The sequence below is a fragment of the Streptomyces sp. NPDC050619 genome (assembly GCF_040654815.1).
Taxonomy (GTDB): Bacteria; Actinomycetota; Actinomycetes; order Streptomycetales; family Streptomycetaceae; genus Streptomyces.
In genome coordinates this window covers 1-56,695 of sequence record NZ_JBFAIR010000040.1, presented here as the reverse complement: position 1 = coordinate 56,695, position 56,695 = coordinate 1, and the positions used below count along the sequence as shown (strand labels likewise).

The following is a 56,695-nucleotide window of genomic DNA, read 5'->3' as shown; positions in this document are numbered from 1 at the left end:
TAGGCGTGAGCACGGCGACCAGTACCCCGATCCGCGCGTTGACGAAGAGCACCCACCGCCGTCGAGCACTCCGTGAGCACGCCGCCGGCGGGCAGCCCACAACGCGGCCGTGAGCAACTGCCAGGGCTCCTGGGCGAATCCGCCGGGCAGCGAGGCGAAGGTGAGGTTGTAGGCGCTGATCGCCCAGGTGATGTCCACAATCGTCGAGTCGAGTACCACCATGAGTTGGCAGCCGCGATGCCGGAGATCGCGATGCGGGGATGCCCCTCTCGGCGCTGGACGGCCGCCCCTGCTCGGACGGCCACCCGATCTGCTCGAGTTGTGCCGACGAGCGCGGGACGCGATGTTCTCGCGCCCCGGATTCGCGCTTCGCGCGATGATTCACGAATGCGACCCCACGGAGGTGGAACGCTTTCATGGGGTGATCTTCGAGGGTGTCGTAGGGCCGACCATCCGGCTGCTCCGCGAGATCATCACCCGTGGCATAGAGCGATACGAGGTGCGGCTCGATGCGGCCAACGGCTATGTGTTCGACGCCATCCCGACCATGATGATGTACCGCTCCAAGGTGTGCGCGAGCGAATGGAGCGATGGGGATCTCGCAGAGATGATCGACCAGTTGACGCTTCCGTTGCTGCGGCCGACCAGTGGTTGAGTGAGCCCCGCGGCGCTGGTGACGCCGTTAGGGGAAACCGGGGTGTCGGAGGGTGATCCGGGCGGCGTACGCTAAGGGCGCCATGCCGTACGAACCGCCTACTCACACCGTCGAGCGCTCCCTCCGCGCCACGACCGGAGCGAAGGTCGTTGCCGGCGTCGACGAGGTGGGGCGCGGCGCGTGGGCCGGCCCCGTCACCGTCTGCGCGGCGATCACCGGATTGCGCCGGCCCCCCGAAGGTCTCACCGACTCCAAGCTGCTCACCGTCAAACGGCGCACGCAACTCGCCGAGGTACTGCTGACGTGGGTGACGTCGTACGCCCTGGGGCACGCCTCTCCGGAGGAGATCGACCAGATGGGGATGACGGCCGCGCTGCGCCTCGCGGCAGTGCGTGCCCTGGAGGCCCTGCCGGTCCGTCCCGACGCGGTGATCCTCGACGGGAAGCACGACTATCTCGGAATGCCCTGGAAGGTGCGCACGGTGATCAAGGGTGATCAGTCGTGCGTGGCCGTCGCGGCGGCTTCCGTGATCGCCAAGGTTCAGCGCGACAAAATGATGGCCGAACTGGGTATCGACCATGCAGACTTCGACTTTGCGGCCAACGCCGGGTATCCGTCGCCCGTGCACAAGGCCGCACTGGAGGAGCGAGGACCGACCCCGTACCACCGGTTGTCGTGGGCGTATCTTGATGCGTTGCCCCAGTGGCGGCACCTCAAGAAGGTCCGCACCTGGGCGGACGGAAGCGTTCCGGAGATCGAGGGGCAGCTCGGCTTCGATTTCTGACGATTCCGCTCGCACCCATGTGCCACCCGCCGACGCGAGCCGTACCAGCGTTTGATAAAAATCAGCTCATGCCTCTCATTCCCGAGGAGCCTCAGATTCACGAGAGTGCCCAGGGTCCCCGCGCCACTCCGGCCAACGGCCGTACCGCGCCGACCCCCCGCCCCGTACCCGGCCCCCGCCCTGCGGCTCCGCCGCGCCCCGGTCGTCCCGGCCCGCTGCGGCCCGCGCCGCCGGCGCAACGTTCGCCGCGAGACGTGGCCGTGGCCAAGCCCGAACCGTCGGGCCCGGCCGCCCCTGTCGCCTCCGCTCCGGCGGCGGCCCCGCAGATCCAGCTGATCCCGGCCTCCGCCGAGGGTGCGCTCGATGCTGCCGAAGAAGCTGTCGACCTGTTGCTGGAATCGGGTCGCGCCCCGGGTGACGTGCTGGTGATCACCACCGGCGAACAGCATCCGTGGGCCGCCCACGAACTGTCCTTCGGAGAAGCCTCCTACTGGGCGCAGCACGATGCCGGTGACGATGTCTTCTACGCGGGCGCCGCCGTGGCGTCCCGCGCAGCGTCTCGTCCCGTGGTCGTGGTCGCCGTCAACGGCGGTCCCGACGCGGCTGCCGCCGACGCCCTGCCGCTGGCCCACGCCCGGGCCGGCGCCCTGCTGATCGTCTGCGGCGACCCGCTACAGATCAACTCGGTGCTGGGCGCGGCTGTCTGAGCCGCGTCCGGTAAGTCCGGGGGCGCCGAGGGTGACAAAGGTGCCGTCGAGGCGGTACCTGCACGGCGGACGCTTCGGCCTGCGCACATCCGCATGGCCAGGCTGCGGCCTGCGCGGAGGACCGGCATGGTCTGCGTGCGCATGCCCGGGGCGGTTCGAGAGCGCGGTCGGCCGACGAGCGGGGAGGCACGCTGCGAAGCGCGGGGCCGATTGTACGTAGAGCCCGGCGCGCGTCGTGGTCGTGCCAGTCCTGCCTGTCGTGCGGGCGGGCCGGCCTGCGTATCGGTCGTATCGGTGGTCCGAGCCGTCGTAGGACGCCGATGTGGGCGGCCTGTAGCCCGGACGTCGTAGAGGGACGGCCAGGGGCCCGCGATCGCCTGCGACGGCCCGTCGTGTCAGCGGGCCGCAGCGCGGCTCAGAACCTCCGAGGCGGCGCCACCGGTGCGTGGCAACAGGGGCGGTGCCTCGGAGGTGCCGAACGGTTCCGGAGCGGAGTTCATGTTCGGACGGCGGCCGCCCCGTCCCTCGCCGAGGACCTGCCAGCCGTCGCGGGTCAAGGTGATGTATGCCCCGCAGCGCAGCCCATGCAGGGTGCAGGCGTCACGCAGGCCCCACATCCACGCGCCGTCCTCCTCCGTCCAACGCGCGTCCCCCTCACGGCAGTAGAGCAGCACGGCGGTACGCACCGGTGTGCGGCGCCGCAGGTCGTGCGGGATCACCCGGCGCAGCTGGGCGAGCAGCACGTTGCGGAACATCCAGCCGTCCGCAGGTCCGGCGTGGCGGGTGAACGAGGCGCTCGCCCGCAGCCGCTCGTCGGGGTCGAGGACCGCGATGATCGCGGTCGCCGGTTTGGGGCGATGCCGTGTGTGCAGCCCGCTGACGACCTCGCGGGGGTTGCGCAGCAGAGGGATTCCGGCGGCGGCCCACTCAGCGGGTTCGAGTATGCGGGCCAGGGGGTTGGTGGATGCGGTGGACAGATTGGCGGACGACGACGTCGACGCCGCGGCGGACGGAGCGAATCCGAAGGTCACGGTCCTCCCTTCGGCTACGCGCCCGCACTGCGGGCGGGGTCGGATTCGGGGGAGCGCGCGCCGCAGCAGATCCATACCGGATCACGGGCGCGCCGTGCGGGGAGCAGACCTCAATTCTTCCTGTCGAACTTGGTTGCGGCAACGAGCAATTGAGCCCGCCGAACCTTATTCAACAGTTTGCGTCTTATATCCCTACCCAGGGGGCTGAGGTGCGACGCACGGGACGTTCGGGCACGGCACATTCGTACGCCGCCGAGGGGCTGCCCCAAGGGCGCAGGTTCACCCGCGTACGGCCAGGACCAGCGGCAACACCCCCCGTGCGCCGGACCGTAGGAGCAGGCGGGCGGCGACGGCGATGGACCAGCCCGTCTCGGTCATGTCGTCGACGAGGAGCACCGGACCGTCCGCGGCATGGAGAGCCGCTTGCAGCGGTGGGGGGACGGTGAGCGCCCCGCTCAGGGCTCGGAGGCGTTGGGCGCTGTTGGAGCGGGGCAGGGAGAGATCCGCCGCGTCGTTCGAGTACGCCAGTGATCCCAGCATCGGAAGGCGGCCGATCGCGGAGATTCTGGTGCCGAGCGAGTGGATCAGCTGAGGTCGGGTGCGCGAGGGCATGGTCACCACCCCGGCGGGACGGGGCGGGGCGTCCGGCGCGCCCGACGCCCAGCCGTCCGGCGCCTTGGCCCAGTCGGCCAGTACGGTCACGACGGCGTTCACCACGTCGTCGGGGGCCGGGGCGTCCGGTGCGTGGGGTGCGAGCAGGGGGCGGAGACGATTGCCCCAGCCGATGTCGGAGAGTCTGCCGAGCGCCCGGCCCGGCGTGGCCTGTTCACCGGGCGGGATCCGGCCCTTGAGGTTGACGCCGATGGCCGGGAGCCCGGTCGGCCACATCTTGCGAGGATCCACCATGACACCGGCGCGGGCGAGCGAGCCGCCGGCGGTGTCCAGGGCAGCCGGGGAGACCTCGGCCGTGAAACGAGGGCCGGCGCAGTTGTCGCAGCGGCCGCAGGAAGCCGCTTCCTCGTCGTCGAGTTGCTGCCGCAGGAACTCCATACGGCAGCCGGTCGTGGTGGCGTAGTCGCGCATGGCCTGCTGCTCGGTGGCGCGCTGCTTGGCGACCCATGCGTAGCGCTCGGTGTCGTACGACCAAGGGGCACCGGTGGCGACCCAGCCGCCCTTGACGCGGTGGACGGCGCCGTCCACGTCGAGGACCTTGAGCATGGTCTCCAGACGTGTGCGGTTCAGCTCCACGAGCGGTTCGAGGGCGGGTAGCGACAGCGGCCGGTCCGCGCGCGCGAGGACGTCGATCGTGCGACGAACGGCCTCCTCGGGCGGAAACGCCACGGAGGCGAAGTAGGCCCAGATCGCTTCGTCCTCGCGCCCGGGCAGGAGCAGCACCTCGGCATGTTCGACGCCACGTCCGGCGCGGCCGACCTGCTGGTAGTAGGCGATGGGAGAGGAGGGCGAGCCGAGGTGGACGACGAAGCCCAGGTCGGGCTTGTCGAACCCCATGCCGAGCGCGGAGGTGGCCACCAAGGCCTTGACCTGGTTCGCGATCAGGGCTTCTTCGGCCAGCTGGCGCTCGGCGTTCTCCGTCTTCCCCGTGTACGAGGAGACGGTGTGCCCGCACTGTCGCAGGAAGGCGGTGACTTCCTCGGCGGCGGCCACGGTGAGGGTGTAGATGATCCCGGATCCCGGCAGGTCGGCCAGGTGATCGGCGAGCCACGCCAGCCGGTGGGCAGCGTCCGGCAGCTGGACCACGCCCAGGCTCAGGCTCTCTCGGTCCAACGGTCCGCGCAGGACCAACGCGTCGGAGCCGGACCCCGTGCCCAGTTGCTCGGCGACGTCCGCGGTGACCCGTGCGTTGGCGGTGGCCGTGGTGGCGAGTACCGGAACGCCCGGCGGGAGTTCGCCGAGCATGGTGCGCAGTCGCCGGTAGTCGGGCCGGAAGTCGTGGCCCCAGTCGGAGATGCAATGGGCCTCGTCGACGACGAGAAGTCCGGTGGCGGCGGACAGCTCGGGCAGCACGTTGTCGCGGAAGTCCGGGTTGTTGAGGCGCTCGGGGCTACAGAACTGGGAAGGCGTTCAAATTCCAGGTGGACTTGGAGCCCTGACCTGTGTAAACGCTCTGATTGGGAGTGGCGGTGGATGAGCGCTCGGGCCTGGTCGTCCTCGGTCCACGCATGGTGGTCTAACCTTTCGTGACTGCATGGTCACGCTGGATGGATTCGCCGATTGTCAGCGGCATCGGGTTGCATGGGCACATGGACAACCTGGAGCTCCGCACTGAAGCCGACACCATCCTCGCTGAGCTCGTCGGTGACCCCGGGGGTTCGGCCCGGCTACGGGAGGACCAGTGGCAGGCGGTGGCCGCCCTGGTGGAGGAGCGCCGGCGGGCGCTGGTGGTGCAGCGCACTGGCTGGGGTAAGTCGGCGGTGTACTTCGTCGCGACGGCCCTGCTGCGTCGGCGTGGCTCGGGCCCCACGGTGATCATTTCGCCGCTGCTGGCGCTGATGCGTAACCAGGTCGAGGCGGCGGCGCGGGCCGGCATCCAGGCGCGGACGATCAACTCGGCCAATCCGGAGGAGTGGGACACCATCTACGGGGAGGTCGAGCGCGGTGAGACCGACGTTCTCCTCGTCAGCCCTGAACGCCTCAACTCCGTGGATTTCCGCGATCAGGTGCTGCCCAAGCTCGCGGCCACGACCGGTCTGCTGGTGGTCGATGAGGCGCACTGTATTTCCGACTGGGGCCACGACTTCCGGCCCGATTACCGCCGGCTGCGCACGATGCTGGCGGAGCTGCCGGAGGGCGTGCCGGTGCTGGCTACGACGGCGACGGCGAACGCGCGGGTAACCGCGGATGTGGCCGAGCAGCTGGGCACGGGGGGCGGGGATGCTCTGGTGCTGCGGGGGCCGCTGGACCGGGAGAGTTTGCGGTTGGGCGTGCTGGAGTTGCCGGATGCGGCGCACCGGCTGGCGTGGCTGGGGGAGCGGCTGGGGGATCTACCGGGTTCGGGGATCATCTACACGCTGACGGTGGCGGCGGCGGAGGAGGTCGCGGCGTTCCTGCGGCAGCGCGGGTATCCGGTGGCTTCCTATACGGGGAAGACGGAGAACGCTGACCGGTTGCAGGCGGAGGAGGATCTGCTGGCGAACCGGGTGAAGGCGCTGGTGGCGACCTCGGCGCTGGGGATGGGTTTTGACAAGCCGGACCTGGGGTTTGTGGTGCATCTGGGGTCGCCCTCGTCGCCGATTGCGTACTACCAGCAGGTGGGGCGTGCGGGGCGTGGTGTGGACCATGCGGATGTGCTGCTGCTGCCGGGGCGCGAGGACGAGGCGATCTGGGCGTACTTCGCATCGGTGGGCTTCCCGCCCGAGGAGCAGGTCCGGCGCACCCTGGCGGTACTGGGGGAGGCGGGCAGGCCGTTGTCTCTGCCGGCGCTGGAGCCGTTGGTGGATCTTCGGCGCTCGCGCCTGGAGACGATGCTGAAGGTCCTGGACGTGGACGGTGCGGTCAAGCGTGTGAAGGGAGGCTGGACCGCGACAGGGCAGCCGTGGGCGTACGACGCGGAGCGGTACGCCTGGGTCGCGAAGCAGCGGGCCGCCGAGCAGCAGGCCATGCGGGACTATGTGGCGGCCACGGGGTGCCGGATGGAGTTCTTGCAGCGGCAGTTGGACGACGAGCAGGCGGTCCCGTGCGGTCGGTGCGACTCCTGCGCCGGGCCCTGGCTCGATCCGGCCGTCTCTTCCGGTGCTCTTGCGGCAGCGACGGGCGAGCTGGACCGTCCGGGGGTCGAGGTTGAGCCTCGCAAGATGTGGCCGACCGGGCTCGCCGCGGTCGGCATGGACCTCAAGGGCCGTATCCCGGTGGGCCAGCAGGCGGTCACCGGGCGCGCCCTGGGTAGACTGTCGGACATCGGCTGGGGCAACCGCCTGCGCCCCCTCCTAGCGGCGCAGGCGCCGGACGGAACGGTCCCGGAGGACGTGCTGGCCGCCGTCGTGACGGTGCTGGCCGACTGGGCCCGCTCGCCGGGAGGCTGGGCCAGCGGCGCCCCTGACGCGGTGGCGCGGCCGGTGGGGATCGTCGCCATGCCCTCCCGTACCCGCCCGCAGCTGGTCCGCTCACTGGCTGAGGGCGTGGCCAGGGTGGGCAGGATCCCGCTGCTGGGCAGCCTGGTCTACGCCCCGCAGGCGGATGAGTATGCGGCGCACCGCAGCAACTCCGCCCAGCGGCTGCGCGCCCTGGCCGCCTCGTTCACCGTGCCCGACGAACTCGCCGCCGCACTGGCCGGCATCCCCGGCCCGGTCCTGCTCGTTGACGACTACACCGACTCCGGCTGGACCCTCGCCGTAGGCGCACGCCTCCTGCGTCAGGCCGGTGCCGACCAGGTGCTCCCGCTGGTCCTTGCTCTGGCCGGGTAGAGAACCCCCGCTGACCCCAGCACAGACCAACGCTGGCTGCGTGGTGACGCCACCGTCGAGATCGAGGAGTGGCAGTTCTGGGCCGAAGAGGAATAGCAGACGGGCCGCTCCGGGATTTTCGACACTGGCCACTGCGCCGAGGAGGCTACAGGCGAAGATTAAGGGAGCGGGAATAGCGTTCGCGTGAGGTCCTCCCGTAGCCGCTCCTTCAGGGAAGCAGGATTGTTGGTGTGTTCATGGGCGATTCGGAGCGTCTGGATATCGCAGTGAACCCAGTGTCGGTCGCGATCCTCGTCGTCGGCTTTGCGGGTTCGACCGTAGCGCCCTGCGGCCAAGTGCTTAGAAGGCGCTTTGCCTATCCGCCTCGCAGGTGCCCTGACCTGCGTCTTCTTTCACTACTGACGCGCTGTCAGTGATTTTGTGGGACCTATGTGGGATGAGGTGGTGTCTGAGGTTTGTGGGACGCGGTGCGTTCGCATTGGCTCCGGGGCCTCTCACATCACCTTCCCACGCCCGCAGTCCCTCGCGGAAACAATCGTGCCCCTCCATGGCGTTCTCGATCTCTAGTAGCGGCGTGACCGAGGTCTCGCGTCTTGCTGATGTCGAGGCAGAGATGCAGAGCCTCGTCGAGGCGCACATGGAGACGATACTGGGAGTGCGGTTCCTTGCGAGCGAGTACGTCATCGCCTGCTTTGACGGCGGGGGATCGACTCGCTGGGACTGGACGAGACCCCGGCTTCCCCAGGGGCGTGACAGGGCTGGGCCACCACTGGACGGGCGATTTGGAGTTGCAGCTTCGCACCGAGCGTGACGTGGAGAGAGCCCTGGAGGTGTTCCGGGTTAGCTACGCGGTGGCCTGAAACGCAAGCGCACCTTGGCCATTGGCGTTTTTTTGGGGGAGCGACAGAGACGTCGTGACGGTGCCTTCCGACGGGCGGGGCAGGTAGTGGCGGTGGACTATCAATGATGCGCGGTCTTGCCGGTTTGGCTAACCGGCGATCCCGGGCTATGTTGCCCGCCATGTGGCGCCATCGTGGCGGCCCATTGCCCGCATCCCGGCTTGCTATCAGCGGACGTGGGAGGGCAGTCCCTCCCGGCGTCGGTGGGGACCTTCCCGATAACGACGCGCTTACAGTCATTGACTGGGAAACACCCCCGCGTCGGCGGGGGACCACGTACGGCGCGAGCGGTTCTTCGCGCGCTGCTTCGGAACACCCCCGCGTCGGCGGGGACCACGCGGCCACCACGGCGGACGAGGGTTCGCCCTTGGGAACACCCCCGCGTCGGCGGGGACCACAACATGGGTGACCAGCGCCAGAGCGCGGACATCGGAACACCCCCGCGTCGGCGGGGACCACGAGTGGGACCCTGATGACACGACGCCCCTCGCCGGAACACCCCCGCGTCGGCGGGACCACGGTGGGCTGGGAATCGGGCATGGGTGATCTCCCGGAACACCCCCGCGTCGGCGGGGACCACGACCGGATCTCGCGCGCTGGCCGGATCTACTTCGGAACACCCCCGCGTCGGCGGGGACCACGAGCAGTGCTGAACTCGCGGGCCCCGAGAGACCGGAACACCCCCGCGTCGGCGGGGACCACACGATGCCCGCCCTCGCGACCTGCTTCCTGATCGGAACACCCCCGCGTCGGCGGGGACCACGCCTACATGGCGCCTGAAGTGCTGTCCGGCTCCGGAACACCCCCGCGTCGGTGGGGACCACCAGCAGATCGACGGGCCCGTCGCACAGTTCAACGGAACACCCCCGCGTCGGCGGGGACCACAAGCGCGTCTTCGTCAACTCGATGAGCGACGCCGGAACACCCCCGCGTCGGCGGGGACCACGAAAGGGCCCCCATCGTGGAATTCGACTTCGGCGGAACACCCCCGCGTCGGCGGGGACCACCGGTCCAGGACCACGGCGCCGGACGCGTCCAGCGGAACACCCCCGCGTCGGCGGGGACCACCGGTCCAGGACCACGGCGCCGGACGCGTCCAGCGGAACACCCCCGCGTCGGCGGGGACCACCGGTCCAGGACCACGGCGCCGGACGCGTCCAGCGGAACACCCCCGCGTCGGCGGGGACCACCCCATCTTCGTGAACTGCGGGGTGGGCAGTGACGGAACACCCCCGCGTCGGCGGGGACCACCTCGAATCCCGACCGACGAAGAGCGCGCTCAACGGAACACCCCCGCGTCGGCGGGGACCACGCATGGAGAACACCGAGCGGTCACCAGCCGCGCGGAACACCCCCGCGTCGGCGGGGACCACTCGTACGGCACGGTGACGCGGTTCGCCTCGACCGGAACACCCCCGCGTCGGCGGGGACCACGAGCACCACGTCCGGGACGGGGACGTCGGTCACGGAACACCCCCGCGTCGGCGGGGACCACGCGTTCTCCGACGCCGCGCCGGGACGGTACGACGGAACACCCCCGCGTCGGCGGGGACCACCACCGCAGCCACGCGACGACGCCGGGCAACGGCGGAACACCCCCGCGTCGGCGGGGACCACACAGCCACGTCGGCCGCGAAGCTCGAAGGGGTCGGAACACCCCCGCGTCGGCGGGGACCACGCCGGGAGATAAACGCCCGCCTCACGGGAAATCGGAACACCCCCGCGTCGGCGGGGACCACCTCTGGCGACGGCGGACAACCAGGCGCTCCCTCGGAACACCCCCGCGTCGGCGGGGACCACCTGCAGCTGACCGGTCACGCCCGCGCGGTCGCCGGAACACCCCCGCGTCGGCGGGGACCACACTTCCTGACCTTGCAATCAGCGGCTGCTTTGCTGTCTCTTTACCAAGGTCGTCTGTGCCGGTGTGGTGCGTTGAGGTCTCACCGGAAGACTGTACCCAGTTGCGTCTCGGGGGTGTCAGTGGCGTGTGGTTGAGTCCTCAGGCATTCCGGGGGAGTTGATGGAGGGGGAGGCGGGCAATGCGGCGTGGACGGTTTGCGGCGGTGGATGAGTCGGCGTGGGGGAAGGCGCGGGGGCTGGATCCGGCGCTTCCGCCGTATCCGCTTGTGCGGCATCTGCTGGATGCTGCGGCCATGGCGCTGTTCTTGTGGGATCGGTACCTATCGGAGAGCCAGCGGCATTGCATCGCCGCGGGTTTGGGGGTGGAAGGCGATCCCGCCCGGGCGCGGGCGGTGACGGCCTTGTGTGCGGGGCTTCACGATGTGGGGAAGCTGTCGGGCTTTCAGCTGTGCGATGTCCGTGCCCGTGAGCGGTTGAGTGATGCGCTGCGCGGGGACCGTGGGCGCATCGGCGTGGAGTGGATGCCGCACGGGGTGGCGGGGATGCACGCCGCTCCCGTGGTTCTGGCCGCCTTGGGATTCCGGGAGGACGATGGCTCTGCCAAGGGGGTCGTGCGCAGGGTCGCGGAGATCATTGGTGGTCACCATGGTCGGTTCCATGAGTGCACGGGCCTTCACCCGGTGAACATGGATCTGCTGGGGGGTCCGGCCTGGGCCAGGCAGCGGGAGGCTCACGCCGGCGTTGTGTTCGAGGCGCTGGGCGCGCCGGTGCCGCCGGATCGGATGGAAGCGCCGGCGGCGGTGTTGGTGACCGGTGTGGTGATTCTGGCGGACTGGTTGGTCAGCCAGGAGGAGTATCTGCGCGGTCGGCAGCGGGAGTTGAGCACGAGCCTGACGGAGCACTTCGAGCGGTCGTGCGCGGATGCTGGGGGGCTGGTGCGCGAGGCTGGCCTGCTGCCGGTGGAACTGGAGCGGAAGGATTTCGCGGAGGCGTACGGCATCACGGGCGAGCCGAATCCGCTGCAGCAGTCGGTGGCGGAGGAACTCGCCGCTGCCGTCGGCTCGGGCAGTGGGGCGGCCGGTGACGGCCGGCGGGGCGGAATCCTTCTGGTGACCGCGGCTCCCGGGGACGGCAAGAGTGAGACCGCGTTGGAGGCGGAGCGGGTGCTGTCTCAGCGGTTCGGCACCCGCGGGTTTGCGTTCTTGCTGCCGACCATGGCGACCAGTGACCAGATGTATGGGCGAGTGGCCGGTGTGGTGGCCCGGCAGGCGGGGTCGCTGGCCGGGCTCACCTTGACGCACAGCATGGCCTGGCTCAACAGCGCCTACGCAGAGGACGAGCCGGGCGGTGGGCGGGTGCTGACGTGTGAGGGGGAGGAGGACGGCGCGGACGGGCCGGCGCGGCGTGAGCTGGACATGCGGCCGGTGCGCTGGCTGCGCGGTGCGAAACGGCCGTTGCTGGCCCAGTTCGCGGTCGGCACGGTGGACCAGGCGCTGATGGCGGTGCTGCCGGTGCGGCACAACGCGCTGCGGCTGCTGGCGTTGTCCGGCAAGACGTTCATCCTGGACGAGGCGCATGCCTACGACCCGTATATGCAGGTGCTGTTGGGCCGGTTGCTGAACTGGCTGGGCTGGTACGGGGTGCCGGTGGTGTTGCTGTCGGCCACGCTGCCCGCCTCGGTGAGCGACCGGTTGATCAAGGAATACCTCAGGGGCGCGAAGCGGTTGACGAAGGCGGAGCTGAGGGGCCGCACATTCAAGGCGCCGTATCCGGGCTGGCTGTATGTCGATGCGGCTGAGGGGACGTGTACGCAGATCTCCGAGGCGCGGCAGAAGGAGCAGGCGGTGGCGCGGCGGATGCGGCTGTCGGTGCAGATGGAGCCCGTGGTGCACGGTGAGGGCGGGGGCGGGTCGAATCGGCTGGCGGTGATCCAGCGGCTGCTGAAGCCGGTGATCGAGGGCGAGGGAGGCTGCGCGCTGGTGGTGTGCAACACCGTTGCCGAGGCCCAGCAGACCTACCTCAGCCTGCGCAAGGTCATGGCCGCGCGCTCGCAGGCCGGCGACGGTGGCGAGGTGCAGTTGCTGCACGCCCGGTTCCCGGGTGAGGAGCGTGAGCGGCGCACGCTGACCGTGACTGCCGGCCTGGGACGCTCCGGGCCCCGGCCCGCGCGGCGGATTGTGGTGGCGACCCAGGTGGTGGAGCAGTCGCTCGACCTGGATGCGGACGTGGTCATCAGCGATCTGGCCCCCCTCGCGCTGCTGTTGCAGCGGGCGGGCCGCTGCTGGCGGCACGAGACCTGGTGGGCCGAGCGCGGGCGCCCGCAGGGCCGTACACGGCCCACCTGGGCGAAGAGCCCGCGGCTGGTGGTGCTGGACCCGCTGGCCGGCGGCCGCGGTGTGCCGGGCCGGTGGGGCGAGGTGTATGCCGAATTCCTGTTGAAGGCCACCTCCGAGGTTCTCGCGCGGCGGGGGGCGGAGCCGATCGCGATTCCGGAGGACGTGCAGGAGCTGGTCGAGGAGGTGCATGGGGACCGCGTGGACCGGTTCGCCTGGGACGATCCGGCGAAGTCGGCGGCCTACACCGCCTACCGGGGCAAGGAACTGGCGGATCGCAGCGTCGGGGACGTGCTCGTCGTCCCCCGGGCGCGCAGCGTGTCGGGCCTGGACGCGCTGCATCATCTGCGGGGCGCGGAGGAGGAGTGGGAAGCGGCGACCCGGCTCGGCGCCGACACCGTCCGCCTGCTGTGCGTCTACGCCCACACCGACGGCACCACCACCCTGGACGCGGAGGGCACCCGCCCGCTGCCGGGGCTGGACGGCCCTGTCACCCCCTCGGACGTACGCGTCGTGATGGCGCGCACCATCCCGGTCAACGCCAGTTGGTTCAAAGGGGCGTTGGACCACTTCGGGGTCCCGGACGAGTGGGTGGAGCATCCGCTGCTCGGCGACCTGGTGATGCTGCGGCAGCCGTGTGCCGACGGGTTGGCGCGGCCGGTGCCGGTGGGTGGCAAGAGCCTGTACCTGGATCCGGAGCTGGGTCTGGTGCGGCAGTGATGCCCTGGCGCCGGATCGGCGACGTGCCCGCATAGCCACGAGGCGATGGGGGCGCGCCGACAGGTTCTCCAACTACCGCTGTTCGCAAGATAGTTCGACTTGATGGGTGGGGGCCGGGCGTTGTCAGTGCCGGCTGCTTCACTGTGCCCACGGCTTCGCTCGTCACCACGAGGGTGAGGCGCGGGGGCCTTTGCGTGCCCGCGTGCGGCGAGACGAACAGAAAAGGAAAAAGGGGGAGGGGAGCATGGCCGAGGGGTATGACCTGCGTGACGAGCCCTGGATTCCGGTCCGGTGGGCGAACGGCGCATCTAGCCGGTGCGGGGTGCGGGAGTTGTTCCACCGGGCCCACGAGATTGTGGACCTGGAATTACCTGTGCCGCCGGCCGCGTCCGGGCTGCTGCGCATCCTCGCGGCGATGACCGCGCGTATCGCCCGCGACGACGAGGGGGTGCTGCTGGACGATGAGGACGCGGCGGAGGAGATCACTGCCTGGCTGGAGATGCGCGACCAAGTACTTGCGGCCGGCCGGTTCGACCCCGAGGCGGTGGACGCGTACCTCGATGAGGAGGTGCCTGCGGGACGCTTCGACCTGTTCGACTCGGTGCGGCCCTTCCTGCAGGAGCCACGGCTGGAGGCGGAGTGCCTGGATGCGCAGGGCAGCCTGAACCCGTCGGGGGTGAACAAGCTGGTCTTCGGGCGGCCCACCGGGGTCAACGGGGCCGTTCTGTTCGGGCACTTCACGGATGGTGAGCCGGTGGCGGTGCCGGCGGCCGAGGCCGCCTGGCACCTGATCGCTCAGCTGTACTGCGGGCCCGCCGGACAGTGCACCCCCCGCCGCATCACCGAGGTGCGCTCCGGCAGCGGGGATGCGGGCCCGTTGCGCAAGGCGGTCTCGTACCACGCGTGGGCTCCGGATCTGTTCACCACGCTCGTGCTGGCCGTCCCGGTACCGGACGGTGGCGCGGACGGCGAGGTGCCGGATGAATGCCCTTGGGAGGCAGGGGAGTTGGCGGAACCACTCGCCCCGCTGGTGGAGCTGACGTGGCCGGGGCGCGTTTTGACCGGGCGGTTTCGGCACGCTGTGCTGCTAGTGCCGTCCGTGGACCGCACTGCGGCCGTCGACGCCTACATCACCTGGTCCACGCACGAGCCCAAGCCCACCGCGCGCGACCCGTACGTCATCCTCGACCGCGGCAAGGAGGGCCAGCTCAACGTCCGCGAGGCGGACGGAGCGCGCGCCCTGTGGCGGGACGTGGACGCGCTGCTGCTGATGGACAGCAGCCAGCCCGCGCTGCGCCCGCACAGCCTCAACAGCCTGCCGCCCCGGCTGCGGCGGCGCTTGTCGGTGCGGGCCTACGGCTTCCATCAGGACGGCAAGCAGACCGACACGACCTGGTTCGAGGCCACCACCCCGCCCATCCTGCACTGGCAAGAAGAGATCGATCCGCGCATGGCCCGCCATCTGGCCCGCTGCCACCAGGTGGCCGAAGAGGTGGGCGAGCGCCTTCAGTACGCTGCCCGCCTGGCCTGGAAACTCGCCACCGACGCGAGCGTCGCTGCGACGGACACGGTCAAACTCGACCGGCGCAAGCCCGGCCCGTGGGCTGCGGCCGCTGTGGGCCGCTACTGGCCGGTGGCCGAGCGGGAGTTCTGGCAGCTGGCCCACCCCGACCGGTGCGACACTCCGGCGCTGCCCACGCTGGTGACGGCCGCGCTGACAGCGCTCGATGAGGCCATCGGAGCGGCCAACCGGGCCGACATCCGGGTGGCCCGCGCCCGCACCCGCGCCCGCGCATACCTGCGCGTGCTCCTGCGCGCCGCCGCCTGACCCACCACCCAATCGTTCAAGGAATCCGCCGATGACTGCTACTGCCATGCCGCCGGCGTCCGCGCCGCCGCCCGCTGCCCGCCCGCGGGCGTCCGACGCGTTCGTCGGGTACGTCCTGTCGCTGTGCGAGAACAAGGGGGTCCAGTCCGACCTGCGCACGGGCCTTGGCCAACGCGTGGAACGCTGCAACTACCTGCACCGCTACCTCGTACGCTGGCTACCCGAGCGCCCGCACCGCGACGTGCGCCGTGCCCACTACGCGGTAGCCGCATTGATCGCCGCCCGCCCGCGCGCCGCCCGCACCGCCGACGCACAACGCGCCACCTCTGCCGAGGCGCCTGGGTGGTATGCGCGGCCGAACCTCGGCGCCAGCCTGGCCGCCGCGGTCAACGCCCAGGTCATCAAGGCCGGTTCGGCCGAAGGCGACCTGCACTTGTTCGCCCGGCAGAGCAGCGACGCCCTCCACCAGCGGCTGCCCGCGCTGACCCGGCACCTGTTGAGCGGCGGTATCGCCCTGGACTGGGCGGTGTTGCTGGAAGACCTCACCTGGTGGGACCGAGACCGCGATCGCGTCGCCACCCGCTGGCTGGAGAGCTACTTCCGCACCGCCGCCCCCGAGGGCGCCACCGCCCCCGACACGGACGCCACCATCCCGGCGGCCGACATTCCCGACCTGCACGAGGAGAACCACTCATGACCGCCCTGTATCTGGACCTGAGCGCCACCCAGTCGGTTCCGGCCGCCAACCTCAACCGGGACGACCTCGGCTCACCCAAGACCGTCCGCTACGGCAACACCCCCCGCATCCGCGTCTCCAGCCAGTCCTGGAAACGCGTGATCCGTCACGGCGTCGAGCAGGACCTGGGCGAGAAGGCCGCCCGTACCCGCCTGGTCCCCCTCAAGGTCCGCCAGGCACTGGAGCAGGCTGGCTGGCCCGCCGACCTGGCCGCCTTCGCCGGGCAACAGGTCGCCGTCAGCGCCGGGAAGAAGGGCATCGGCACGGAGAAGGAGGGGCACACCTCGGTGCTGCTGTTCCTGCCGGAAAGCGGCCTGGACGAACTTGTCGCCGTCTGCGCCGAGCACCGCGAGCCCCTGGAGCAGAACCTGGCCAAGAAGAAGCCCGGACAGATCCTGCCGGCCGACCGCATCGAGGAGATCCTCAAGCGGCGTACCGCCTCCATCAGCCTGCTCGGCCGGATGCTCGCCGAACTGCCCGGCGCCAATGTCGACGGTGCCGCCCAGGTCGCCCACGCCTTCACCACCCACGCCGCCGAGCCGCAGCGCGACTACTTCACCGCCGTCGACGACTGGCTCGGCGAAGCCGACACCGGCAGCGGCCACCTGGACACCAGCGAGTTCAGCGCCGGCGTCTTCTACCGCTACGCCACCGTCAACATCACCGACCTGCTCAAGAACCTCGACGGCGACGACAAGGCGGCCCGTACCGTGCTGGGCTCCTTCGCCGAGCACTTCCTGCTCTCGCTGCCGCAGGCGAAGAAGAACAGCACCGCCCCGCACACCGTCCCCGACCTCGCCTACCTCGCCGTGCGCGCCCAGCGTCCGCTCTCCCTGGCCGCCGCCTTCGAAACGCCGGTCAAGGACAGCGACGGCGGCTTCGCTCCCGCCTCCCGCTCGGCCCTGGCCGCCTACGCACACCATCTCAACCGGCTCACCGGCAACCGGCACCGGCCCTTCCACGGCCACGCCACCGTCGACGACGGCACCACGGACCTGACCGCGCTCGGTGCGGCGCACGACTCCTTCTACGACCTGATCGACACCGCCCTGGAGGCGGCCCTGCCCGTGGCCGGGACGCAGGGATGAGCGGGCTCGTGCTGCGGCTGGCCGGCCCCCTGCAGTCCTGGGGGGAACGCTCCGCCTTCACCCCGGACCGCGACACCGCCCCCTTCCCCACCCGCTCCGCCCTCATCGGCATGTTCGCCGCCGCCGAAGGCATCACCCGCCACGACACCAGCGGCCTGGACCGCTATAGGGCACTGGAGTTCACCGTCCGCGTCGACCGGCCCGGCACCCGGCTCGTCGACTACCACACAGTCGGCGGCGGCCAGCCCAAAGACAACACCGCCGCCACCAGCGGCGGCAGCAACAAGGGCGCCGCCGTCATCACCCGCCGCCACTATCTGGCCGACGCCGTCTTCGTCGTCGCCGTCACCGGCCCCGACGAGACCATCGAGGGCATCGCCGGTGCCCTCCACCAGCCGTACTGGTCCCCGTATCTGGGCCGGCGCTCCTGCGTCCCCGACGAGCCCCTCATGCTGCACACCCACGCGTCCGACCCGGCCGCCGAACTGCTGCACCACGTGCCGCTCAGCCCAGACCCCACCCGCCCGATGCCGACGAACGGCACCGTCCCGGTCACCTTCCTGTGGGAGCGCCCCCCCGCTGCGACGGACGGGACCGACTCCCTCACCGTCAACGACGTTCCCCGCAGCTTCGCCCCGCACGGCCGCAGCCACGACCGGCGCCGCCTGTTCCGCACGGTGCACCACCTTCCCGTCCAGCTGGCGGCCAGCCCGCAGAGCCTGCACCGGCAACTGATCGACTACGCCACGAAGGAGGTTGCCGCATGAGCCCCCGCACGGCGCTCGCCCGCATCCGCCTCAACCCCCACAGCCGCGCCGTCCAGCGCGACCTGCGGGACCCCACCGACATGCACCGCAGCCTCATGCGCCTGGTCCCCGACCACCTCGGCACCTCCCCCCGCCAAACAGCCGGACTGCTCTACCGCCTCGACGAGACGCACACCACCAGCACCCTCCTCGTCCAGGCCACCACCCTCGACCCCACCCGCCTGCCCGACGACTACGGCCACACCCACGTCAAGGACCTCACCCCAATGTTCAACGCCCTGAAAAAGGGCATCGCCGTCCGCTACCGCATCGTCGTCAACCCGGTCAAAACCGAACGCCTCCCCCTGGGACAGAAGGGCCAGCGCGGCAAACGCATCCCGCTCACCGGCCCGGACGCCGACCACTGGTGGACCAGCCGCGCAGCCGAAGCCGGACTGGACCTGCGCACCCTGCTGCCCACACCCGCCGCCGCGGTACGTTCCCCGGCCAAAGGCGCCCTGCAAATGCGCCACCACCTGGTGCGCTACGACGGCACCGCCACCGTCACCGACCCCGACGCCCTCACTCACGCCGTACTCACCGGGATCGGACGCGCCAAGTCCTACGGCGCCGGCCTCATCAGCCTCGCCCCGGCAGCCACCACGTGAGCACACCCCACGGGGACGGGCAGGCCCGCAAGCGCCTGGCCGCCCCCACCCTCGCCATGCTCCCGCGCGTCGCGGACTCCCTGTCCTTCCTCTACCTCGACATGGTCCGCATCGTCCAGGACGACACCGGCGTCTGCGCCCAGATCAACGTCGACAAACACCGCACCGACACCGTCTACATCCCCACCGCCGCACTCACCTGCCTCCTCCTGGGCCCCGGCGTGTCCATCACCACCCGCGCCCTCGCCACCCTCGCCCGCCACGGAACCAGCGTCATCTGCACGGGTGCAGGCGGCGTCCGTACCTACGCAGGCGTCCTGCCCGACTCCCTCACCACCCACTGGCTCGAACAGCAAGTGACCGCCTGGGCCAACCCAGAACAGCGCCTGAACGTCGCCACCCGCATGTACGAGATGCGCTTCGGCGACGACACCGTCCCCCACGAAACCACCCTCGCCCAACTGCGCGGCATGGAAGGCCAACGCATGAAGGCCCTCTACAAACTCCACGCCCAAAAGCACGGCATCGGCCGCTTCCGCCGCAACTACCACCCCGACCAGTGGCACCAACAAGACCCCGTCAACCTCGCCCTGTCCGCCGCGAATACCTGCCTGTACGGCATCATCCACGCTGCTCTCCTGGCCCTGGGCTGCTCACCGGCCCTCGGCTTCGTCCATACCGGCACACAGCATGCCTTCGTCTACGACATCGCCGACCTCTACAAGGCCGACACGACCCTCCCAGCCGCCTTCTGCCTCCACCAATCAGCCAACCCCGAACAAGAAGCCCGACGAAAACTCCGCGAGGAACTCCGCCTCATCCGCCTCCTGCCCCGCGTCATCCGCGACATCCAAGCCCTCCTCACCCCCGGCTCCGACACCGACGACGATCCCACCGAGCGCCAGGACGTCCGCATGGTCCACCTCTGGGACCCGAAGACGGGAGTCCTCCCCGCCGGGGTGAACTACGCCCCCGACGGAGGCTGACATGCCCTCCATGCTCGTCATCGCCACCACCGCCGTCCCCGACCACCTCCGCGGCGCCCTCAGCCGGTGGACCAGCGAAGTGGTCCCCGGCATCTTCGTCGGCACCGTCTCCGCCCGCGTACGCGACCAACTCTGGAACGCAGTCACGGAAGTCGTCGGCGATGGCGCAGCCGTCCTCGTGCACTCGGCGCCAACCGAGCAGGGCTATGCGATCCATACAGCTGGTACTCGCCGCCGTGTCCCCATGTATTTCGACGGACTCACGCTGATGCGGATGACTGCGCCTCCGCCCGGCCCAAGCTCGGCAAATGGACGGCAAAGCCTGGGATAACCTGCAGGTCGCGAAGTGTGCTCCCCGCCGACGCGGGGGTGATCCGCTGGCCTGCGAGATCGCGGGCGTGCCGCTGTTGTGCTCCCCGCCGACGCGGGGGTGATCCGTTGGTCATCCGGTCCACGGCGGTCTGGCTGCGGTGCTCCCCGCCGACGCGGGGGTGATCCGCCACCGCGTCGGCGGCGTCGAGGTCGACCACGGTGCTCCCCGCCGACGCGGGGGTGATCCGAGGTTCGAGCAGCGCCAGGACCTCTTCCCCCTGTGCTCCCCGCCGACGCGGGGGTGATCCGCTCCAACACCGCGACCTCGACCGGGAGCCGGTGTGCTCCCCGCCGACGCGGGGGTGATCCGTGAAGTCGATCCGGACTGGCTTGGGAAAGCTCGTGCTCCCCGCCGACGCGGGGGTGATCCGGGTGGGTGGTGGCTACCGCGTGGTGCGCAGCAGTGCTCCCCGCCGACGCAGGGGTGATCCGTCATCCTCATGCTCCGGGCCGCCGTCGCCGTCGTGCTCCCCGCCGACGCGGGGGTGATCCGCCGACGTCGTCCGACGCTGGGAAACCGGGCTGGTGCTCCCCGCCGACGCGGGGGTGATCCGTAAAGCAGCGAGCTGCCGTGGTAGAGGCGGTAGTGCTCCCCGCCGACGCGGGGGTGATCCGTCGTCCCTGGCGCGGGCGACGACGTCGCCGATGTGCTCCCCGCCGACGCGGGGGTGATCCGCCAGGGCGCCACCGGAAGCCACCGCCAGGAGCGTGCTCCCCGCCGACGCGGGGGTGATCCGTCCACGAGGTTCCTTTCGCGAGGTCGTGGATGGTGCTCCCCGCCGACGCGGGGGTGATCCGTCGAGGGTGCTGGTCGTGACCAACTCGGCTTCGTGCTCCCCGCCGACGCGGGGGTGATCCGGTTCCAAGGTTCCTGGGGGCGAGTGGCATAACGTGCTCCCCGCCGACGCGGGGGTGATCCGTAAAAAGAACTACCCGCACTACCCGCACTACCGTGCTCCCCGCCGACGCGGGGGTGATCCGCGACCGGCGCGCTCTCCCACGTCGCCCACCAAGTGCTCCCCGCCGACGCGGGGGTGATCCGGGGTCGGGACGCCCGATCGGACTCGACAAGGGGTGCTCCCCGCCGACGCGGGGGTGATCCGGCCGGCGGAACCTCGGGCCGGGCGCGGCCGTGGTGCTCCCCGCCGACGCGGGGGTGATCCGCCGCGGGGCGAGGGGGAGGCGGCACCGGCCGGGTGCTCCCCGCCGACGCGGGGGTGATCCGAGGGCATCGAGATCCGGGAGAACACCGCCCGGGTGCTCCCCGCCGACGCGGGGGTGATCCGCTCAAGCGAGCCAGCGACGGAGCCACGGCCGCGTGCTCCCCGCCGACGCGGGGGTGATCCGCTGTCCGAGGCGATCCGGCGGGGGTTGGTAGCGTGCTCCCCGCCGACGCGGGGGTGATCCGTCCACCATCGCCGTCAACACGGCTGCGTGCGCGTGCTCCCCGCCGACGCGGGGGTGATCCGCGTTCACATCCGTCGCTGAGCCGTGCGGTCCGGTGCTCCCCGCCGACGCGGGGGTGATCCGTACATGATCAAGCTCGGTGCGCGGCCCGGGACGTGCTCCCCGCCGACGCGGGGGTGATCCGCTGCGCACGGACTTGTAGGTGAGGCCGGTGAGGTGCTCCCCGCCGACGCGGGGGTGATCCGCCGGCGGCAACCCGTCCGACTCCGCAGCCCACGTGCTCCCCGCCGACGCGGGGGTGATCCGGCGAACATCAGCACTGCACCCAGCGCGAGACCGTGCTCCCCGCCGACGCGGGGGTGATCCGCACATCGCGGCGGGCAGGCTCGCGCGGGTGTCGTGCTCCCCGCCGACGCGGGGGTGATCCGGAAATCATCGAGGAGCTGAGCAAGGAGGCGGGGTGCTCCCCGCCGACGCGGGGGTGATCCAGTGGGCCTGAGCCTCACGCAGCAGGGCGTCGGCGTGCTCCCCGCCGACGCGGGGGTGATCCAGTGGGCCTGAGCCTCACGCAGCAGGGCGTCGGCGTGCTCCCCGCCGACGCGGGGGTGATCCGTCCTCCGCCTCGGCTGCGGCGTACTCGCGCAGGTGCTCCCCGCCGACGCGGGGGTGATCCGCTCGGCTTCGACATCGACGACGCAGGCGAGGCGTGCTCCCCGCCGACGCGGGGGTGATCCGGTTTGGCACCAGTTCTCAGATGACCCGACCCAGTGCTCCCCGCCGACGCGGGGGTGATCCGGTCACCAGGTACGCGCGCCCGCCCTGTCGCAGGTGCTCCCCGCCGACGCGGGGGTGATCCGGTCACCAGGTACGCGCGCCCGCCCTGTCGCAGGTGCTCCCCGCCGACGCGGGGGTGATCCGCCGAAGAGGCCCGGTTCGCCGCCGTCGAGCAGGTGCTCCCCGCCGACGCGGGGGTGATCCGGTTCAGAGGCGGAACGTGTGGCGGTACTTCGTGGTGCTCCCCGCCGACGCGGGGGTGATCCGATGACGTGTTTGGGGGTGCGCTGGTCCCTCGTGTGCTCCCCGCCGACGTGGGGGTGATCCGCAGTTGGTCCTCTTCACCAACGTCCCGGTTGGCGATGCTCGCTCGTTGAGCAATGGCATGCAGGTTCTCCAGAAGTGGTGCAGCAAAAGCAATCTGGCCCGCGTGTATTCGGCGATCAACTCGGGAGGCTGACGGTGGACGGAATGATCGAGGTGGAGCGGAAGCGGTAGCTTCCCGACGGCGGGTAGCGTCTGGCCGCCCTGCTCGTCGAACTGGGCTGGCAGGCCGCGGGGCCGGTGACCGAGGTCGACACGTACTACTCGCGACCGGATGTCGACTGCATGGAGACGGTGGAGTGTCTGCGGGTGCGGCGGCGCGGCGACTTCACCTAGGTCACGTACAAGCCGCTGTCCACCGGCGCGACCCACAGCTCCGGCGGCGTGATCTCTAAGCCGGAGACGAACGTGGTCCTTGCCGACGCCGAGCAGGCCGGACTCGCGGACCGACTGCTGGAGTGCCTCGGGATGCGGCTGCTGGTCCGCGTGGAGCAGCGCCGCACTGCCTATCGTCACCCGGCGCACCCGGACGTGACGGTCAGCGTCGACGCGGTGGCCGGAGTCGGGACGTTCATGGAGACGGAGGTCATGAGTGCGGACGCGATCGCGGCGGCCGACGTGGTGGAGCGGGTCGAGAAGGAACTCGACGTGCTCGACTGCCCGACCGTGGATCTTCCATATCGTGATCTCGCAATGACCCGGTAGTCGCAGACGGCGCGGCGCCCCCAGCCTCGATGGCTGGGGGGCGTCGTCGTTAGTGTGGCGGTTCGCTGCTGATTGGAGTCCGCATGCCCTCTCCCCACATCGCGGGCGCGGTGATCGCCGATGCTGGCCGCGTGCTCCTGATCCGCCGCGCCTCCCCGGCTGGCGCCCTGCTGTGGACGTTTCCGTCGGGCAAGGTCGAGCCGGGCGAGTCGGGCGCCGAGGCTGCGGCGCGGGAGGCCGGGGAGGAGGCGGGCGTCACCGTCGAGCCGCTGGTGGTTCTGGGCTCCCGGCTGCATCCGGTGACGGGCTGGCGGGTGGTGTACGTGGCGTGCCAGCTGTTGTCGGGTGAGGCGTATCCGGCGTCGCCGCAGGAGGTGGCGGAGGTTGCGTGGGTGCCGCTGGTGAGGCTACGGGAGTACGTGCCGGGCGGCGTTTATCCGCCGGTGCTGGCGTATCTCGACGGGGCGCTTGCCCTGTAGTCCGTCTGGCTGAGCGCCCCTCGCCTCGCTGGCGGGGGCGCTCTGTATGCGTCCGGTTCGGGTCGCGCCGTGCGCTGCGCACGGCTAGGTCGTTATTCGAATTTCGGGCGCTTCAGGTAGGCCACGATTCTGTCGCCGTCGGTGCCGGGATGGTTGGGAATGACTTGGACCAGTTCCCAGCCGTCTGCGCCCCAGGTGTCGAGGATTTGCTTAGTTGCGTGCGGCAGTAGCACTGCGGTTGAGTACTCCCACTTTGTGAGTTCCGCGGTTCCGCCTCCTGTGGGGGCGGATATCGCCTCGGTTTTGTTGGAGGCTGTGGTCGCCGTGGGGTTTTTCGCTTTTGCCTGCTCGCTGGCTGGCAGCAGCAGGAGAAGCGCCGCAGCGATGGAACATACGAGCGCGGAGCTGAGTGACCACCATCGGAGGCGCGGGCTGAGGCGGGTGGACGTTGAGGGAGTGCGTTGTGGCATGGATGTCCTCCTTGATCGACAGCTAGGAGCGCGGCGGGGGTCTGGGTCAGGGGGTGCGCCTCTCCGCCGGGCGAACACGTGGCGACGCTAAGTGGACGCGGGCGGCAGCGGCCAACCAGTGGAGCCGAACGAGTGAACGAAGCTCGGCGCCGTTCGCGGTGTCGCGCGGCTGACCGCAGGGAAAGCCCCCACCTGGTATGTCCGGGTGAGGGCATCGATTTGTCTACACCGCCTACCCGGCCGCCGCTGTTGGGCCATGTGTGCCAGCCACGGCCGCGTGTCGTCTCGTCTGCCGCGTTTTGCCTGTGTGGGCGCAGGTGTCCCGTCCGATTGGCGCGGTGTGCCGGACCTGGCCGGGCCTCACGCTCGCGGTATGGGGGTCATCGATGAGGGGCCGCGCCGTTTGGGCGCCGATCAGACGTTCACGTGCCCGTTCTGCGGGTTGCCGCAGGATCGGGTGCCGACGTTGGAGCACGACTGGGTGCTGTTGGAGCCTGGGGTTACGGTTCTCGCCCATCTGGTGCCGGCGGAGTACCGGTGGATCACCGTGTCGGATGGCCAGGTGACGGTGTACGCGGTGTGTCCGCCGGATCCGGCGCAGCGGTGCCGCATCGAGCATCGACTGGCGTGTGCCGGCCAGGCCCTGCCGGATCTTTGGCCGTGGCTGACGGTGCTGCGGGAGGAGAATGCGCGGGCGGCGCAGCGACAGGCGGGCGGGGAGCCGGAGCCGGTGCCAGCGGAGGTCGAGTTGCCGGACACCGGCTGAGCACTACAGCAGCCCCGCCCGGCGATCGGGTGAGGGCTCTGTTGCGGGGGCGCGGCGATAGCCCAATGAGGTGGCGCGGATTCTAGCACTGAGAGTGGCTGTGGCAAACATGAATGCCGCTCTGACCTGGACTTTCTCGACCCGAACGCCTTCTCCAGGGATGCTCCGACAGGGTTAGATGAGGGCTAAAGCTGGTATACTTCTTCCTGTCGGAACGTTGCAGGAGCCCCTTGGTGGGCTGCCGGGAGCAAGGCCGGAACCAGGGAACTGGATCCCTCCACCCGTTGAGGTGGTTGTGGCCCCCGGGAGTCCCCCAGGGGGCTTTGTGCTGTAGCGGCGCAGCTCAGCGCTTGTGGACGAGGTCGCTCCACCAGACTCTGCTGGTGACGAAGCGAGGGTCCCCGATGACCTTCATGCCGTAGCCGAGGAGGCTTCCGCTGCGGGAGCGGTAGAGCTGCCTGCCCACGCGGAGCAAGTGCTCTGCGCACTGTGGGTCGGTCGGCTGACCGGTGAGGGCGCAGTTCAAGAATCCGGCATGGATGTCGGCGAGTTGGATGCCGTCACGACCGCTGTTTTCCCAGAGGGGCGGCCATTTGATGTGCCGCCAGGGCACGCCGTAGCGGTCGCCGGACTTGGCGTAGGCCAGGTAGTCGCGCGTGTCGGAGTGGTCCATGTGCTTGACGCTGTCCAGCCGAACGATGGCTTCTCGCGGGCCTCCGGGCCACTGCTGAGCGGCGTAAGCGACGCGTTCCAGGAGGAGTCGGCAGGTGTAGTTGTAGAAGACACCCTTGTCGGCGCGCATGCCAGCGTCAGCGTTGAGGCTGTTTTTGTGCGCCACGACGTGGACGAGGCGCGCCGAGGGCATGTTGGCCAGCACTTGAGCTGCCTGTTCACGACGGTCGGCACGCTTGGCCTTGAAGTGCTCCACCCAGTGGAGTGGCTTGAGGTGCTGCTGGGGCTGTGCGCCGTGGATAACGGCGCGCAGTCCGCCTGTGGCGACCTTGACGGTCCACTCGTCTTCGCGCGGGACGATGAGTGCGGTCATCGCGAAGAACGGTGACTTGGCCCGGCTGGCCTCGCTGAAGCCGCGGTCTCCGGTCTCGTCGACGTAGACGTGCAGCTTGGGCAGTTGACCGAAGTATGCGGGGGTGAGGATCCCGCTCATCCGGCCGCCTGGTTCAGCGCTGCCGGGAAGCGCGTCGTCGCGCTACGGTGGGAATGCACCACTGGAGGCCGAACTCCTCTGGTTCGCGCCCCCGGTGGTATCGGCCTCCGGGGGCTCGCTTCTGTCGATCGTCACCGTCCGGTCAACTCCCGTCACACGGCCGGTCAGATGACGTTACACCGGTTGGGCCGTTCGCCAGGATTCGATAACTGTCGAGCCAGACGAGCAGCGTCACGAGCGCGTCGGCGTCGGGCCGCTTGTCGTCGGCGAGGCGGGAGAACGTCGACGGGGAGACGTCGAGTGATCGGCGATCTGCCGCCAGGTCAAGCCCTGCTCCCGCCGCCGGATGGAGAGCCGGCGGCGGAGCTCGAGGGCGTCGGGCTGGTAGGCGCTCATAGCGTCTCTCCGCCCCACTGGCGGCTCGTCCAGTGGGCGCGGTCGTCGGCCCCGCATTCCTGCACGCTGGGCCCGGCGTCGTGCGCCCCGATCATCCGGTCGAGTCCGTGCAGGGCGCCGGCGAGTCCGGCAGCAATCCCGTTGTGGGGTGAGATCCGTAGTTCGTCGGGGAGGCTGGTGGCCTGGTCGCGGGCGACGGCCTGCGCGTGCTCGTTGGCGAGCCAGGGGCGGTAGCCGGTGCTCCCCGCCGACGCGGGGGTGATCCGGTTCGAGTCTGGTCGGTCATGTCGGGTCCTGTGTGCTCCCCGCCGACGCGGGGGTGATCCGCCGTGGCCGCCGAGGATCCTCTGGACCAGCCTGCGGAGTGCTCGGAAATAAATTCGACAGCCCCTGCTGTTGAGTGTCGGCCACACTGGCTGCACGGGAGGGGCGGTGCCGGACCTGAAGCTCTACAACACTCAAGGCGGCGTGACGGAGGTCATGCCGCGTCTTGCCGATGCCGAGGCCGATGTGCAGAGCCTCGTCGAGGCCAACATGGAGGCACTGCTCGGAGTCCGCTTCCTGGCGACCGAGTACAGCACTGGCCGGGTCCACGGCGGCCGGATCGACTCGCTGGGCCTCGACGAGAACGGGGCACCGGTGATCGTGGAGTTCAAGCGCGGCACCGACGCCGGGGTGATCCATCAGGGTCTCTTCTATCTGAGCTGGCTGATGGACCACCGGAGCGAGTACCAGCATCTGGTCCGTGACCGGCTCGGGGTCACGGCCGCGGCCCAGGTGCTCTGGAGCGAGCCCAGGCTGATCTGCGTGGCTGGCGACTTCACCCGCTACGACGTGCATGCCGTACGCGAGCACCGGCGCAGCATCGACTTGGTCCGCTACCGCTTCTTCGGCACTGAGCACTTTGGCCTTGAGACTGTAGCCTCCGTCACCGGACATGTAGCTGCCCCAAGGGCGGCCCGTCGACGGGGGACCATGGGGCCGAGTGCCCGCGGACGAGACGGGGCGATGGCGGAGCTGGCCGCTGCGGCCGACGAGGTCCTGCTCGGCCTCGGGGAGGGCATCACCCGGGTTCAGCGCAAGACCTACTGGGCCTACCAGCGGCTGCGGAACTTCGCCTGCGTCTGTCCGCCGCAGAAGACGAAGCTGCTCGTCTATCTCAAGGCGGATCCGAAGGGGGTCGACCTTGTTCCCGGGTTTACCCGGGACGTGACGGGGCTCGGCCACCACGGCACGGGCGGTCTTGAGGTGCAGCTTCGTACAGAGCGGGATCTGGAGCGCGCCCAGGACCTGTTCCGCCTTAGCTGTGCTGCGGCGTAGAGGCTTCTCCTCCGGCTGGCTGGTCCGGTGGAGTGCGTGGTTGTGGGCTGTCGTCGTAGTGCGGCCTCTCGATGTGGTGGTCAGGACGTGGCGGTGGACTGTTAATGAGTAATGCTCATGACCTGTGGATCGGCCTCGGGTTGGACGCGAAGGGCGTACCTTCCCGAGCGATCGACTTCTGGTCATCGAGTAGGCCGACCTTGCACGAGTTAATGATCTGCACGCCCTAACAGGGTCCGCGTGTTTGGCGCAGTTGCTGAGAGTGAACCGTGGCATGTACGCAGGTCATTGGCTCGGTGTAGCGCCCTCCTGGGGCTCGTCTGCCCGATCCATGGTGCTTGGGCTGTGGCGCTCGTGCTCGTCGTCCCAGACCTTCAGCAGTATGTGGTGGTCGGCACCGCAGGCGCGGGCGAAGTGGATGGTCAGTCGTCGGCTGGGGAACCGGTGGCCGGACAGCACGGCAGCGACGTGTGTCGGATCCGCCCCGATGAGGCGGACGAGGTCTTCGGTGGTCAGTCTGCTCTGGCGCTGGATCTGTTCCATGACCAGGCCGATATGGGTCGCTCGCAGGAGTGAGGCGCGCGGTGTTTGATGCATGTGCAGGACCCCGCGTGTGTTGGAGAGTCGGTGATCGGGTTGGTGAGGGGTGCTGTCTGAGCAGCACCCCTCACGGGTTGTCAGTGGGGCTGGTTGCCGAGGCTGTGTCCGGGCTGGTGGCGGGTGAGGCGCAGGGCGAGCAGGACGAGGAATCCGGCGGTGGTCAGCCAGTGCCCGTGCGGTTGGAGGGCCAACAGGTGGCCGGCTTGCGTCAGCGCGAGTTCGAGGCAGCTGCTCAGGCACGGCTCGCACACGCGGACGCGTGAGGAGCGGGGGCGGGCGTGGCGCGGTTTACCGCGTCGTCGCCAGGGGGAGGGGTCCATAGCGCTCTCCTGAATGGAGGGTTGTGGACACGGGCCCCGGCGAAGGATTCCCACATCACTGCTGCCGGGGCCTGGTGCCGCCCGGCCCTCTGGCCGAGTGCGAACGACGGTAGGAGAAGCGGGGCAGGCCGTCTGACGGTTCGCCACACCGGAGTGCGCTCGTGTGTACCCGCCGCGGTGCACGGTGCTGGGTTTGCCTGCTGCGGCCGTGTTTTGAGTGTTCGACTGCTGCCGTTCGTATGGGTTGGGTGTGCTTCTTCTTTGCGCTGGTGAGGGATCTCTCCATCTGGACGCGCTGACGCGGGTGAGGGCGTGTTCGATCGCGCTGCCGAGGGCGGGACCGCGCTCTGGTGGTGGTGTGACGATGCGGTGAACAGACCCGGTGTGACGGCGCATTTGCAGGCAGCTCGTCAGCTGATTCAAGACATTGTTGCTTCAAGCAGGCATATCTGTCGGAAGAGCGGTGATCCTCCTTGCGTCGGACCGAAATGCAATTGCATTCGGGCAACGGGGTGTTCGTTCACCGCAGGAGGTCGTCCGGTGGAGCAGCCGACGCGTGTTCAGGGCCGTCCCGCAAGCAGCAGCCAGCGAGGCGGGTTTGCCTGGTGGAAGAGTTCTTACAGCAATCCGCAAGGGGCATGTCTTGAAGTGGCGGATCCGTCGGATGGGCAGGTCTGGTTCCGTGACTCGAAGGTGTCCAGCGGACCTGTGATCGCCGTATCCAGGCGGGCGGCGTCCGCCTTCACCTCTGCCGCGGGGCGCGGTCAGCTGTAACCGGTCCTCGCGGGTGACGCCGTCCGGCTGTGTACGCACCTGCAAAGGCGTGTGTCCGGGGGGACTGCCGGCTGGGCATGGCCGTTGGAACCTGTGGTTCCGCGATCAGGCCCGTGCGCGGACGTACTCGCAAGCTCAAAAAGTCATTCAGTGCTCGACATTCCCGGTGACACGCCAGTAAGCAGGAGCACAATGCAAGTGCGTTTCCGCCGCTGACGTGGGCGGACGGTCGCGGGACGTCGGGAGGGCCATGGTGGGGGAGCAGTCCGAACCTGGGCACGGCAGGGGCACGGACTTAGGACAGGACAAGGCGCACAGCGCCCGGATGTACGACTACTTCCTCGGCGGGAAGACCAACTATGCCGTGGACCGGGAGGCAGCCGAGACCGTCATACGCCTCTTTCCCGCGGCAGAGACAGCGGCCCGCGCTAACCGGGCCTTCATGCACCGCGCGGTACGCTGCCTCACCCGGCTCGGAGTGCGCCAGTTCATCGATGTGGGTACCGGGATCCCGATGTCACCCAACCTGCACGAAGTCGCCCAGAGTGACGCACCCGACAGCAGGATTGCCTATGTGGACAACGACCCGATCGTGCATGTCTACTCCGACGCGCTCCTCGACAGCACACGCGAGGGCGGGACCTGCTACGTCCAGGCTGATGCGACCGAGCCGGCTGCCGTCATTGACGCGGTCAAGAGCGAGGGGGTCATCGACTTCGGGCAGCCGGTCGCGCTGAGCCTGCATGCCCTGCTGCAGTTCGTCACCGGCGATCACGAGCCCTACCGCATTGTGCGGCGCCTCATGCAGGAGCTGCCCTCGGGGTCCTTTCTGAGTCTGTCGCACGACACCGGGGACTTCGCGCCGGAAGCCTGGCAGGCCATCGTCGACACCTACGCGCAGCGCGGGACCCCCACCCAGGTACGCACCCGGGCGGAGGTGATGAGGTTCTTCGACGGTCTGGAGCTGATCGAGCCGGGCCTGGTCGTCGGGCACCGCTGGCGGCCCGAGCCTGGCAGTGGCCCCAGCCTGGTGAGCGACGCACAGGTATCCCTCTATGCCGGCGTGGCCCGTAAACCATGAAAGGAGGAGTCGGCCTGCTCAGCGGCGGTATTGGCGCGTAAGCAGGTCGCTGATCCGGCGGCGCGTCTGACGGGGTGCCAGTGAGGCAAACAGCAGCGCGTCAAATGCCTTCACCCGCTGGTCGACCGCCTCGTCATCCTCGATGATCAGACCGCCGTCGAATCCCTCGGCGTAGGCAAGAGTGGGCAGCATGCCGGCGAAGTCGAAGACCGTCGTCGGTCCCAGGTCGACGGGCAGGTCGCAGCGGCCCAGCTCAGCAAGCCGGAACTGGTAGCGCGGGTCGGCGGACAGCTCAAGCAGATGCTCCAACTGCCCGCGCATGACCTCCGTGGATCCGACCGGCCGTCGCAGGGTGACTTCGTCGATGACGAACATGCCGGTCTTGTCTCCAGGCGCGTCGGCGAAACGCGCCTTGCGTTCCTGGCGTAGCTGTGCCCGGGCCTCTCGTTCCTGGAAGGTGCCGTTACCTCGGTTGATCACGGCTTTGGCGTAGGCGGGGGTCTGCAGCAAGCCATGAATATGCAGGGGTTCGTACGACCTGATCCGTTGGGCCATGTCCTCGAAACTCACCACGGCCTGCAGGAACTTCGGCGTCGCCCATGACCACGACTGCCACCACGCCGCCTCGTTGGCGCCGGCGGCCAAGCCCAGCAGCAGCTCTTGCTCTTTTGGATCGGCGATGCCGTACAGCTGGAAGAGGGCGTATAGGTCGCGCTCCTTGAACTGATGACGCCCGTTCTCGATCCGGCTCACCTTCGAGGCGGATCCACCTATGAATCGGGCCACCTCGCCCTGCTTCAGGCCGAGGCTTTTGCGGCGCTTGCGCAGAGCATGGCCCAGCACCATGCGCGGGGCGGACGGCGCGGGCTCGTCCCGCAGATACCGCACCCCGCGGCCGGCTTTGGGGCTCTCGGTCTCGCCTGGGTCCCCGGCCGCTGCCAACTGCTGGACCACAATCGCTCCTTGGTGCTACGAACTGAGGGTGAAGCTATCGGCACTCATCGTGCACGAACCGCTTGGCTCTGGCGGCGGATTCGGAAAAAAGTCCAACATCGTTTGTATGTGTGACCGGCATCACTCGCCCCGCAAGGGGTGGGCGAGGGCGTCGTGACCTGTCAACGCGGCGCGTTTTAGCGGAAGTTGACGCGTCCGTCGGGGTAACGTCTCGAGAATGTCTCGCGGGTATTCATTGCGACACGGTGGCTGGAATGGGCTTGTGGGCGGCCGTGTGCTCTTGGGGGTGATGACCCGGTTGGGTTGGTCAGCGGGTGGCCCGGATCGGAGCGATCGCGGCCTGCGCAGGCGGGTGCTGTGGGCTAGGCGGCGTCCTAGGCGCAGGAGGGGCAACCGGTGGTGATGCTGTTACCTGGTCAGGGGCTTGAGCGGTGCGGAGCGCTGGACCGTCAGGAGTTGTCGGAGGTACGCGTCGCACGCTTTGTCCCTGGGTCATTTCGAAGGTGATGTCCTGCAGCAGGGCTGGCGGGGCGTGTGCGGAGAGCTGGAGTGCCCAGTTCGGCTGGTGGATGGCCTGGCCGCCCCAGACGGTCCACGTGCGAAGAGGGCTGTGGGGCTGCTGAGCGGTGGAGGCGTCGAACTGTACGCCGGCGGGCTGGGCTCCGGGGGCTTCCCCCGTGATGTATCGCCTGTCGATGGCGTGCGTCCAGCCGGCGTCGGCGGGTGGCCCGGTCGCCTCGGCGATGGCGGTCTCGGTGATGCTGGTGGAGGGGCCGTGGCCCCACGCGTTCCCGATGGCCACGGAGTTCAGCATGGTGCTCACGATCTCGGCCGGAGTCGAGGCGTTGACCGATGCAGCGAGGCCCGGGAACGTGCGTGGGTGTTGCAGGTGGAGGGGGCAAAGTCCCGAAGCGTTAGTAGCTCGTGGTCCGTGGTGAGGCACGCATTCTCGCCGTCCCGCTGCCGGGGGAAACAGCCCGGAGATTCATCGCGATCAGATATGCCGAAGGGGCAACGTTGCGCCACGGAGTAGGGACGGACTGCTGCGGGTTGGGACTTGGTACGTTCGGCGCATGACGCTTCGTTCGGTGGATCTACGCAAAGAGCCTGTGGAATCCGTACTGGACCGCGTGGAGCGGTCGTTGGGGGTGTGCCTGGAGCACGAGACGGTGGTGCGTAAGCGCCGGTCTGTGGGGGCGCGTACGGACCGCGGTACGTGGGTGCGCGTTGAGCGGCGTGGGCTCGACCGGATCGGGGTCCAGGGTGGTGACGGCACCGCTTCAGCTGAGGCCCTGCGTGGGATCGCCAAGCCAGGCTGGCTTGCCGGCGTCGCGTGGCGGGACGAGGCGGAGCCGGTGGTGTGGCGGGCGGACGAGACGGGACTGCTGCCGGGCCCACCAGTGGGTAGTGCCGTGGTGGCGGAGCAGCCGCAGCTGTCCGAGGAGTGGTGGGCTTCGCTGAACGCCTCACTGGACGCCCTAGCCTCGCAGCAAACCAATCGGATCGCGACACCGGATACAGAGACTCTCACGCAGAAGCTGGTCACGGAAACGATCCACAGCGTCTTTCCCGGCGTCGATTCGGCGGTCGTCGATTGGCGTCCGGCCCATGCGGATTTCAACTGGGCGAACGTGACGGCGCCGGTGTTCTGCGTGTTCGACTGGGAGGACTGGGGCATGGCTCCGCGCGGCCTCGATGCGGCAAATCTGTGGGGGGCGTCCCTCGCCGCTCCGGCTCTGGCCGACCGTGTCCGCAGCGAACGGCGTGACGATCTGGAGAGCCGGGACGGCAAGCTGATGACTCTGTTCGTCGCCGCGAAGATTCTCGGTCCCTACGCTAATCCCGAGGACCCCCGCCTAGTTCCCGCGCGGAAGACGGTGGAACTGCTGCTGCAGGACCTTCAGGGGAGCTGACGGGCTTTGAGGAGCTGTCGGTACTCCTGGACCATCTTGTCGTCGACCTCGTACGCCAGGGCTTCGGTCAGTTCCCGCAGGTGGTCGACGTTGTCCGTGCCCACCGCGACCGCGTCGACCTGAGGCAGGTCGTAGGAGGAACGGAATGCGGCCTGGGTCACCGTGGGCGTTGCGGGACGCCGCAGGAAGACTCCGGGATCGAAGCGCTTCCACACGTCTTGGGTCGTACTTCCGCCGAAGGGGCTCATGCCCCACAGCTGCGATGGACGCCACTGCGTCGCCAGGACTTCGGTCGCTTCGAGGACGTCGCCCCCGACCAGTAGCCCCGCCCGGACCATGAGGACATCAGGGCGTGGCACGTCGAAGTCCATGAGCGGTCGTGGATCCCAGGTCGAGACGCCCCAGGACCGGCAGAGCCCCACTCGTGCAGCGTCGGCCAGGGCGGCGCACGCCTTCGCCAGCGTCTCGGCGCCGGATGCCGAGTGCTCCGGGTTGTGGAGGAACACCAGATCCGGTTCCCGCCCGAGGTCCTTGAGCGTCTGCTCCACAGCGCTGCGCAGCCGGGCGGGATCGAGGCTGTGACCATCGGGGAAGTATCCGACCTTGGTGGAGACCGAGAACTTCGGCAGCAGGTCGCCGGCCGTTGTCTTCAGGACCTCGTGGGAGCGATGGCGAAGGTAGTTGGACGCCGTGTCAAGGTGTGTTATGCCGAGGTCGGCGGCTGCTTCGAGTAGGTCACGGGCGTGACTAGACCGGTGTAGCCCGAGGACGATACTTCCGTCAGCGGTTCGCACAGCCCCTCCATGATCAGCAGGTCGGCCAGAGTGGTGATGTCGTCGGGGGCTCCGTCGAGGTAGATCGGGTGGCCCGACAGGAGCGCGCGGAGCCCGACCTCCGCGCGTTCATGGAAAGTCAGCCGCTTGCCGCCGCCGCAGACTTCGACCGCGTCACCAGAGCGGTTGATGGAGGGGGCGAACTCGGTGACGGCTGCAACTCCATCCGGCTGCCCGAAGGCGGCCACGTGTGGCATGTGGCGTGCGGGAGGGGTGTTGGACCTCAGTTCGTCCAGGTAGCGCTCGGGGCTGTAGCTGGTCGCCAGGGCGGTGAGCTTGTCTACCAGCACCTTGTGCGCGGATTCCTGGGCGCTTTTCAGGTCGTGGCGGAACGCCTCATCGGCGCGGGCGGTGTCGGAGAGGAAGTTGGCCCATGTGACGCCGGTTCGTTTGGTGAACCCGAACGTCACATGCAGTGAATGGCCACCGCTACCGGAGCCGAGGCGGGTGGCGGTGTGCCAGAAGCCGCGGGGAATGTGCATGACGTCCCCGGCCCGCATGGTGCCCTTCCACACCACCTCCTCGGAGGGTGTGCGGTTGCGTTCCGCGTCCCGGTACATCGGCGCCGGCCGGGATGGTCCGCGCACCTCCCACGATTTCTCGCCTGAAAGCTGAACAGCGATGACCTCGTGGTCATCCCAGTGCAGGTGGAATCCGTCGGTTTCGCCGACCGCGAGGTATGCGTTCGCGGAGGCCAGTTCGCCCGACCACCAGCCCAGGGCGCGGCAGGCGACTTCCAGCGTCGAATCGAAGAAGTCCACGTGGTCCAGGACCACGGTGCCGCCCTCGTTGAGGATTCGTCCGAGGGCGGCCATGTCGGCCTGGCTCACGGCTTGCCTGCGCCGGTTGACATTGGTGGACAGGAACGTGGACGGGTGGATCTCGTCGCCCTCGGCGTAGCAGCGCAGCTGTGGATTGGCGAGGTGGCGGCGCTTGATCAGGTCCAGCAGCTTGTGCGGGGTCAACAGCCGTGCGGGTAGCTCCGGGTCCGTGAGGTGGCCGCGTGCGAACGCGGTTCCCACGGAACCCGGCCCGTCCCAGCCGAGAGCCTTCTCAAGGTGGGTGACGAGCCGGTGCTCCATGGGTTCCCCTTACGCCTTCGGGAGGTTGAGGTCGCGGTTGTCGCCGTCGTCGCCCGCGCTGTTTTGCGAGCTGGTGACGTCGGACCGCTCGGACTCGCTGCGGTCGTGCGCGGTCGCCAGCTCCTCGACGGCGATCAGAAGCGCGGGGCTGGTCCCCGCCTGTGTGGACGCACTGTCTGCCATCTGTGCTCTCCTCTCGGCTTCTCTCGCCCAGCTCCGGGCGAAAGGTCTGAGTTAACCCGCGTCCGCCGCATGACAGCAGAGGGGATTCGGACGGATGTGCGAGATGTGTAGTCGTCGGTCGTCGGCGACCCAACTCAAGGAGGGCGGTGCAGCCGCTCTGGAGCGGGTCACCGCCTCCTGCCCGAGCTGGCGTCTGGTGCGGGCGGCGCGTGGGTGTCGGCAGGATTTGCGGTGTGAGCATGGCGGGATCGTGCTGTGGCCGGCTTCCGTAGATGCCCGTTCGCCACCTCGAAGGCCACGTCCTGCAGCACGGAGGCCGCGGCGTGAGGCGAGAAGTGGAGGGCCCATCTGGGAGTACCGGCGCTGTTGCCGCCCCAGAACGTCCAGGCGGGCAGCGCATTGTGCTGGGACTGGGCGGCGAAGGCATCGAACTGGACACCGGCGGGGTGGCCTCCCGGGGCCTGCCAGCGGATCCAGCGGCCGTCGACGGTGTGCTCCCAGCCGAGGTCGGCGAGCGGGCGCGTGGCCTCGTTGATGGTGGCCTCCGAGACCTGGCTGCCCGCCGCGATCTCCACCGCGTCAGCGGAGGCGAGGCTGTCGAGGAGTACCCGCATGATCTTCACGGGCACCGTGGTGGTCGCTGTGGCGTGCCACAGGCGCTCGCCGACCGGGCCCTCGTACGCGGCGATCTTCCACTGGGTGTCGTCGGGGTCAGTTTCGTGGATGAACTCGGCGCGCAGGACGAGGGATTCGTGGACGGCGTGGGTGGTCTCGTCCGACCAGGTGCGCCACTTCTCCCAATCGCCGTGTGCATCCAGGAAGGCGTCGAGCAGGGCGTCGTGGTCGCCGGCATCGGCCAGGTAGGCCGGAACGGTCTCCAGCTCCGGGCTGGATGATTCGGGCTTGGCGGCGGTGGGATCGAAGGTGGCGCGGGCCTCGGCGGCGGCGCGTTCGGTGTCGGTCACGGGCGCCGCGCCGGGGCGCATGTCGGCGCCGTGGACCTTCTCGAAGGCGAGCAGGGCCTGGGCGGGTGAGTCGAAGGTGTCGGCGACCTGGCGCAGGTGGTCCTCGCCGTGCAAGTAGACAGACTTGCCGTCGCGGCCGAGGTAGGTGCCGACCGCGACGGTGGTGTGGCCGTCGTGGGCATGGGCGTGGATGAGGAGCTGGCCGTGGCGGATGTCGTCGTGGATCTTCTGTGCTCCGTTGGAGACCTCGCGGATTTCGCTGCGGGTGCACCAGGGCATCGGGTAGTTGGCCCAGGTCCATTCCTCGTCCAGTGCCTCACGGAGCCGAGGGGTGATCTCGACGGTGATGCCTTCGGCGGACAGATGTTTGGCTGCGTCCTGGGCCCAGTAGGGCTCCTCGTGGTCGATACGGACCAGGACCAGGACGTTCTCGGCGACGATGGTCCAGTCGGCTGCCTCCAGGCCCATGAGAGCGATGCGGGCCTGGGCGCCGGTCAGGACGGCGGTCACGGCGCTGGGGTGAGCGGGGTGGGTGTCGAGGCGGACGTGGGCGTCGATGGGGGGAGTCACGTTGGGGTGTCGTCTCTTCTGCCGGTGGCCGGGCCTTCGGGTCCGGCCACCGGCGTATGCAGGGTGTTATCGGGTTGCTCGCGTGGCGCGGGCGTTGTGCGCGGCCGTGGTGGTCGGTGGACCGGCACGGATGGTGGGTGCGGGGCGCGGTCGTGGGGTGGGGACCGTTCCGGTGGCGTGCTGCCAGCGGGTGCGGACGGCGGCGACGTCGGCGAGGGACCGGTGGGCGCCGACGACGAGTTGGAATGGGGTGTTCGCCAGGTCGCTGGCGTACGCCTCGATGCGCCGGCCGGTGTGATCGGCGGTGGTCAGGAGCGAGCGCTGCAGGACACGCTCGCCCCAGTGCTCCACGGACCCAGCCGGTTCGGCCAGCAATCGGAGCACCTCGCCCGGTTCATGGCCGTCGTGCAGCAGGCCGCGCTGCTGGGCTTCCCACAAGACGGTGACCGGGTCGATGGGCTCGCGGCGGCGGGCCAGGGCGGTGAGGCACTGCCACAGGCCGGCGTGCAAGGGCAGGGTGAGGTCGTCGGGGAGCAGCCATCGGGCGGAGTCGACATCGGAGGGGTGGGCGGTGGCGGTGGCGAGCAGCAGTTGCTCTTCCTCGACCGCCTCCGTGTAGTCGCGTGCGGAGGGCGGTGGAGGTGCCTCGGTGCGTGGCAGTACGCCTGCGCGTGGCGGGAATCGGGCCGCGATGTCGTCTACGACGGCGGCGAGTGCGTCGGCCTCGGCGAGCACTGTCTGGACGGGGTGCGGGAGGGGGGCATCGTGGACGGTTTGGACGAGGCGTTCGGCGGCCGTCTGCAGGCGGCGACGGGCGTGTTCGGCCTCGACCATGCGCGCGTAGGCCGTTGCGTGGCGGGGCCAGGGGCAGACCTGGACGAGGGTGTGCAGGTACGAGGCGGTCAGCCCGCGCGCCTGCTCGCGGCCCGTGGCGAGCACCTGGTTGAGCCATTTGGTGTTCTTCGCGTGCTCGGCAGGGTCGGGCGGAGGCAGGGTGCTGATCGCGGCGAACAGGGCGGCATGCGCGGCGGTGGAGAAGGAGTCGGCGGCGATGCCGGTCACGTCGCCGAGACGGTGCGGATCGAGGAGAAGTGCGCCGAGGAGAGCCTGCTCGACGTGGAACACCGGCTGCGGCGGTGTGATCGCGTCGAGGTCGTCTTCGTCGGGTTCGGGGGCGTGTGGCATCAGGCGGCGAGAGTGAAGTCGTCGGGGTCGAGAGAGACGCCGAGGTGTGGGGCGAGGAGGTGGCCCGCGAGCAGCGGGGGTACGGCGTTGCCGATCTGCGAGAACTGCTGGCCCTTGTTGCCGGCCCAGGGGTAGTCGGCGGGGAAGGTCTGCAGGAGGCCGGCCTCGCGGGCGGTGATCCGGATCGGCTCCGGCACCGCTGGCGCGTCCGTGTCCTCGGTCGGAGACGAAGCTGGTTCGGCGACCCAGGTGCACTCGTTCGCCCGGTGCCCGAAGAACAGCGTGCCTGCCGGCTCGGACAGCGGACGGACGGTGGCGTTGGCCTGGTTGTTACTGCGCAGGGACCAGGACCAGCGGTGGGCCTCGGCGGTGAACGTCGGAGCCGGAGCGTCGGCGGCCCGGTCCTCGCGTGCGCCGTGCCGGGCCGCCCCTCCAGCGCCTTCGCGGCGGGACTGCAGGACCACACCGGCCGGCCTGGGCATCCAGGTGCCGCGCTCCCGGGCGTCGGAGAGTGTCTTGCGGGAGCCCGACGGGAACGGCTCGGGTCCGCCGCCGGGCCCGCCGCCGGCGCAGACGGTGGGAACGGGCCGGTCGGTTGCCCCCCATCCCAGAGCCTCGGCCATGCTGACCCAGCGGGCGCGGCCCGGCCCGAACAGTGATTCCGGCTCGGCGACTTGGGAGTGCGTGGGCGTGGGAGGCTGTGCCGTACGGACCCGGGAGGCGAGGAGGATCGCCCGCCTCCTGGTCTGCGGAACACCGAAGTCGGCGGCGTTGAGGATCCCGTACCAGACCGAGAACCCCCATCCGCGAAGGACGGCCGCGTACTGCTTCCACAGAGGCAGGACGTCCGGCACCTCCTCCATGGCGACCCAGTCGGGCTCGCCGACCGTGTTCAGGGCATGCAGGTAGCGCATCGGCTCAGCGGCGAGCAGGGAGCGCTCGTCACGGCACGCGGCGAGGAGGCGCTCGCGGGTGTCACGTCCGGCGGCCAGGTCCTCGACCGCCGCGTGCACCAGCGGCTGGTCCAACAGACCGAGGCGTTTGCCGGCCATGCTCCACGCCTGGCACGGCGGGGAAGCGATCAGCCCGCGCGTGCGGCCGATGAAGGGCCATGTCGGATACATCGCCACGTCGGTCCGGACCGTCAACTGACCAGCAGCGGTACGGGTTTTGCAGGCCCACTCGTCCCATTCCAGACCGACGTCGCGCATGCCGAGGATACCCAGTGCCTTGCTCCAGCCGCCCGGCCCCGCAAACAGGTCCAGGATGGTCAAGAGGCCAGTCCGAAGTCGTCCTGTACCGGCTCGACTTCACCGCGGCAGGCCCACGGGGAACAGCCGTCGACGACTCCTTTCTCCAGCTCTTGAAGGTCCGGTCCGCTCTCGGTGAGTTCTTGCTGCATCGCCGCCCATTCGGCGGCGGTGACGTGATCGATGGGAGCTTCGCTGAGGGGTACGCGGGAGCGGTGGAGAAACGCCTCGCCGAGCAGACGGTTGCCGGTGGCGTTGGCGCGAGCGTTTCCCTTGCGGATGGCCGCGTCGAACTCCACCACGTCCTCCCATTCCTCCGGAGAGTTGTCGCGGATATTGCGCCATTGAGCGTTCCCGTGGAAAGGGCACCCGAGGCAGCTTGATTTCGGGGTGTCGGCCAGGCCGAGCGACGTCAGGTAGCGGATGCAGTCGGACCGTGACCAGCCCATGTCGATGAGCGGGTGCCGGTTGCGCATGTACTTGACGTCGGCGTCCTTGGCCCGGTGGAATTCATCGGTGGAAATGCCGACCCACTGCTCGACGAAGACACCCTTAGGGATGCGTATCGGATAGGGGTAGCCGAGTAGTTCGCGGACCTTTTTCTTGATCGGCTTAATTTTATATTCGCCGGTACATTGCCGCCTGGTCATACCCGGATTTCCGTCCTTGTTCAGGACGTTGTTCGTTTTCCCGCGTGTTCCTGTGGACCTCCTGCGTGTACGTGAGCGGGTAGGTCCCGCTGACCAGCGCGGTTGGCGTTCCGCGTAGCCGTTGGCCATAGGTTGAAGTGCTATCGGGATAGCTGAGATGTTCGTCTCCTTGCTGACATAGCTTCGGGATTGGCGAAGGCGAGGTGCGGCATGACGCTGGCGCTCGTACGTGATCTCCGGTCCGTCCGACCGGATCCCACCCCCGAGGAACTCGATGCCTTCGAGCAGGACCTCGTGGCCGGCTACGTCCTCGCTCGGGCTGCCGCGGGCGTGGAGGACCGCTCGATCCAGGGCGAGATCCGATCGATCACCGAATTCCGCGCGTCGTTGGGGCGGCATCTGTGGACGGCGCGTCCGGACGACGCGGACCGGTTCCTGAGTGCGCGACGACGCCAGGCGCACAGCACGGTCAGCGGTAAGGCGTTCGCGATCTCCGTCTTCTTCGAGTTCCTGGAGCTGCGGCACCAGGCGGAGATCCACGCGCTCACCGGCGAGGTGGTGCAGAGCCCAATCGACGAGATGAACCGGCCGAGCAGCGGATGGCGTCGCAGCATCCGCATCCCGCCGACGGATGCCGAGGTTGTCCGCCTCTTCGACGGCTGGCGAGACCACGTCCTGACCGCGAGGAAGTTCTTGCCCGCTGCCCGGAACTACACGGTGGCCAAGCTGTGGTCGCAGGTCGGTGTACGCATCGGTGAATCGCAGCGCCTGGACCTTGAGGACCTGAAGTGGGAGCTGGGGACCTTCGGTAAGGCGCATGTGCGGTTCGGCAAGGGCGCCCGCCGCAGAGGGCCCAAGCCCCGTATGGTGCCGCTGATCAACGGTGCGCGTGGCCAGCTGACCTGGTACGTCGAAGAGGTACGCGGCCAGTTCGACGACGCCTGGGGCCGACCGGGCGCTGCGCTGTTCGTCTCCGAGCGGCGAGCCCGGGACGGATCCTGCCAGCGCGTCTGTGACGAGACCCTGCGCGCTGCACTGAAGTCCGCCGTCGAGCGGCACCTGCCCTCGTGGTGCGGCCGGATGAGCCCGCATCTCCTGCGGCACTACTGCGCGTCGTCGCTGTATCGCAACGGCGTGGACATCGTCGCGATCCAGGAGCTCCTGGGGCACGAGTGGATCGCGACGACCATGGGCTACGTACATGTGCTGGGTACGCATATCGAGGACTCCTGGGTGAAGGCCGCCGACCGGACCGCGGCCCGCCTGACGGGGGTGAACTGATGAAGTGGGATCTGCGGATGGCCGCCGCCCGGCGGGAGATCTGGAAGGCAAGTGACCTGCGGCGACTGCTCGCCGAGTACGGCCTGGAGATCAGCGTCGGGAAGATGTCCAACCTCTGGTCAGGCCAGCCGACCTCCGTCCGGCTCGACGATCTGGAGGTCATCTGCACCGCGCTGGACTGCAGTCCGGAGGAACTGCTGGTGCGCCAGCCCGGCACCGTCGAGCGCCGGACACCGGGCACCACAGCGTCGGCGCATGCTGACGCGGCGGATCAGCCGGTTAAGCCTCTGCGCCGCTCGGGTCGAAGCGCTCCACCATGAGTCGCCGAAGCATCGGGCCGAGACTGCGGGCCGCCTTGGCCGGCGAGCTGGTGTGCTCGGTGTGCCGACAGCGTCCGCCCCGCACGCCGCAGCACCGTCGCTGCTGGCAGTGCAGCTGGTCTGCCAGCCCGCCGCCTCCCTGCCGCGGTTGCGGCGGCGAGCAGTGGATGTCGGGCTGGTGCCGGACCTGCCACCCGCATCTGCTCGCCCCACCGGATCAGCCGCGTTCCTGCCGCACCTGCATGGCCTGGGGACCGTTCGAGGGCAAGTACTGCAAGGCGTGCCGCAGTTTCGCCCGCGCCCACTCGGACGGCGAGTGCGCCGGGTGCGATCGCCGGCTCCCCGTCCACGACGGCTACTGCCGCCTGTGCTGGCATCAGGCCCGGCTCCTCGCCCACCCTCTGAGCAAGGACGGCACGGCCGCGCTCCCTGCGGTCCGCATCACCGGGCAGCAGCTCTTCCTTGCGGACACTCACCGCTGCATCACCCGCTTCAACCCGTCCCGTGCCGAGCGGCGAGCCAAGGCCGCCGGACAGCAGGTCGTCCCGGAGGACCGCCCCGCTCGCGAGGGTGCGTGGCCGATGCAGCCGGAGCTGTTCACCCTGCCCGCGCCCTTGGTGCCGCCCAAGATCCTTGACGGAGACCACCTTCGGCGCGACTGGTACGCCCACCTGGTCAGCTACCTCGATCGCATCGGCGATCGCAACGGCTGGACCCACCACGTTCGCGACAGCGTCGCGCTGACCCTGAGGGCGGTGGTGGCCGCGCACCCCGCCGGCACCCCTATCTACCGGGCGAGCGCGGTTGCCCGTCTCGCCGACGGCGGCCATCGCAACGTTGCCCGCACGCTCGAACTGCTGCAGATACTCGGGCGCTTGGACGACGATCGCCCGGCCCGAGCAGACCTCTGGATCGACAGGCGCCTCGCGAGCCTGACCGGCGGCATTCGAAGCGAAGTCGCGGACTGGGTCGACGTGCTGCGTCGCGGCGACGCCCGCCACCGACCCAAGAGCGAGCTCACCTGGAAGAACTATCTGGACCAGGCCCTGCCCACGCTCACGGCCTGGGCGGCGGTTCACGACTCGCTACGCGAGATCACCCGCGATGATGTTGCGGTGGCCCTGAAAGCCCCGACGCCGCGCGACGGCGACGGGCACACCCGCCTGACAGCGCTGCGGTCGCTGTTCGCCTACCTCAAGGCCAACCGGCGGACATTCCGCAATCCCACCCGGCGGCTGAGCCGCAACCTCACCCAACACAGCGAGCCTCACATTCCCACACGGCTTCCCGCCTCGGCCTTCTCCGATCTCACCACCGGCGAACGCGACGCCGTGAAGTGGCTCGTCCTTGTCCTGACCGCCCACCACGCGCTGTCCCAGACCCAGATGCGTACGCTCGCGCTGGACGACGTCGACCTGCCCAACCGGCACCTGGCGATCGGTGACCAGAGCCGCCCCCTGGACGACCTCACGGTCGCCGCGCTGGAGAGCTACCTCCGCTACCGCCACGCCCGATGGCCCCGAACAGCCAATCCCCACCTGCTGCTCACCCAGCAGACCGCGCACGGTGACCGGCCGGTCAGCCGGTGGTGGCTCCAGAACGGTGTCCGGGGACACCAGGTCACCCTCGATCGCCTCCGCCAAGACCGCATCCTCGACGAATCGACGGCTGCCGGGGCGCCGGACCCCCTTCACGTCGCCGCCGTCTTCGGGCTGCACCCCGACACCGCACAGCGCTATGTAGACGCCAGCTTCGGAACACAACTCGACCGGAGCCCCGATTTGAGAACCGAAAGGGACCCAGGCTATTGACGGCGGGGAGCCTTCGAGCCTGGGCGGCCGCCGGAAGGGAGCAACTCCGCTGCTACGTCGTAGCACTCGCTCTAGCCGACCCGTCCGGCGGGGTCCGATCACGGACTAAGCTCGCGGGTTCTGGGCGTTGACGTCCGACCTGCCAGGTGCACCCAGACCTTCCACAACAGGCTGGGCGTTGGCCTCGTCGACCGAAGTAATCCGGATCGGAAAGTCGACGCGCTGTGGCTCAACTCGGCGTTACGATCCAGCACATGGGAGACACGCCAAATGAGGTCACCGAGCAAGTCGCCTTCGTCGACGCGGAGGACGTCGCCTTTGCTCGAGAGATTGCTGAACTGCACGATGTCGAGATGATTGAACCGGCAACGAGTGGCATCGAACCAGTATCGATCGTTGCAGTGTCGCTGTTGGGCGGCGTCCTGGCGGTCAATACGGTGAGCCGTCTGCTCGACGCCAGAAGGGGTGGGCAGCTCATCGACTTGCGCCCGGGTGCAGTGCAGGCGGTGGGGCGATCGCGGGACGTTCTTCCTGGGCTGATCATTGTGTTGGCTGTGGACGGAACAGTCACTGTGCACTGCCAGGAGTCCCGAGGTGACGTCAGCGCCGTGATCGACTGCCTCAGCGTGCTGGCAGGAGGAGATGCAAGCACCACCATGGCAGCGGTGGAGAGCGCCGTGCGAGGAAGCGTGAGCTCGGGCGTCGAGATTTCCACCCAGGATCCGGGGCGGGGCGTTGCGTGATTGAGGATTCGGAACCGAGCAAAGCGCAGCGTTTCCTTTCTCTTCTGCAACAGCGCGCCCATAGGTACATGACAGCAGAATTTGCTGAGCAATTCAATCGCCTGATGCGGGCTAAGGCCCTGGAATTCATCGGAGATGAATATTCCGCAGACTTGACTAATGAAGCGATCGAAGAGTTCTCCATCGACCATCGAAATTCCCATCGGAGGCCCCATGATGTGACCCTGGTTCCAGCCGTGATTAGTGAGTTGGAATCGGGGATTCGAGCACATGGTGCGGAAGGGGCTCACCTGCTGCCTGAGCATCCACCCACTCTCGGGACGCTGCGGACCGGGCAGATAAACGCAATGACCATCGCGGTGCCACGTTCAAATGAATTCGTGGTGATTTTAGAAGAGGGGCTATTCTCCCTAGGTGTCATGCTGACTCACGCAATTGCGCCGGCGTACGCTACGCTAGGGAGTAATGGAATTGACACCGATCAGACGCGCATCGCGGGTCGTCTGGATCAGGATGAGGAAGCGATTCAGCTTTTTGCCAACATGCTCCTATCCTTTGTTCAGCGCGGCAGAATGCAAGAATTCTCCTTCGCTGAGGAGCACCGCCACCTGGCGACCAATCTTTCCTACGGGATGTGGAAGTTCATCGTGGGGCATGAGTATGGCCATATCGTAAATGGGGATCTCAATGGATCAATCCGAGCAAAATGGGCCATAGTCGACGAGAATGTCGATATTGTCGATCACTCGTGGGAGCGCGAGTTCGCCGCCGATGAGCACGGCCTCGAAATGTCCCTGCTGTCTATGACGCCAACCGATTCCCAAAACACCCGCGAAGGCATAAAGATGCTATTCGCGACAGGCGGCGGCGACATCTTCTTCACCGTGATCGATATTATGGATCGCGCAACCTCGCTATTGCGCACGGGTCGAGAAGGTTGCCTGACCTTGGGTAGCCATCCGCCGGCGCGGCAACGAAGATCAGCATATCGTCGCCACATGAACCGGATGCTAGAGGTAGATCCTGCGTCCGGGAGTCATTCTGAGAATCACGCGAAGATTTTCCACCAGTTCGCGGAGTACTTGGAAGTTTCCGCCGAACAGCTTTGGCTACGTACACGCCCTCACCTCATAGCTGCCCACAAGGCAGGAGTCCGGCCAGCCGCATCCTGGCGACAGACCAGCGTCTCGTAATCCGGGGATGCGAATTTGCAGGCCCATACACCTACATCACCTTGACGAGCCACGGCCATAACCAGACCCGCATGTTCCCGTCAGCAAGCAATGGCCCCGCACCGGCCCCGGGGGGTGACGCATGCAACTGGCTGGGCGCCGGGGCTCTGGCTCTCCCTCGGGCGGAACTTGGTGGTCGCGGCGAGGTCGGGGGTGCGGGGCGAAGCTCCCGACCACGCCAACGTGGCTGGCTCGCCCGCGAGGATCATGCCCTACTGGGATCCGGAGGCGGGCTGGCCGCCGTCACTACGCGCTAACCGCCGGTGCCGCTCCTGGGGGCGACACTCCCGAGCAGTTGCTGGCCCTTGCCTCTCCAAGCGGGTGGCAGGCGGTGATTTGGCAGACTGGACGCTACGAACTGGCGAATGGTAGCGCACTGAATGCCAGATTCCGTCCCCGAGTTCGACCCCTATCCCCCTTCGGTAATGCTGAACATTTGGGCTCCAGAGCGGCATTGATGCGAATCTGTGGTCGGGGTCCAGGGCATCCTTGCGTATGTTTCCGGACGATACGCGGAGAACGGGTATGCCTGCGGGTCTGGCTATTTCTCGCTCCAGCCGGTCGAGATGGGAATAAACGGCTCTCGGTTCCCAGCCCGTGTCGGCGAAAATCGCGTAGTCGACCTTCGGGAGTATGCCTTGTGCGGAGAGGGCGAGCATGGCGCTGGACTGGATACCGGCACCTAGTGAAATTGCCCGGAAGACAGGGAGTTCGGAAATGATCGGTCCTGAGGGTGAGGAGGATGGCGGCCCGGATCGGCGGCGAGGCGGGCGATGCGGTCACTGATGAGCGCGGGGTGGCGGATGGGCAGCGCGTGCGTGGTGCGGGGGAGGATCTCCAGGCGGGCGGCAGGGAGTTGGGCGGCCAGCCGCTTGGTGTGGGCGGCGGGGATGTGGAGGTCGTCGGCGCCGGCCATCAGCAGCAGTCGGTCGCCGAACTGGTTGAGCACGGTGGCGTCGCGCGGCTGGTAGCGGCGCAGGCACTGCCACAGGTCGGCGAGATCGCGGGTGTGGGTGTGGCGGATGCCGTGGCGGCACGGCGGTGGCCCGTTGGTCGGCCGGTCGGGGTGGGGCGCGAGGCTGTAGGGGTGTGTGGTGGGCAGCCGGTGCCGCAGGAGGTCCACGGCCTGGGGCGCGTGGGTGCAGGTCAGGGCGAACAGGCTGCGTGCGGCGGCCAGAAGCAGGGCACGCGGGCTGCGGCCGGGCAGCACGCTCGCCCCGCGTGCGGTGGGAGACAGCAGCACCATGCCCCGTACGCGGGCCTGGTGTTGGGGGTGCAGGGCGGCGAGTTCCTGCAGGACGAGGGCGCCCAGCGAATGGCCGGCGAACACGAGCGGCCCGGCGGGGACGAGGTGGGCCAGGATCTGGTGCAGGTCGTCGGCGAGCTGCCGGATCGTCAGCGGTGCCTGGCCGCGCGGGGTGTGACCGTGCGCGCGCTGGTCGTAGCGCACGACGGTCAAGCCCAGACCGGTCAGGTGCCGGGCGTGGACGCGCCACAGGTCCGCGGTGACAGACGCGCCGTGCACCAGCACGACCGTCGCGCCGCCGGGACGCGGGCGCACCGGGGTGTCGCGGTAGACCGACAGACGAGCGCCGTCCGCGGCGGAGACCGACAACACTTCAGTGGCAGAAGGCGGGTTGCGCACAGGTAGAACTCCGGAAGGGGGGATCAGTAGGGGGCAGCCGTTCGCCGTTCGCGCCGGGTTGGTGGAACCGGCCGTTCGGCACCGCACTGCGCATGCCGCCGTATTGGGGGTGGGCGGATAGCGAGGAGGCGACCCCGAAGGGGCGCGAGCAGTCAGCGCCGTACGGCTGTCGCCTTCGGCCGCGTGCTCGGGCGGCGGGACGGGATGGCGCTGCCGGTTACCGGCTCGTACCACGGCCGGGCGGTGCCGCTGCCGTAGGAGGCGGCGAGGGGCGCTTGTGGCTGGGCTGGTGGTGGGCGAGCGCGCGGTGGCCTTCGATGGCTGTGTCGCGCTGGATCCCGGCGGCGGAGATGTTCAGCGGCGCGGGCCCGGCGTGATGGCGGGGGCGGCAACGGCGGGCGGCCGTGTCGTGGTTGACCAGCGCGGAACGCTGACGGTTGCCAGTGCAGGACCGCGAGCCGCCCGGGCACGTGCGAGGTCCCGGGGCGTGGGCACCGCCGCGGCCCGGGGCGCCGCGGGGGCGTCTGGCTTCAGCGGGCGCAGGTGGCCGTGGCACTCGCGCGGCACGCAGGCGCGTTCACGGGAGATTGGCGCCGGATCGGCCAGAACCATGGCGAAAGCTGCGAGCAGGTGGGCGGGGGTGGCGCTGTGGAAATCGGCCTCCCACAGCGCCCGTCGCGCATCCGGGGCGGCAAGGATCCTCGCGCGCCACGCCTCGTCTCGGGCCACTGTGTGCCCGCCGAACGAGGAGGGAGGGCGGTATTCCAGACGGGCCAGCTGGTCGGGCGAGGTCGCGGTGATGTGCCAGCCGTCCACGGTGATCTGCCAGCGGGCGGCGTGGAGGACCTCCCACACCATCTCCGGATGGTCATCGCGCTCGCGGTAGGGCTCGTCGTCCCATCGGCCCGCGGTGACGTCGGCGTCCAGGGCGGCGGTGACGGCGGCGACGATCTCGGGCGGGGCCTCGTCGGTGAAGGCCGCGGTCCACGTCGGTGGGGCGTGCAGATCCGTGCGGCAGCGGATCTGCCACAACGCGGTGGCATCCGGCATCAGTTCGGATGCTTCCGGGACATAGGCGACGCGGAGTTGGCTGCCCATGGTCGTGACATAGAAGTTGCCCATCTCGTCACTCATGTCGTGCCAGTAGTGATGGGTCAGCGGGACGAAGACGTCGTCACCGCAGTAGGCACTGCCGGCGAGGTAGCCAGGGGCGACGAGGACATCGTCATCGCTACGGTCACGGCCGGCCCGCTGCGTGCGGCGCAGGCCGGGGTCGGGGCGGGGTTCGGGCACAGGGGAGTCCAGTGGTGGGGAAGAGACGGAGCGCTTCGGACCGCCGTCAGGTGTCGGCATTCAACGGCCCAGGTGGCGGGGCCTGCGCTGTGCCGAGAAGGCCGGGTAGGAAGGTCAGCGGCGTGATCGTGTGGGGTTGGCAAGGCGCAGGTGCGCCGGTGTTCGGGCCACGGGTACGGCGCTGGCCGATGACCGTGCGGTGGCGCGCGCAGTGTGAGCATGGGGGCGGGCCGCCGCAGACCGGACGGTCAGGAAGGGCAGGTGGCGCTCGGGGAGGTCGCGCGGCCTGCGGCGTACGGGGTCCGGGCGGGAGAAGGCGTCGGCGGTGGCGGTGATCAGGTGCAGGGGGGTGCGGCTGGTGAAGTCGGCGTACCAGCGCGGTCCACCCGCGGTCTCGACCTGGGCGTACAGGGTCCAGGCGGCACAGACCTCGCCTTTCAGTTCGGGGTGGTCGGCCTCGCCGAGGTTGAGGCGGAGGTAAGCGTGGCCGTCCGGGGCGTGCTGGTAGAGGAAGAGGGGGCTGAGGTCGTCCCTCCAGCCGCGCACGGTCAGAACATCGCCAGGGCTGGCAAGGGTGTGGTGGGGACCACCGGGCCGATGGTCACGATGGTCGTCGGGCAGACCGCGGACGAGCGTGGTGGTGAAGGCGGAGACGATCTCGGCAGGGGTATCGCGGGTGAAGTGAGCGGTCCAGTCGGGGATGGCGAGCGGCTCGCGGGCGGAGGAGATCGTCCAGCCGTTGGGAAGGCCGGCGATCTGTGCGCGCAGACAGGGGCTGGAGAACATCCGCCCGGCGGGCGTGCGTGCCTCAGCCCAACCGGCTGCGTGCAGCGGGCGGGTGACCACGGTGGAGTTGCCGGGGCCGGCCAGGTAGACAGGGCTGACCAGGACGCGGTCCGTCGGGGCGAAGCCGGTCATCGCATGCGCCCTGCGGCGGCTTGCTTGGTCGCAGGAGGCGTCACGGCCGCTGTTCGGGCGGGGGTCGTGGCGGGCTTGTGCTGGGCGAGGGCACGCTGGCCTTCGGCGGTGACGTCAAGGCGCTGGCCCTGGTGCAGGGATGTCGTAGTGTCCACCTCGACGAGTCCTCGCTTGATCAGGGCGTTGAGGGTGGTGACGTTCACGGTGGCCCGGTCCTTGTCGATGGCCTTGAGCACGCCGTATCGGCTGATCACGTAACGGGTGCCGCCTCCTGCGGACAGCCGGGCGAGGACGGCGTACTGGCTGTCCGTGATCTTCGGCGCGGGCGTCGCCTGGTTCTGTTCGGCGTGCTGCTTCAGGTCCCGGGTGATGCCGCTGGCGAGGTAGTAGCAGCCGGTGTAGGCCAGGTCGAGCTGGTGGGCGGCGTTCGCGAGGTGTTCCGCCATGGCGGGGAGTGCCTCCGCGTGCCGCGCCGTGCGCACGGCTGCTTCATCGCCCGGGGTGTCGGGGAACGGGGCGCCCGGCGGGCCGGGGAAGGGGGCGCCCTCCAGCGGGTTGGCCTCCAGCGCGCAGGCCAGGTCGGATGCGGCGAGACTGGCGGCGGAGACGACGGAGGCGAGTAGTTCCAGAGCCGGGCGGCTGCCGGGTATGGCGGTGTACTGGCTGCCGTCGAGGGCGGCGAGGCGGAACATGGCCTGTTGGACCAGCTCGTTCGTGTCCCCGATCTTCGCCGTGAGCTGCTGCCGGGCGTCGGTGCCGGGGGTGAGGGTGAGCGAGCGGATCTCGCTGTGCAAGTCCTCGAAGTTGCTGCCGAGTTGCATCAGGCGGGTGTACTCGGCTTTCAGGTCGATCTGGCGCATGGTGATGCTCCGGGGGAGGCGGATGGTGGTCAGCGGCTGAGCCGCTGGACCTGTGTGGTGGGCACCGGTGCGGGGGCGGCACCGGTGCGGGATGGCGCCGGTGGGATGTCCTGCGTGGTCGCGATGCCGAGGTCGATGCGCACACTGATGCCATCGGCGTCGAGGTGGGCCTCGGCGCGGACAACGGCCATGAGGGCGTCGCGCTCACCGAGTCCGGGTGGCAGTGCGTACTGCCGCTTCGCCCCCGCTGGTATGAAGCCGTACTGGGCGAGGACGGCGTCGGCCTGGCCCGTGGCCGCGGTGATGGTGACCGCGTGGTCGGTGAAGCGGATGGTCACGTCGGGCTGGCCGACCGGGCTTGCGCCGTGCTCGCGCGTGGTCCATGCCAGGTCGACGCCGTCGAGGGTGTGAGCCATGAGCCCGTAGGCCGCGACTCCGGCGCGTTCCTGTGACTCCTCGGCGGTCCCGGGCGGCAGGAGGTAGAGGGTGCGGCCCTGGTGCTCGCGGGCGGTGAATCCCGCGCCGGTCAGGATGCGAGCGGCGTTGCGGAGAGGGCGGTTGAGGACGAGGAAGGTCCATCCGTCGCCGGTCGAGCCGATGAAGACGTCGTAGTGGTCGGTGAGAGCCATGGTGCTCCGGAGGGTCGTGGTGCGGTGAGCGCGATCCGGGGGTGTGGCGCAGCCCGGTCAGGCGGCCGTGCCGTAGTCGCCCTGCTGGGGTGCGTGCTTGGCGATGGCGCGAGCGGTGATGGCCTTCGACGCGCGGGCGGAAGCGGCGGACAGCTCGCCAGCGCCGGGCTCCAGGTACCAAGGACGCAGGTCGAGCATCGCGGCGCGCATGCCGGTGGCGAAGCACAGCGCGGTGCCCTTGGGCAGGGCACGGATCGCGTCGGCGGGCAGGATCCGCTCCTGCCGCATCGACACAGAGGTCGACTTGCCGGACTCCGAGTGCGAGGTCGAGGTGGTCTCGACATCGTGGTCGCCGATCAGCCGGGAGAGCTTGTCGGCGAAGTCCGGGTCGTCGATGCCGGAGCCAATGACCTTCACGGTCGAGGCGGACCACATGGCGTCCATGCCGGCGTCACCCCAGACCTTCTGGCCCTGGCGGTAGGACTGCAGGATCGTGATCGGGATGATCCCGCGCGACCCGAGGTGTGAATACAGATCCGGCAAGTCGCTGATCTTGCACACGTTGGCGGCCTCGTCGAGGATCGCCAGCATGGGCGGGTCGAGCCGACCGCCGGCGCGCTCGGCCTGGGCGGTCGCGGCCCGCATCACCGAGTCCGCGCACGCCGCGATCAGCGCACTGGCGCCGCCGCCTCCGTCTTTGCTGAGCAGGAAGAGCGTGTCGGTGGAGGTGACGAACTGCGCCGGCTGGAACTCGGGGACGTCCTTCTGCGGCGTCACCCAGGCCGCGATCTCGGAGTTGAGCAGCGCGGCGGCGTACTGGCGGGCGGTCTCGTAGATGCCGTCGCGGGTCTCGGGCGGCCCCTCCACGGTGCCCTTCAACTGTGCGGCGACGGCGGCGAAACCGTGATCACGGAGGATGTCGAGTGGGGTCCGGTCGGCCGGGAAGGCGAGCCACTGCATGATGTCGGTGATCGGCCGCTCGTCGAGAGCCGCGGCCAGGAGCAGCTGGGACAGGATGTTGCTGCCGGCCTTGGACCAGAAGTCGCCCTGCTGGGATGCGTCGACGCTCGCGGCGAGGAAGTGGCCGGCCAGCCGGTTCGCGCCGTCCAGGGTGGTCGCGCTGGCCAGGGGGTTCCACCACATCTCGCGGGCAGCGTGGGCGATTTGCTGCGGGTCCATGGTCCATACCTGTCCCGCCTTCGCCCGCGCTTCGTAGGCCGTGGTGAAGGCATCGCCAGCGGCCTTGTTGCTGGTGAGCAGCACCGGTCCGGGGGCGTGCAGGATGGAGGGGATCGCGAGCGAGGTCGTCTTGCCGGACCGGGGCGCCATGATGGCGCAGGCGACGTCCTCGAACCCCATACGCACCTCGTGCTTGGTGCCCTGCAGGTTACCGAGGAGGATGCCGGTGTCCTTCGCGTCGATGTTCTTGGCGTCCTTCAGACTCGGCCGCAAGGCGCGGGCCTTGTCCGTGATCGCCCTGGCCATCAAGGGCTCGATGTCCCGAGCCTTGGCCATGTCCGTGATCTTCTTTTTCCGGCCGCCGCTGCGGCTCTTGTACCGGGCCCATACGACGCCGACCGCAGCCCCGAGGCCCAGGAGCAGAAGGACGGGCACTATGCGGGCGCCGATCAGCAGGGACGTGTCTCCCGTACCGGGCCAGACCTGCTCGGGGTGGAGCAGGGCGGCGGTCGGCTGGTAAGGCGCCCAGTCGGCTCCGGTGAGGTAGGCGGTGATGTTGCCCGAGAGCCAGGCGAGGTGGGCGAGGGGGACGACGATCGCGAGCACGCCGAGGAGGAGGCGCAGAACGAGGTCGTATCCGTCGGTGGAACTGTTCGAGGAGGAGGAAGGGGGCAAGGGCTACGTGCTTCCGGGCGGGGACGGAGGGATCAGCGGCTGTGGCCGTTCTTGACCGGCGCAGGCGCCGAGGGCATCGGTTTAGTCGGCGGGAGGGTGCGCCGGGCAGCGAGGGTGTGGACGCGTTCTTCCAGCGCCCCTGAGACGAGTACGGCGGGCACGTCTGTGGTCCGGCGGGTGACGAATTTCGGGTCGTGGGTCGGCAGACTGTGCACGCTGTCGGTGCGCGCTACGGGGGCCGGATCGGCGAGCGCGGCGGTGAACGCGGTGACCAGGCGCGCGGGAGTGTGCTCGCCGAAGCGGGCCTGCCACACCTTCCGATGCAGGCCGAGCGTGACGGTGACGAACCAGGCTCCCGGATCATCCTGCGTTCCCAGGCGCTCGACGTACGCCGCCTTGTCGGGCGATACGAGGCCGTCGTCGCCGTACGGTGACCAACCGATCTGCCGGAGCGGTTCGTACGGGTCGGACGGTGTGCTCGCTGTTGAGGCGGGGTCGGTGAGGGTGTCGGTGACTGCGGCGATGAGTTCGACCGGGGTACGTGCGCCGAAGCTCGCGTACCAGGCGGGCCTGTCCGGCTCCGCGGCGTGGCTCAAGGTCCACCACTGGCCGTCGGGATCGGGCTCCAGGCGCAGGAGGGCCTTCTGGTCGGGGCTGGCGAGCAGGACGCGCGGCATCAGGGGGTCGTTGCCGTGACTCCAGCCGCAGGCACGGTGGAGGGGGACGGTGATCCAGGCGGGATCACCGCCGCCGGCGAGGTGACGCGGTGCGATGAGGTCGACCTCGACGGTCTCGGGAGTCGGGGGCATGCTCACTTCCGTGCCGTAATCCGCTGGACGGGTGCGGGGACCGGTATGGGGGCCAGAGGCGAACGGGCTGTGCGAGCGGCGGAGTTGATCTCCCGGAGCGCCTTGCCGTGAGTGGCCCAGTCATCGAGGCAGCTCCACGATTCGGCGTGATGCTCGGCGAGGGAGTCGTCGAAGTCGGCGGTGCCGGGCCTGGCAGTGGTGGGGAGAGCGTCTCGGGTCTTTAGCCGCTGCTCGTGCAGTTCGTCGAGCCGGTCGAGGGCATCGCGCAGCACGCCCAACTGGTAGACCCACCGGCTCTGCACCGTGTTCTCCGGCAGCAGGGCCAGCTGTGTCTCGGCGGTGGCCAGCAGGTGACGGGCGCCGTAGCGGAGCGGCTCGAACGCCGTGAGGGTGTCGGCGTCGCGCTGGCTCGCGCGCAGGCCGTATGCGTGGTCGTCGTGGGGCCAGCCGTCGAGGTCGGTGTGCTCGTCGGAGTAGGCGTCCCAGGTGTCGAGGATCTTCTTGCTGTCGCTCAGATAGTCGTCGAGGTGGCGGAGGAAGTCGCGGTGTGCGTGGTGGTCGAAGGAGATGGGGAGGGGTCCTGTCGGTTCAGCGGCGAGCGGCGGGCTGGGCTGGGCCGAGGTTCGCCGGGGTCGTCGCGGGTTTCGTCTGTTGCCGGCGGGCGGAGCGTGCCTGCGCGCGGAGGGACTTGAGGCGCGCGGCGTGGGCGTCGACCACGTGCTGTGGGCGCAGTGGGCTGGGCTCCTGCACGGCGCTGTAGTGGCCGGTGCGGTCGTACATGCCGCGCTGGAGCGGGCTGCGGTCGGCCAGCGCGGTGAGGAACGAACTGACCAGGTAGGCGGGGGTGTGCTCGTCGAAGTAGGCGTGCCAGATGCGCGGGCCGGAAAACTCTCCGTGGCCGGGCTCGCGGGTTTCGACGCGCCAGAACGGCCGGACGCGGAATTCGCTCAACGGGCGCAGTTCGATGTGACACATGGAGTCTGGCGAGCGCGCTGTGCCGTCTGAAGCGCGGTGCCACCCCGCCGAGGTCACTGGTTGCCACGGGTCCGGCTGCTGTGGCGGCGGGACGATGAGGGCGTCCGTGAAGCCGGCGAGGACCTCGGCGGGCACGAGTTCGCCGAACTCGGCGTACCAGCCGGGCTCGGTGTCGGTGGGCTCCGCCCGCAGTCGCCACCACGCGGAGGTGGTGGACTGTGGGTCGAACTGGAGGCGGTGGCGCAGGTCGGGGCTGCGCAGGACGATTTCGGCACTCAGGGGGTCGGAGACGGCGCTCCACCCGGCGGTGGCTAGGCCGTGGGTGACGTGGCGGGCGTCTCCGGGGCCGGCGAGGTGGCGGGGGCTGGTGTCGAAGGGGATCTGCCAGGCGTGCTTGTCGGCGAACGCGGCGAGCTGCCGTTCGCTCAGCGGCACGAGCAGCACCCCTGTTCGCTCGCGGCGGCGCTGCCGTACAGGTCGCGGAGGTCGTCTAGGACGTAGTGGAGGGTGTGCTGGTCGGCCTGCTCCCACGCGGCCGTGCGCAACTCGGTGATCAGGAGGTCGACCTGTGCGGTGCGCGGGACGTCCGGGTGGTCCTGCAGGGCGCGGGCGAGGGCGCGCAGGGTGTCGGCGAGCCGGACCGGCAGGCCCGTGTACTCGTCGAGGAGAGGCTCGACGAGGGCGAGGGCCTCCACGGGGTCGGGGTTCTCGCGCAGGTAGTCGGTGAGGTCCGACAGGGTCTCGGTCGCGGTGTGGATGGTGTCCGGGGTGAGTGCGGGCATGGGGCTCCTTGGGAACGGGGCGTCGGGTCAGCGGCGGGTCCGGGTGCCGCCGGCGGGGGTATAGGGACGGGCGCTGGTGCGTGGCCGTGTGCTTCGGGCGCTGTTGCGGGCCCAGGTGGCGGCGCGGGCAGCCGTGATCCGGGCCTGTTGCCACGCACGGAGCTGGGAGGGCTTGACGGAGACCGACCAGGTGCGGATCTGTGCGCTGTGCGGGACGCGCCCACGCGGGCGCATCACGGGATCCGGGTTGGCGAGTTCGGTTGAGAAGGCTTGCACCAGGTGCATCGGCGTGTTCGGCGTGAAGTTGGCCGTCCAGCCGTTTCCCTGCTTGTCCTTCGCTCCGGTCCACCACACCGCCGCGCCGTCCGAGCTGTGGTGGTACTGCATCCATGCGGCACCGTCGGGGCTGGTCGCGGTGTAGTGCTCGCCCTCGAAACGCGTGTGCCAGTTCTGCTCCTGCAACGGTGCCCAGACGTTGGGAGCGTGGGCGGAGCAGGGGCGGCTGAGGGCGTCGGTCAGACCGGCGACGATCTCCACCGGGGTCTGCCGCCCCAGGCACGCCGTCCACTCGCCGTTGGGGCCGTCCGCTCTGCCGTGGATGGTCCACCCGCCGGGAAGGACATTGGGGTCGTAGGCGACACGGACGGTGCGGTCGGGGCTCTCCATGAGCAGAGGGCCGTTCGTCTTGGACTTGTCCCGCCATCCCGAGGCGCGCAGAAACTCCGAGACGTGTCGGATGTCGCCGCCGCCGGCGAGGGCGCGGGGCTGGACGAGGTAGTGCTGCTCGGCCTGCTCGCCTGGCCCCCAGCCCTGCCATTGCTTCTTCTTCACCGGCGCCGCCGCACGACGAGCGGTGCGGGTGCCGGGGGCTTCGCCGCGGTGGTGGCGGGCTGGGTGCCGACGTGCTTCAGGGTGTCTTTGTGTTCGTCCAGGTCGAGGGTGATGTCGTGCAGTTCGTTCGAGGCGCGGCCCAGAGCGAGCCACACCTCCGCTGGGAGGGCGCCTCGTTCGGCCTGGTCCTTGGCGAACACGCTGCCGGTGGCGACGAGGTGGGCGACGCCGCCGAGGACTCCGGCGCCCGGGTCGAGAACGCGGGCGATGACCTGCGCGGCCTGGGGAGGGGGAAGCTGAGAGAGGTGATCGGCGAGCTGGCCGAGCTGGCGGGTGATCTCGTCGGCCAGTCTCACCGGGTAGGGGGCGGGGTGGGACATGCTCCTCCGGGTCGGTGGACGGTCAGTGGCGGTGGCGGTGGCCAACGCGCTGCGTCTCGGCAAGGACGCCCTCCGGGCGGGCGCTGGCGAGCGGGGAGGGGGGCGGGGCCGGTCGAGATGCAGGCGCGCAGGTAGCGGCGGAACAGCGCAGTCGCGAGTCGGGGTTTGAGCCGGTGGCTGATCGGTGGGGGAGTGCGGGCTGCTACAGGTTTCTCCGGGGATCGGGCGGTGCGGTGGGGGGGGGGGCCGGGGGGGGGGGGGGGGGCCCGCGGGGGGGGGGGGGGGGCGCGCGGGGGCGACCCCCTACCCACAACGGGGTTGATGCGGGCGAG

General features: G+C 69.4%; 50 protein-coding genes, 4 pseudogenes and 2 CRISPR repeat arrays. Of the genes and pseudogenes, 26 read left to right on the top strand and 28 right to left on the bottom strand.

Annotated features, from left to right (window positions below; translation table 11 throughout):
* Positions 1-105: 105 nt before the first annotated feature.
* A pseudogene (locus AB0I77_RS43460) lies at positions 106-305 on the bottom strand (MFS transporter); the annotation flags it as partial.
* Positions 306-307: 2 nt separating this feature from the next.
* Here AB0I77_RS43460 and AB0I77_RS43455 point away from each other — a divergent pair.
* The 3 genes and pseudogenes from AB0I77_RS43455 to AB0I77_RS43445 form a co-directional block, all read left to right on the top strand.
* Positions 308-655: pseudogene (locus AB0I77_RS43455) on the top strand (TetR-like C-terminal domain-containing protein); the annotation flags it as partial.
* A gap of 82 nt (positions 656-737) precedes the next feature.
* Positions 738-1,439, top strand: a complete 702-nt coding sequence (locus AB0I77_RS43450) for a ribonuclease HII (RefSeq protein ID WP_363288393.1) — start codon at positions 738-740, stop codon at positions 1,437-1,439.
* A 68-nt stretch (positions 1,440-1,507) separates the two neighbouring features.
* Positions 1,508-2,146 carry a hypothetical protein gene (locus AB0I77_RS43445; RefSeq protein ID WP_363288392.1) on the top strand — a complete coding sequence of 213 codons (639 nt, stop codon included), beginning with the start codon at positions 1,508-1,510 and terminating at the stop codon, positions 2,144-2,146.
* A gap of 395 nt (positions 2,147-2,541) precedes the next feature.
* Here the strand turns inward: AB0I77_RS43445 and AB0I77_RS43440 are convergent, their stop codons facing one another.
* Together AB0I77_RS43440 and AB0I77_RS43435 are read right to left on the bottom strand one after the other, a co-directional pair.
* Complete coding sequence (locus AB0I77_RS43440; RefSeq protein ID WP_363288391.1) at positions 2,542-3,177, bottom strand: hypothetical protein; 636 nt, start codon at positions 3,175-3,177, stop codon at positions 2,542-2,544.
* Between the two features lie 279 nt (positions 3,178-3,456).
* Entirely contained in the window at positions 3,457-5,202 is a 1,746-nt protein-coding gene (locus tag AB0I77_RS43435; RefSeq protein WP_363288390.1) for a helicase-related protein, read from the bottom strand.
* A gap of 236 nt (positions 5,203-5,438) precedes the next feature.
* On the opposite strand from AB0I77_RS43435, the gene AB0I77_RS43430 reads away from it, so the two are divergent.
* The 12 genes and pseudogenes from AB0I77_RS43430 (at position 5,439) to AB0I77_RS43375 (ending at position 23,523) form a co-directional block, all read left to right on the top strand.
* Positions 5,439-7,598: a RecQ family ATP-dependent DNA helicase gene (locus AB0I77_RS43430; RefSeq protein ID WP_363288441.1), complete on the top strand. Its 2,160-nt coding sequence runs from the start codon at positions 5,439-5,441 to the stop codon at positions 7,596-7,598.
* A 731-nt stretch (positions 7,599-8,329) separates the two neighbouring features.
* Positions 8,330-8,458: pseudogene (locus tag AB0I77_RS43425) on the top strand (transporter); the annotation flags it as partial.
* A 286-nt stretch (positions 8,459-8,744) separates the two neighbouring features.
* A CRISPR array of direct repeats spans positions 8,745-10,358; the repeat unit is 29 nt; unit sequence CGGAACACCCCCGCGTCGGCGGGGACCAC.
* Positions 10,359-10,536: 178 nt separating this feature from the next.
* Positions 10,537-13,410 carry a CRISPR-associated helicase Cas3' gene (gene cas3, locus AB0I77_RS43420; protein ID WP_363288389.1) on the top strand — a complete coding sequence of 958 codons (2,874 nt, stop codon included), beginning with the start codon at positions 10,537-10,539 and terminating at the stop codon, positions 13,408-13,410.
* A 244-nt stretch (positions 13,411-13,654) separates the two neighbouring features.
* Positions 13,655-15,238: a type I-E CRISPR-associated protein Cse1/CasA gene (casA, locus tag AB0I77_RS43415; protein WP_363288388.1), complete on the top strand. Its 1,584-nt coding sequence runs from the start codon at positions 13,655-13,657 to the stop codon at positions 15,236-15,238.
* Between the two features lie 31 nt (positions 15,239-15,269).
* Positions 15,270-15,935, top strand: a complete 666-nt coding sequence (gene casB, locus AB0I77_RS43410; protein ID WP_363288387.1) for a type I-E CRISPR-associated protein Cse2/CasB — start codon at positions 15,270-15,272, stop codon at positions 15,933-15,935.
* Positions 15,932-17,062 carry a type I-E CRISPR-associated protein Cas7/Cse4/CasC gene (cas7e, locus tag AB0I77_RS43405; protein WP_363288386.1) on the top strand — a complete coding sequence of 377 codons (1,131 nt, stop codon included), beginning with the start codon at positions 15,932-15,934 and terminating at the stop codon, positions 17,060-17,062. The genes casB and cas7e overlap by 4 nt, the downstream gene beginning before the upstream one ends.
* Positions 17,059-17,829, top strand: a complete 771-nt coding sequence (cas5e, locus tag AB0I77_RS43400; protein ID WP_363288385.1) for a type I-E CRISPR-associated protein Cas5/CasD — start codon at positions 17,059-17,061, stop codon at positions 17,827-17,829. The genes cas7e and cas5e overlap by 4 nt, the downstream gene beginning before the upstream one ends.
* Positions 17,826-18,476, top strand: a complete 651-nt coding sequence (cas6e, locus tag AB0I77_RS43395; RefSeq protein ID WP_363288384.1) for a type I-E CRISPR-associated protein Cas6/Cse3/CasE — start codon at positions 17,826-17,828, stop codon at positions 18,474-18,476. The genes cas5e and cas6e overlap by 4 nt, the downstream gene beginning before the upstream one ends.
* A 56-nt stretch (positions 18,477-18,532) precedes the next feature.
* A complete protein-coding gene (cas1e, locus tag AB0I77_RS43390; protein WP_363288440.1) occupies positions 18,533-19,462 on the top strand; it encodes a type I-E CRISPR-associated endonuclease Cas1e in 930 nt (309 codons plus the stop codon).
* A gap of 1 nt (position 19,463) precedes the next feature.
* Positions 19,464-19,793, top strand: a complete 330-nt coding sequence (gene cas2e / locus AB0I77_RS43385) for a type I-E CRISPR-associated endoribonuclease Cas2e (protein ID WP_363288383.1) — start codon at positions 19,464-19,466, stop codon at positions 19,791-19,793.
* Between the two features lie 17 nt (positions 19,794-19,810).
* Positions 19,811-22,343: direct repeats of the CRISPR family, unit length 29 nt; unit sequence GTGCTCCCCGCCGACGCGGGGGTGATCCG.
* Positions 22,344-22,690: 347 nt separating this feature from the next.
* Positions 22,691-23,044, top strand: coding sequence for a CYTH domain-containing protein (locus AB0I77_RS43380; protein ID WP_363288439.1), 354 nt, complete (start codon positions 22,691-22,693; stop codon positions 23,042-23,044).
* Positions 23,045-23,127: 83 nt separating this feature from the next.
* The gene (locus tag AB0I77_RS43375) at positions 23,128-23,523 is read left to right on the top strand and encodes an NUDIX domain-containing protein (protein ID WP_363288382.1); all 396 of its coding nucleotides are present in this window, start codon (positions 23,128-23,130) and stop codon (positions 23,521-23,523) included.
* 92 nt (positions 23,524-23,615) lie between these two features.
* On the opposite strand, the gene AB0I77_RS43370 is transcribed toward AB0I77_RS43375, so the two are convergent.
* Entirely contained in the window at positions 23,616-23,816 is a 201-nt protein-coding gene (locus AB0I77_RS43370) for a hypothetical protein (protein ID WP_363288438.1), read from the bottom strand.
* A 550-nt stretch (positions 23,817-24,366) separates the two neighbouring features.
* On the opposite strand from AB0I77_RS43370, the gene AB0I77_RS43365 reads away from it, so the two are divergent.
* Entirely contained in the window at positions 24,367-24,759 is a 393-nt protein-coding gene (locus tag AB0I77_RS43365; RefSeq protein WP_363288381.1) for a DUF6083 domain-containing protein, read from the top strand.
* Positions 24,760-25,102: 343 nt separating this feature from the next.
* On the opposite strand, the gene AB0I77_RS43360 is transcribed toward AB0I77_RS43365, so the two are convergent.
* Complete coding sequence (locus tag AB0I77_RS43360) at positions 25,103-25,924, bottom strand: DUF3800 domain-containing protein (protein WP_363288380.1); 822 nt, start codon at positions 25,922-25,924, stop codon at positions 25,103-25,105.
* A gap of 828 nt (positions 25,925-26,752) precedes the next feature.
* On the opposite strand from AB0I77_RS43360, the gene AB0I77_RS43355 reads away from it, so the two are divergent.
* Together AB0I77_RS43355 and AB0I77_RS43350 are read left to right on the top strand one after the other, a co-directional pair.
* A complete protein-coding gene (locus tag AB0I77_RS43355) occupies positions 26,753-27,640 on the top strand; it encodes a DUF5655 domain-containing protein (protein ID WP_363288379.1) in 888 nt (295 codons plus the stop codon).
* Between the two features lie 345 nt (positions 27,641-27,985).
* Positions 27,986-28,216: a hypothetical protein gene (locus AB0I77_RS43350; RefSeq protein ID WP_363288378.1), complete on the top strand. Its 231-nt coding sequence runs from the start codon at positions 27,986-27,988 to the stop codon at positions 28,214-28,216.
* A 101-nt stretch (positions 28,217-28,317) separates the two neighbouring features.
* On the opposite strand, the gene AB0I77_RS43345 is transcribed toward AB0I77_RS43350, so the two are convergent.
* A complete protein-coding gene (locus AB0I77_RS43345; protein ID WP_363288377.1) occupies positions 28,318-28,560 on the bottom strand; it encodes a hypothetical protein in 243 nt (80 codons plus the stop codon).
* Between the two features lie 312 nt (positions 28,561-28,872).
* Between AB0I77_RS43345 and AB0I77_RS43340 the strand changes: the two genes are divergently transcribed.
* Both AB0I77_RS43340 and AB0I77_RS43335 read left to right on the top strand, forming a co-directional pair.
* Complete coding sequence (locus AB0I77_RS43340; protein WP_363288376.1) at positions 28,873-29,334, top strand: DUF397 domain-containing protein; 462 nt, start codon at positions 28,873-28,875, stop codon at positions 29,332-29,334.
* Between the two features lie 250 nt (positions 29,335-29,584).
* Positions 29,585-30,415, top strand: a complete 831-nt coding sequence (locus tag AB0I77_RS43335; RefSeq protein ID WP_363288375.1) for an SAM-dependent methyltransferase — start codon at positions 29,585-29,587, stop codon at positions 30,413-30,415.
* 18 nt (positions 30,416-30,433) lie between these two features.
* Here AB0I77_RS43335 and AB0I77_RS43330 read toward each other — a convergent pair whose 3' ends face one another.
* The gene (locus AB0I77_RS43330) at positions 30,434-31,369 is read right to left on the bottom strand and encodes a helix-turn-helix transcriptional regulator (RefSeq protein ID WP_363288374.1); all 936 of its coding nucleotides are present in this window, start codon (positions 31,367-31,369) and stop codon (positions 30,434-30,436) included.
* A gap of 307 nt (positions 31,370-31,676) precedes the next feature.
* Positions 31,677-32,183, bottom strand: coding sequence for a DUF317 domain-containing protein (locus AB0I77_RS43325; RefSeq protein WP_363288373.1), 507 nt, complete (start codon positions 32,181-32,183; stop codon positions 31,677-31,679).
* Between the two features lie 259 nt (positions 32,184-32,442).
* Here AB0I77_RS43325 and AB0I77_RS43320 point away from each other — a divergent pair, with 259 nt between their 5' ends.
* On the top strand, positions 32,443-33,282 hold the full coding sequence (locus tag AB0I77_RS43320; protein WP_363288372.1) for a hypothetical protein: 840 nt from the start codon (positions 32,443-32,445) through the stop codon (positions 33,280-33,282).
* Here the strand turns inward: AB0I77_RS43320 and AB0I77_RS43315 are convergent.
* The 7 genes from AB0I77_RS43315 to AB0I77_RS43285 all read right to left on the bottom strand — a co-directional run bounded on the left by AB0I77_RS43315 (position 33,270) and on the right by AB0I77_RS43285 (position 40,000).
* Complete coding sequence (locus AB0I77_RS43315) at positions 33,270-34,076, bottom strand: aldo/keto reductase (RefSeq protein WP_363288371.1); 807 nt, start codon at positions 34,074-34,076, stop codon at positions 33,270-33,272. The two genes, AB0I77_RS43320 and AB0I77_RS43315, sit on opposite strands and share 13 nt — an antisense overlap.
* The gene (locus AB0I77_RS43310) at positions 33,986-35,197 is read right to left on the bottom strand and encodes a cupin domain-containing protein (RefSeq protein WP_363288370.1); all 1,212 of its coding nucleotides are present in this window, start codon (positions 35,195-35,197) and stop codon (positions 33,986-33,988) included. The genes AB0I77_RS43315 and AB0I77_RS43310 overlap by 91 nt, the downstream gene beginning before the upstream one ends.
* Before the next feature lie 9 nt (positions 35,198-35,206).
* Positions 35,207-35,380 (bottom strand): hypothetical protein, encoded by a 174-nt coding sequence (locus tag AB0I77_RS43305; protein ID WP_358663807.1) that lies wholly within the window; start codon positions 35,378-35,380, stop codon positions 35,207-35,209.
* Positions 35,381-35,547: 167 nt separating this feature from the next.
* Entirely contained in the window at positions 35,548-36,915 is a 1,368-nt protein-coding gene (locus tag AB0I77_RS43300) for a DUF317 domain-containing protein (protein ID WP_363288369.1), read from the bottom strand.
* Between the two features lie 66 nt (positions 36,916-36,981).
* Positions 36,982-38,100 carry a DnaB-like helicase N-terminal domain-containing protein gene (locus AB0I77_RS43295; protein ID WP_363288368.1) on the bottom strand — a complete coding sequence of 373 codons (1,119 nt, stop codon included), beginning with the start codon at positions 38,098-38,100 and terminating at the stop codon, positions 36,982-36,984.
* Positions 38,100-39,374 carry a DNA cytosine methyltransferase gene (locus tag AB0I77_RS43290; RefSeq protein WP_363288367.1) on the bottom strand — a complete coding sequence of 425 codons (1,275 nt, stop codon included), beginning with the start codon at positions 39,372-39,374 and terminating at the stop codon, positions 38,100-38,102. Before AB0I77_RS43290 ends, AB0I77_RS43295 begins: the two co-directional genes overlap by 1 nt.
* Positions 39,371-40,000, bottom strand: a complete 630-nt coding sequence (locus AB0I77_RS43285) for a hypothetical protein (RefSeq protein ID WP_363288366.1) — start codon at positions 39,998-40,000, stop codon at positions 39,371-39,373. Before AB0I77_RS43285 ends, AB0I77_RS43290 begins: the two co-directional genes overlap by 4 nt.
* 210 nt (positions 40,001-40,210) lie before the next feature.
* Between AB0I77_RS43285 and AB0I77_RS43280 the strand changes: the two genes are divergently transcribed.
* The 5 genes from AB0I77_RS43280 to AB0I77_RS43260 all read left to right on the top strand — a co-directional run bounded on the left by AB0I77_RS43280 (position 40,211) and on the right by AB0I77_RS43260 (position 45,348).
* On the top strand, positions 40,211-41,281 hold the full coding sequence (locus AB0I77_RS43280) for a site-specific integrase (protein WP_363288365.1): 1,071 nt from the start codon (positions 40,211-40,213) through the stop codon (positions 41,279-41,281).
* Positions 41,281-41,601, top strand: coding sequence for a helix-turn-helix transcriptional regulator (locus tag AB0I77_RS43275; protein WP_363288364.1), 321 nt, complete (start codon positions 41,281-41,283; stop codon positions 41,599-41,601). Before AB0I77_RS43280 ends, AB0I77_RS43275 begins: the two co-directional genes overlap by 1 nt.
* A 35-nt stretch (positions 41,602-41,636) precedes the next feature.
* Positions 41,637-43,412 (top strand): hypothetical protein, encoded by a 1,776-nt coding sequence (locus tag AB0I77_RS43270; RefSeq protein ID WP_363288363.1) that lies wholly within the window; start codon positions 41,637-41,639, stop codon positions 43,410-43,412.
* 254 nt (positions 43,413-43,666) lie between these two features.
* Positions 43,667-44,155, top strand: a complete 489-nt coding sequence (locus AB0I77_RS43265; RefSeq protein ID WP_363288362.1) for a hypothetical protein — start codon at positions 43,667-43,669, stop codon at positions 44,153-44,155.
* On the top strand, positions 44,152-45,348 hold the full coding sequence (locus AB0I77_RS43260; RefSeq protein ID WP_363288361.1) for a hypothetical protein: 1,197 nt from the start codon (positions 44,152-44,154) through the stop codon (positions 45,346-45,348). The genes AB0I77_RS43265 and AB0I77_RS43260 overlap by 4 nt, the downstream gene beginning before the upstream one ends.
* Before the next feature lie 482 nt (positions 45,349-45,830).
* Here AB0I77_RS43260 and AB0I77_RS43255 read toward each other — a convergent pair.
* From AB0I77_RS43255 to AB0I77_RS43195, 13 genes and pseudogenes are all read right to left on the bottom strand, one after another.
* Positions 45,831-46,046, bottom strand: a pseudogene (locus AB0I77_RS43255) (hypothetical protein); the annotation flags it as partial.
* 23 nt (positions 46,047-46,069) lie between these two features.
* The gene (locus tag AB0I77_RS43250; protein WP_363288360.1) at positions 46,070-47,005 is read right to left on the bottom strand and encodes an alpha/beta hydrolase; all 936 of its coding nucleotides are present in this window, start codon (positions 47,003-47,005) and stop codon (positions 46,070-46,072) included.
* A gap of 381 nt (positions 47,006-47,386) precedes the next feature.
* The gene (locus tag AB0I77_RS43245) at positions 47,387-48,325 is read right to left on the bottom strand and encodes a DUF317 domain-containing protein (RefSeq protein ID WP_363288359.1); all 939 of its coding nucleotides are present in this window, start codon (positions 48,323-48,325) and stop codon (positions 47,387-47,389) included.
* A 114-nt stretch (positions 48,326-48,439) separates the two neighbouring features.
* Positions 48,440-49,243 (bottom strand): DUF317 domain-containing protein, encoded by an 804-nt coding sequence (locus tag AB0I77_RS43240; RefSeq protein ID WP_363288358.1) that lies wholly within the window; start codon positions 49,241-49,243, stop codon positions 48,440-48,442.
* On the bottom strand, positions 49,240-50,103 hold the full coding sequence (locus AB0I77_RS43235) for a hypothetical protein (protein WP_363288357.1): 864 nt from the start codon (positions 50,101-50,103) through the stop codon (positions 49,240-49,242). Before AB0I77_RS43235 ends, AB0I77_RS43240 begins: the two co-directional genes overlap by 4 nt.
* A gap of 29 nt (positions 50,104-50,132) precedes the next feature.
* Positions 50,133-50,732 carry a hypothetical protein gene (locus AB0I77_RS43230; RefSeq protein WP_363288356.1) on the bottom strand — a complete coding sequence of 200 codons (600 nt, stop codon included), beginning with the start codon at positions 50,730-50,732 and terminating at the stop codon, positions 50,133-50,135.
* A 57-nt stretch (positions 50,733-50,789) separates the two neighbouring features.
* Complete coding sequence (locus tag AB0I77_RS43225) at positions 50,790-52,586, bottom strand: TraM recognition domain-containing protein (RefSeq protein ID WP_363288355.1); 1,797 nt, start codon at positions 52,584-52,586, stop codon at positions 50,790-50,792.
* 32 nt (positions 52,587-52,618) lie between these two features.
* A complete protein-coding gene (locus tag AB0I77_RS43220) occupies positions 52,619-53,395 on the bottom strand; it encodes a DUF317 domain-containing protein (RefSeq protein WP_363288354.1) in 777 nt (258 codons plus the stop codon).
* 2 nt (positions 53,396-53,397) lie between these two features.
* Positions 53,398-53,697, bottom strand: coding sequence for a hypothetical protein (locus tag AB0I77_RS43215; protein ID WP_363288353.1), 300 nt, complete (start codon positions 53,695-53,697; stop codon positions 53,398-53,400).
* A gap of 286 nt (positions 53,698-53,983) precedes the next feature.
* The gene (locus AB0I77_RS43210; RefSeq protein WP_363288352.1) at positions 53,984-54,805 is read right to left on the bottom strand and encodes a DUF317 domain-containing protein; all 822 of its coding nucleotides are present in this window, start codon (positions 54,803-54,805) and stop codon (positions 53,984-53,986) included.
* Complete coding sequence (locus AB0I77_RS43205) at positions 54,796-55,152, bottom strand: hypothetical protein (protein ID WP_363288351.1); 357 nt, start codon at positions 55,150-55,152, stop codon at positions 54,796-54,798. The genes AB0I77_RS43210 and AB0I77_RS43205 overlap by 10 nt, the downstream gene beginning before the upstream one ends.
* A 27-nt stretch (positions 55,153-55,179) precedes the next feature.
* Positions 55,180-55,983, bottom strand: coding sequence for a DUF317 domain-containing protein (locus AB0I77_RS43200; RefSeq protein ID WP_363288350.1), 804 nt, complete (start codon positions 55,981-55,983; stop codon positions 55,180-55,182).
* Positions 55,980-56,363, bottom strand: coding sequence for a hypothetical protein (locus AB0I77_RS43195; protein ID WP_363288349.1), 384 nt, complete (start codon positions 56,361-56,363; stop codon positions 55,980-55,982). The genes AB0I77_RS43200 and AB0I77_RS43195 overlap by 4 nt, the downstream gene beginning before the upstream one ends.
* Between the last annotated feature and the right edge of the window lie 332 nt (positions 56,364-56,695).

What these genes read in the sequence shown, in the direction of transcription:
- cas3 (WP_363288389.1), top strand. Translation starts at nt 10,537, where the DNA reads ATGCGGCGTGGACGGTTTGCGGCGGTGGATGAGTCGGCGTGGGGGAAG.
- AB0I77_RS43360 (WP_363288380.1), bottom strand. Translation starts at nt 25,924, where the DNA reads ATGAGCGGGATCCTCACCCCCGCATACTTCGGTCAACTGCCCAAGCTG.
- AB0I77_RS43445 (WP_363288392.1), top strand. Translation starts at nt 1,508, where the DNA reads ATGCCTCTCATTCCCGAGGAGCCTCAGATTCACGAGAGTGCCCAGGGT.
- AB0I77_RS43325 (WP_363288373.1), bottom strand. Translation starts at nt 32,183, where the DNA reads ATGCTGAACTCCGTGGCCATCGGGAACGCGTGGGGCCACGGCCCCTCC.
- AB0I77_RS43430 (WP_363288441.1), top strand. Translation starts at nt 5,439, where the DNA reads ATGGACAACCTGGAGCTCCGCACTGAAGCCGACACCATCCTCGCTGAG.
- AB0I77_RS43320 (WP_363288372.1), top strand. Translation starts at nt 32,443, where the DNA reads ATGACGCTTCGTTCGGTGGATCTACGCAAAGAGCCTGTGGAATCCGTA.
- casB (WP_363288387.1), top strand. Translation starts at nt 15,270, where the DNA reads ATGACTGCTACTGCCATGCCGCCGGCGTCCGCGCCGCCGCCCGCTGCC.
- AB0I77_RS43305 (WP_358663807.1), bottom strand. Translation starts at nt 35,380, where the DNA reads ATGGCAGACAGTGCGTCCACACAGGCGGGGACCAGCCCCGCGCTTCTG.
- cas7e (WP_363288386.1), top strand. Translation starts at nt 15,932, where the DNA reads ATGACCGCCCTGTATCTGGACCTGAGCGCCACCCAGTCGGTTCCGGCC.
- AB0I77_RS43230 (WP_363288356.1), bottom strand. Translation starts at nt 50,732, where the DNA reads ATGGCTCTCACCGACCACTACGACGTCTTCATCGGCTCGACCGGCGAC.
- AB0I77_RS43265 (WP_363288362.1), top strand. Translation starts at nt 43,667, where the DNA reads ATGGGAGACACGCCAAATGAGGTCACCGAGCAAGTCGCCTTCGTCGAC.
- AB0I77_RS43275 (WP_363288364.1), top strand. Translation starts at nt 41,281, where the DNA reads ATGAAGTGGGATCTGCGGATGGCCGCCGCCCGGCGGGAGATCTGGAAG.
- AB0I77_RS43345 (WP_363288377.1), bottom strand. Translation starts at nt 28,560, where the DNA reads ATGGACCCCTCCCCCTGGCGACGACGCGGTAAACCGCGCCACGCCCGC.
- AB0I77_RS43375 (WP_363288382.1), top strand. Translation starts at nt 23,128, where the DNA reads ATGCCCTCTCCCCACATCGCGGGCGCGGTGATCGCCGATGCTGGCCGC.
- cas6e (WP_363288384.1), top strand. Translation starts at nt 17,826, where the DNA reads ATGAGCCCCCGCACGGCGCTCGCCCGCATCCGCCTCAACCCCCACAGC.
- casA (WP_363288388.1), top strand. Translation starts at nt 13,655, where the DNA reads ATGGCCGAGGGGTATGACCTGCGTGACGAGCCCTGGATTCCGGTCCGG.
- cas5e (WP_363288385.1), top strand. Translation starts at nt 17,059, where the DNA reads ATGAGCGGGCTCGTGCTGCGGCTGGCCGGCCCCCTGCAGTCCTGGGGG.
- AB0I77_RS43240 (WP_363288358.1), bottom strand. Translation starts at nt 49,243, where the DNA reads ATGACCGGCTTCGCCCCGACGGACCGCGTCCTGGTCAGCCCTGTCTAC.
- AB0I77_RS43335 (WP_363288375.1), top strand. Translation starts at nt 29,585, where the DNA reads ATGGTGGGGGAGCAGTCCGAACCTGGGCACGGCAGGGGCACGGACTTA.
- AB0I77_RS43310 (WP_363288370.1), bottom strand. Translation starts at nt 35,197, where the DNA reads ATGGAGCACCGGCTCGTCACCCACCTTGAGAAGGCTCTCGGCTGGGAC.
- AB0I77_RS43295 (WP_363288368.1), bottom strand. Translation starts at nt 38,100, where the DNA reads ATGCCACACGCCCCCGAACCCGACGAAGACGACCTCGACGCGATCACA.
- AB0I77_RS43365 (WP_363288381.1), top strand. Translation starts at nt 24,367, where the DNA reads ATGGGGGTCATCGATGAGGGGCCGCGCCGTTTGGGCGCCGATCAGACG.
- AB0I77_RS43285 (WP_363288366.1), bottom strand. Translation starts at nt 40,000, where the DNA reads ATGACCAGGCGGCAATGTACCGGCGAATATAAAATTAAGCCGATCAAG.
- AB0I77_RS43280 (WP_363288365.1), top strand. Translation starts at nt 40,211, where the DNA reads ATGACGCTGGCGCTCGTACGTGATCTCCGGTCCGTCCGACCGGATCCC.
- cas1e (WP_363288440.1), top strand. Translation starts at nt 18,533, where the DNA reads ATGCTCCCGCGCGTCGCGGACTCCCTGTCCTTCCTCTACCTCGACATG.
- AB0I77_RS43235 (WP_363288357.1), bottom strand. Translation starts at nt 50,103, where the DNA reads ATGCGCCAGATCGACCTGAAAGCCGAGTACACCCGCCTGATGCAACTC.
- cas2e (WP_363288383.1), top strand. Translation starts at nt 19,464, where the DNA reads ATGCCCTCCATGCTCGTCATCGCCACCACCGCCGTCCCCGACCACCTC.
- AB0I77_RS43220 (WP_363288354.1), bottom strand. Translation starts at nt 53,395, where the DNA reads ATGCCCCCGACTCCCGAGACCGTCGAGGTCGACCTCATCGCACCGCGT.
- AB0I77_RS43195 (WP_363288349.1), bottom strand. Translation starts at nt 56,363, where the DNA reads ATGTCCCACCCCGCCCCCTACCCGGTGAGACTGGCCGACGAGATCACC.
- AB0I77_RS43205 (WP_363288351.1), bottom strand. Translation starts at nt 55,152, where the DNA reads ATGCCCGCACTCACCCCGGACACCATCCACACCGCGACCGAGACCCTG.
- AB0I77_RS43450 (WP_363288393.1), top strand. Translation starts at nt 738, where the DNA reads ATGCCGTACGAACCGCCTACTCACACCGTCGAGCGCTCCCTCCGCGCC.